Annotated in this window: 56 protein-coding genes (1 of these 56 only partly in view); 36 read left to right on the top strand and 20 right to left on the bottom strand. The window is 70.2% G+C overall.

Going from position 1 to position 56,214, the window contains the following annotated elements:
- The 4 genes from ABD951_RS11730 to ABD951_RS11715 form a co-directional block, all read left to right on the top strand.
- Positions 1–265: the final stretch of a 2-keto-4-pentenoate hydratase gene (locus tag ABD951_RS11730; RefSeq protein ID WP_345344904.1), read on the top strand. 560 nt of this gene lie to the left of the window's left edge; the window shows 265 of its 825 coding nt (coding positions 561–825); its start codon lies off the left edge, out of view; its stop codon occupies positions 263–265.
- Positions 262–1,206 carry an acetaldehyde dehydrogenase (acetylating) gene (locus ABD951_RS11725; protein ID WP_345344902.1) on the top strand — a complete coding sequence of 315 codons (945 nt, stop codon included), beginning with the start codon at positions 262–264 and terminating at the stop codon, positions 1,204–1,206. The genes ABD951_RS11730 and ABD951_RS11725 overlap by 4 nt, the downstream gene beginning before the upstream one ends.
- Positions 1,203–2,234, top strand: coding sequence for a 4-hydroxy-2-oxovalerate aldolase (dmpG, locus tag ABD951_RS11720; protein WP_345344900.1), 1,032 nt, complete (start codon positions 1,203–1,205; stop codon positions 2,232–2,234). The genes ABD951_RS11725 and dmpG overlap by 4 nt, the downstream gene beginning before the upstream one ends.
- A 130-nt stretch (positions 2,235–2,364) precedes the next feature.
- A complete protein-coding gene (locus ABD951_RS11715; RefSeq protein ID WP_345344898.1) occupies positions 2,365–3,111 on the top strand; it encodes an MBL fold metallo-hydrolase in 747 nt (248 codons plus the stop codon).
- Between the two features lie 44 nt (positions 3,112–3,155).
- Here the strand turns inward: ABD951_RS11715 and ABD951_RS11710 are convergent, their stop codons facing one another.
- Positions 3,156–4,001 carry a mycofactocin-coupled SDR family oxidoreductase gene (locus ABD951_RS11710; RefSeq protein ID WP_345344896.1) on the bottom strand — a complete coding sequence of 282 codons (846 nt, stop codon included), beginning with the start codon at positions 3,999–4,001 and terminating at the stop codon, positions 3,156–3,158.
- A 275-nt stretch (positions 4,002–4,276) separates the two neighbouring features.
- On the opposite strand from ABD951_RS11710, the gene ABD951_RS11705 reads away from it, so the two are divergent.
- From ABD951_RS11705 to ABD951_RS11655, 11 genes are all read left to right on the top strand, one after another.
- Positions 4,277–5,770 carry a class I adenylate-forming enzyme family protein gene (locus ABD951_RS11705; RefSeq protein ID WP_345344894.1) on the top strand — a complete coding sequence of 498 codons (1,494 nt, stop codon included), beginning with the start codon at positions 4,277–4,279 and terminating at the stop codon, positions 5,768–5,770.
- A gap of 42 nt (positions 5,771–5,812) precedes the next feature.
- Positions 5,813–6,859 carry an NADP-dependent oxidoreductase gene (locus ABD951_RS11700; protein WP_345344892.1) on the top strand — a complete coding sequence of 349 codons (1,047 nt, stop codon included), beginning with the start codon at positions 5,813–5,815 and terminating at the stop codon, positions 6,857–6,859.
- Positions 6,860–6,928: 69 nt separating this feature from the next.
- Positions 6,929–8,044, top strand: coding sequence for an ABC transporter substrate-binding protein (locus tag ABD951_RS11695; protein WP_345344890.1), 1,116 nt, complete (start codon positions 6,929–6,931; stop codon positions 8,042–8,044).
- Positions 8,045–8,065: 21 nt separating this feature from the next.
- Entirely contained in the window at positions 8,066–8,896 is an 831-nt protein-coding gene (locus tag ABD951_RS11690; protein WP_345344888.1) for a mycofactocin-coupled SDR family oxidoreductase, read from the top strand.
- Between the two features lie 14 nt (positions 8,897–8,910).
- Complete coding sequence (locus ABD951_RS11685; protein ID WP_345344887.1) at positions 8,911–9,684, top strand: SDR family NAD(P)-dependent oxidoreductase; 774 nt, start codon at positions 8,911–8,913, stop codon at positions 9,682–9,684.
- Positions 9,685–9,747: 63 nt separating this feature from the next.
- Positions 9,748–10,938, top strand: coding sequence for a thiolase C-terminal domain-containing protein (locus ABD951_RS11680; protein ID WP_345344885.1), 1,191 nt, complete (start codon positions 9,748–9,750; stop codon positions 10,936–10,938).
- On the top strand, positions 10,935–11,411 hold the full coding sequence (locus ABD951_RS11675) for a Zn-ribbon domain-containing OB-fold protein (protein ID WP_345344882.1): 477 nt from the start codon (positions 10,935–10,937) through the stop codon (positions 11,409–11,411). The genes ABD951_RS11680 and ABD951_RS11675 overlap by 4 nt, the downstream gene beginning before the upstream one ends.
- On the top strand, positions 11,408–11,845 hold the full coding sequence (locus tag ABD951_RS11670) for a Zn-ribbon domain-containing OB-fold protein (RefSeq protein WP_345344880.1): 438 nt from the start codon (positions 11,408–11,410) through the stop codon (positions 11,843–11,845). Before ABD951_RS11675 ends, ABD951_RS11670 begins: the two co-directional genes overlap by 4 nt.
- Positions 11,842–12,984 carry a thiolase family protein gene (locus ABD951_RS11665; RefSeq protein ID WP_345344878.1) on the top strand — a complete coding sequence of 381 codons (1,143 nt, stop codon included), beginning with the start codon at positions 11,842–11,844 and terminating at the stop codon, positions 12,982–12,984. Before ABD951_RS11670 ends, ABD951_RS11665 begins: the two co-directional genes overlap by 4 nt.
- A gap of 50 nt (positions 12,985–13,034) precedes the next feature.
- The gene (locus ABD951_RS11660; protein ID WP_345344876.1) at positions 13,035–14,324 is read left to right on the top strand and encodes an acyl-CoA dehydrogenase family protein; all 1,290 of its coding nucleotides are present in this window, start codon (positions 13,035–13,037) and stop codon (positions 14,322–14,324) included.
- Entirely contained in the window at positions 14,321–15,427 is a 1,107-nt protein-coding gene (locus ABD951_RS11655; protein WP_345344874.1) for a phosphotransferase family protein, read from the top strand. Before ABD951_RS11660 ends, ABD951_RS11655 begins: the two co-directional genes overlap by 4 nt.
- Positions 15,428–15,511: 84 nt before the next feature.
- Here the strand turns inward: ABD951_RS11655 and ABD951_RS11650 are convergent, their stop codons facing one another.
- Complete coding sequence (locus ABD951_RS11650; protein WP_345344872.1) at positions 15,512–16,225, bottom strand: SDR family oxidoreductase; 714 nt, start codon at positions 16,223–16,225, stop codon at positions 15,512–15,514.
- A 213-nt stretch (positions 16,226–16,438) separates the two neighbouring features.
- On the opposite strand from ABD951_RS11650, the gene ABD951_RS11645 reads away from it, so the two are divergent.
- The 12 genes from ABD951_RS11645 (at position 16,439) to ABD951_RS11590 (ending at position 29,596) form a co-directional block, all read left to right on the top strand.
- Entirely contained in the window at positions 16,439–17,215 is a 777-nt protein-coding gene (locus ABD951_RS11645; protein WP_345344870.1) for an SDR family NAD(P)-dependent oxidoreductase, read from the top strand.
- A 134-nt stretch (positions 17,216–17,349) separates the two neighbouring features.
- Positions 17,350–18,141 (top strand): FadR/GntR family transcriptional regulator, encoded by a 792-nt coding sequence (locus ABD951_RS11640; protein ID WP_345344868.1) that lies wholly within the window; start codon positions 17,350–17,352, stop codon positions 18,139–18,141.
- A 118-nt stretch (positions 18,142–18,259) separates the two neighbouring features.
- On the top strand, positions 18,260–19,036 hold the full coding sequence (locus ABD951_RS11635; RefSeq protein WP_345344866.1) for an SDR family NAD(P)-dependent oxidoreductase: 777 nt from the start codon (positions 18,260–18,262) through the stop codon (positions 19,034–19,036).
- Positions 19,037–19,090: 54 nt separating this feature from the next.
- Positions 19,091–20,308, top strand: coding sequence for a CaiB/BaiF CoA transferase family protein (locus ABD951_RS11630; RefSeq protein WP_345344864.1), 1,218 nt, complete (start codon positions 19,091–19,093; stop codon positions 20,306–20,308).
- A gap of 251 nt (positions 20,309–20,559) precedes the next feature.
- Complete coding sequence (locus ABD951_RS11625) at positions 20,560–21,735, top strand: amidohydrolase family protein (protein WP_345344862.1); 1,176 nt, start codon at positions 20,560–20,562, stop codon at positions 21,733–21,735.
- 53 nt (positions 21,736–21,788) lie between these two features.
- Positions 21,789–23,033, top strand: coding sequence for an acyl-CoA dehydrogenase family protein (locus ABD951_RS11620; RefSeq protein ID WP_345344860.1), 1,245 nt, complete (start codon positions 21,789–21,791; stop codon positions 23,031–23,033).
- Positions 23,034–23,073: 40 nt separating this feature from the next.
- On the top strand, positions 23,074–24,132 hold the full coding sequence (locus tag ABD951_RS11615; protein ID WP_345344857.1) for an ABC transporter substrate-binding protein: 1,059 nt from the start codon (positions 23,074–23,076) through the stop codon (positions 24,130–24,132).
- Positions 24,133–24,187: 55 nt separating this feature from the next.
- Positions 24,188–24,487, top strand: a complete 300-nt coding sequence (locus ABD951_RS11610) for a hypothetical protein (protein ID WP_345344855.1) — start codon at positions 24,188–24,190, stop codon at positions 24,485–24,487.
- Positions 24,488–24,524: 37 nt separating this feature from the next.
- Positions 24,525–25,691 carry an acyl-CoA dehydrogenase family protein gene (locus ABD951_RS11605; RefSeq protein WP_345344853.1) on the top strand — a complete coding sequence of 389 codons (1,167 nt, stop codon included), beginning with the start codon at positions 24,525–24,527 and terminating at the stop codon, positions 25,689–25,691.
- A gap of 38 nt (positions 25,692–25,729) precedes the next feature.
- Positions 25,730–26,896, top strand: a complete 1,167-nt coding sequence (locus ABD951_RS11600; protein ID WP_345344851.1) for an ABC transporter ATP-binding protein — start codon at positions 25,730–25,732, stop codon at positions 26,894–26,896.
- A 5-nt stretch (positions 26,897–26,901) separates the two neighbouring features.
- Entirely contained in the window at positions 26,902–28,635 is a 1,734-nt protein-coding gene (locus tag ABD951_RS11595) for an ABC transporter permease (protein ID WP_345344849.1), read from the top strand.
- Between the two features lie 55 nt (positions 28,636–28,690).
- Complete coding sequence (locus ABD951_RS11590) at positions 28,691–29,596, top strand: TIGR03619 family F420-dependent LLM class oxidoreductase (RefSeq protein ID WP_345344847.1); 906 nt, start codon at positions 28,691–28,693, stop codon at positions 29,594–29,596.
- A 70-nt stretch (positions 29,597–29,666) separates the two neighbouring features.
- Here ABD951_RS11590 and ABD951_RS11585 read toward each other — a convergent pair whose 3' ends face one another.
- Positions 29,667–30,728: an enoyl-CoA hydratase/isomerase family protein gene (locus tag ABD951_RS11585; RefSeq protein ID WP_345344845.1), complete on the bottom strand. Its 1,062-nt coding sequence runs from the start codon at positions 30,726–30,728 to the stop codon at positions 29,667–29,669.
- Between the two features lie 55 nt (positions 30,729–30,783).
- Here ABD951_RS11585 and ABD951_RS11580 point away from each other — a divergent pair, with 55 nt between their 5' ends.
- The gene (locus ABD951_RS11580) at positions 30,784–32,049 is read left to right on the top strand and encodes a CoA transferase (RefSeq protein WP_345344843.1); all 1,266 of its coding nucleotides are present in this window, start codon (positions 30,784–30,786) and stop codon (positions 32,047–32,049) included.
- A complete protein-coding gene (locus tag ABD951_RS11575) occupies positions 32,046–33,440 on the top strand; it encodes an amidohydrolase family protein (protein WP_345344841.1) in 1,395 nt (464 codons plus the stop codon). The genes ABD951_RS11580 and ABD951_RS11575 overlap by 4 nt, the downstream gene beginning before the upstream one ends.
- 32 nt (positions 33,441–33,472) lie before the next feature.
- On the opposite strand, the gene ABD951_RS11570 is transcribed toward ABD951_RS11575, so the two are convergent.
- The 3 genes from ABD951_RS11570 to ABD951_RS11560 form a co-directional block, all read right to left on the bottom strand.
- On the bottom strand, positions 33,473–34,477 hold the full coding sequence (locus ABD951_RS11570; RefSeq protein WP_345344839.1) for an acyl-CoA dehydrogenase family protein: 1,005 nt from the start codon (positions 34,475–34,477) through the stop codon (positions 33,473–33,475).
- Complete coding sequence (locus ABD951_RS11565) at positions 34,474–35,616, bottom strand: acyl-CoA dehydrogenase family protein (protein WP_345344919.1); 1,143 nt, start codon at positions 35,614–35,616, stop codon at positions 34,474–34,476. Before ABD951_RS11565 ends, ABD951_RS11570 begins: the two co-directional genes overlap by 4 nt.
- A 177-nt stretch (positions 35,617–35,793) precedes the next feature.
- The gene (locus ABD951_RS11560; RefSeq protein ID WP_345344918.1) at positions 35,794–36,993 is read right to left on the bottom strand and encodes a CoA transferase; all 1,200 of its coding nucleotides are present in this window, start codon (positions 36,991–36,993) and stop codon (positions 35,794–35,796) included.
- Positions 36,994–37,303: 310 nt separating this feature from the next.
- Here ABD951_RS11560 and ABD951_RS11555 point away from each other — a divergent pair, with 310 nt between their 5' ends.
- Entirely contained in the window at positions 37,304–37,636 is a 333-nt protein-coding gene (locus ABD951_RS11555; protein WP_345344837.1) for a ribosome small subunit-dependent GTPase A, read from the top strand.
- A 17-nt stretch (positions 37,637–37,653) separates the two neighbouring features.
- Here the strand turns inward: ABD951_RS11555 and ABD951_RS11550 are convergent, their stop codons facing one another.
- From ABD951_RS11550 to fabG, 6 genes are read right to left on the bottom strand one after another with little or no spacing between them, the layout of a single operon-like run.
- Positions 37,654–38,529 (bottom strand): LysR family transcriptional regulator, encoded by an 876-nt coding sequence (locus ABD951_RS11550; protein WP_345344835.1) that lies wholly within the window; start codon positions 38,527–38,529, stop codon positions 37,654–37,656.
- Positions 38,529–39,401: a LysR family transcriptional regulator gene (locus ABD951_RS11545; RefSeq protein WP_345344833.1), complete on the bottom strand. Its 873-nt coding sequence runs from the start codon at positions 39,399–39,401 to the stop codon at positions 38,529–38,531. The genes ABD951_RS11550 and ABD951_RS11545 overlap by 1 nt, the downstream gene beginning before the upstream one ends.
- A 34-nt stretch (positions 39,402–39,435) precedes the next feature.
- The gene (locus ABD951_RS11540; RefSeq protein WP_345344831.1) at positions 39,436–39,894 is read right to left on the bottom strand and encodes a MaoC family dehydratase; all 459 of its coding nucleotides are present in this window, start codon (positions 39,892–39,894) and stop codon (positions 39,436–39,438) included.
- Complete coding sequence (locus ABD951_RS11535; RefSeq protein WP_345344829.1) at positions 39,894–41,105, bottom strand: acetyl-CoA C-acetyltransferase; 1,212 nt, start codon at positions 41,103–41,105, stop codon at positions 39,894–39,896. The genes ABD951_RS11540 and ABD951_RS11535 overlap by 1 nt, the downstream gene beginning before the upstream one ends.
- The gene (locus ABD951_RS11530; protein WP_345344827.1) at positions 41,098–41,979 is read right to left on the bottom strand and encodes an HTD2 family dehydratase; all 882 of its coding nucleotides are present in this window, start codon (positions 41,977–41,979) and stop codon (positions 41,098–41,100) included. Before ABD951_RS11530 ends, ABD951_RS11535 begins: the two co-directional genes overlap by 8 nt.
- Entirely contained in the window at positions 41,976–42,716 is a 741-nt protein-coding gene (gene fabG, locus ABD951_RS11525) for a 3-oxoacyl-ACP reductase FabG (protein ID WP_345344825.1), read from the bottom strand. Before fabG ends, ABD951_RS11530 begins: the two co-directional genes overlap by 4 nt.
- Before the next feature lie 142 nt (positions 42,717–42,858).
- Here fabG and ABD951_RS11520 point away from each other — a divergent pair, with 142 nt between their 5' ends.
- Positions 42,859–44,043, top strand: a complete 1,185-nt coding sequence (locus ABD951_RS11520; protein ID WP_345344823.1) for an acyl-CoA dehydrogenase family protein — start codon at positions 42,859–42,861, stop codon at positions 44,041–44,043.
- Between the two features lie 114 nt (positions 44,044–44,157).
- Here the strand turns inward: ABD951_RS11520 and ABD951_RS11515 are convergent, their stop codons facing one another.
- The gene (locus ABD951_RS11515) at positions 44,158–44,739 is read right to left on the bottom strand and encodes a TetR/AcrR family transcriptional regulator (protein WP_345344821.1); all 582 of its coding nucleotides are present in this window, start codon (positions 44,737–44,739) and stop codon (positions 44,158–44,160) included.
- Positions 44,740–44,835: 96 nt separating this feature from the next.
- Here ABD951_RS11515 and ABD951_RS11510 point away from each other — a divergent pair, with 96 nt between their 5' ends.
- Positions 44,836–45,657, top strand: coding sequence for an acyl-CoA thioesterase (locus ABD951_RS11510; protein WP_345344819.1), 822 nt, complete (start codon positions 44,836–44,838; stop codon positions 45,655–45,657).
- Here ABD951_RS11510 and ABD951_RS11505 read toward each other — a convergent pair.
- The 3 genes from ABD951_RS11505 to ABD951_RS11495 all read right to left on the bottom strand — a co-directional run bounded on the left by ABD951_RS11505 (position 45,642) and on the right by ABD951_RS11495 (position 47,950).
- Complete coding sequence (locus ABD951_RS11505; RefSeq protein WP_345344817.1) at positions 45,642–46,382, bottom strand: GTP pyrophosphokinase; 741 nt, start codon at positions 46,380–46,382, stop codon at positions 45,642–45,644. The two genes, ABD951_RS11510 and ABD951_RS11505, sit on opposite strands and share 16 nt — an antisense overlap.
- An 80-nt stretch (positions 46,383–46,462) precedes the next feature.
- A complete protein-coding gene (locus tag ABD951_RS11500) occupies positions 46,463–46,969 on the bottom strand; it encodes a DUF1990 domain-containing protein (protein ID WP_345344815.1) in 507 nt (168 codons plus the stop codon).
- Between the two features lie 87 nt (positions 46,970–47,056).
- Positions 47,057–47,950 carry a helix-turn-helix domain-containing protein gene (locus ABD951_RS11495; protein ID WP_345344813.1) on the bottom strand — a complete coding sequence of 298 codons (894 nt, stop codon included), beginning with the start codon at positions 47,948–47,950 and terminating at the stop codon, positions 47,057–47,059.
- An 82-nt stretch (positions 47,951–48,032) separates the two neighbouring features.
- Between ABD951_RS11495 and ABD951_RS11490 the strand changes: the two genes are divergently transcribed.
- The 3 genes from ABD951_RS11490 to ABD951_RS11480 all read left to right on the top strand — a co-directional run bounded on the left by ABD951_RS11490 (position 48,033) and on the right by ABD951_RS11480 (position 51,323).
- Positions 48,033–49,241 carry a cytochrome P450 gene (locus ABD951_RS11490; RefSeq protein WP_345344811.1) on the top strand — a complete coding sequence of 403 codons (1,209 nt, stop codon included), beginning with the start codon at positions 48,033–48,035 and terminating at the stop codon, positions 49,239–49,241.
- A gap of 155 nt (positions 49,242–49,396) precedes the next feature.
- Positions 49,397–50,926: a hypothetical protein gene (locus ABD951_RS11485; RefSeq protein WP_345344917.1), complete on the top strand. Its 1,530-nt coding sequence runs from the start codon at positions 49,397–49,399 to the stop codon at positions 50,924–50,926.
- A gap of 52 nt (positions 50,927–50,978) precedes the next feature.
- A complete protein-coding gene (locus ABD951_RS11480) occupies positions 50,979–51,323 on the top strand; it encodes a hypothetical protein (RefSeq protein WP_345344809.1) in 345 nt (114 codons plus the stop codon).
- A 77-nt stretch (positions 51,324–51,400) separates the two neighbouring features.
- On the opposite strand, the gene ABD951_RS11475 is transcribed toward ABD951_RS11480, so the two are convergent.
- The gene (locus ABD951_RS11475; RefSeq protein WP_345344807.1) at positions 51,401–52,555 is read right to left on the bottom strand and encodes an NADH:flavin oxidoreductase; all 1,155 of its coding nucleotides are present in this window, start codon (positions 52,553–52,555) and stop codon (positions 51,401–51,403) included.
- A 67-nt stretch (positions 52,556–52,622) separates the two neighbouring features.
- Complete coding sequence (locus tag ABD951_RS11470; RefSeq protein WP_345344805.1) at positions 52,623–52,943, bottom strand: ArsR/SmtB family transcription factor; 321 nt, start codon at positions 52,941–52,943, stop codon at positions 52,623–52,625.
- A gap of 48 nt (positions 52,944–52,991) precedes the next feature.
- On the opposite strand from ABD951_RS11470, the gene ABD951_RS11465 reads away from it, so the two are divergent.
- The gene (locus ABD951_RS11465) at positions 52,992–54,239 is read left to right on the top strand and encodes an MFS transporter (RefSeq protein ID WP_345344803.1); all 1,248 of its coding nucleotides are present in this window, start codon (positions 52,992–52,994) and stop codon (positions 54,237–54,239) included.
- Between the two features lie 16 nt (positions 54,240–54,255).
- Here ABD951_RS11465 and ABD951_RS11460 read toward each other — a convergent pair whose 3' ends face one another.
- Both ABD951_RS11460 and ABD951_RS11455 read right to left on the bottom strand, forming a co-directional pair.
- Positions 54,256–55,926 (bottom strand): AMP-binding protein, encoded by a 1,671-nt coding sequence (locus tag ABD951_RS11460; RefSeq protein WP_425569829.1) that lies wholly within the window; start codon positions 55,924–55,926, stop codon positions 54,256–54,258.
- A gap of 125 nt (positions 55,927–56,051) precedes the next feature.
- Positions 56,052–56,214 (bottom strand): AMP-binding enzyme (locus ABD951_RS11455; protein ID WP_345344916.1); only part of this gene is annotated, 163 nt, incomplete at its 5' end.

The following is a 56,214-nucleotide window of genomic DNA, read 5'->3' as shown; positions in this document are numbered from 1 at the left end:
GGTCGACGTCACGATGTCGATGACCGTCAACGGCAAGGAGGTCTCCTCCGGCAACGGGGCCGCCTGCCTGGGCGACCCGATCGAGGCCGTCGTGTGGCTGGCACAGACCGCCCGCGAACTCGGCCAGCCGCTGCGGGCCGGTCAGGTCATCCTGTCCGGTGCCCTCGGCCCGATGGCGCCGGTCTCGGCCGGCGACACCGTCACCGTCACAGTGTCCGGACTCGGTGCCGTGACCACCCGTTTCACGGAAGGAGAGAACGCATGAGCAAGGTCAAGGTCGCGATCATCGGATCCGGCAACATCGGCACCGATCTGATGATCAAGGTGCTGAACCACTCGGAGCACCTGGAGATGGGTGCCATGGTCGGCATTGATCCCGCCTCCGACGGACTGGCTCGGGCCGCCGCGCTGGGCGTGCCGATCACCGCCGAGGGCGTCGAGGGTCTGGTGAAGCTGCCGAACTTCGACGAGATCGAGATCGTCTTCGACGCGACGTCGGCGAAGGCGCACGTCGCGAACAACGCGCGTCTCGCGCCGCTCGGCAAGCGCATGATCGACCTCACCCCGGCCGCCATCGGTCCGTTCGTGATCCCCGCGGTCAACGGCGACGACCACCTCGACGCCCCGAACGTGAACATGGTGACGTGCGGTGGCCAGGCCACCATCCCGATGGTCGCGGCCGTCTCCCGGGTCGTCCCGGTGGCGTACGCCGAGATCGTCGCGTCGATCGCGTCGAAGTCCGCAGGCCCCGGCACCCGTGCCAACATCGACGAGTTCACCGAGACCACCTCCGGTGCGATCGTGTCGGTCGGCGGCGCCAAGCGCGGCAAGGCGATCATCATCCTCAACCCCGCCGAGCCGCCGCTGATCATGCGCGACACGGTCTTCTGCCTCGTCGACGCGCCGGACCCGGCCACCCACGACGAGATCCGCCAGTCGGTCGAGAAGATGGTCGGCGACGTCGCCGCCTACGTGCCCGGCTACCGCCTCAAGCAGCAGGTCCAGATCACCGAGATCCCGGCCGACCAGCCGGTCGAGACCCTGGTCGTCGAGGGCAACCGCCCGACCCACCAGGTGTCGATCTTCCTCGAGGTCGAGGGCGCGGGACACTACCTGCCCGCCTACGCCGGCAACCTCGACATCATGACCTCCGCCGGACAGCAGATCGCGGAGCGGATCGCCCAGAAGAAGGAAGCCAACCGATGAGCGCCAACCCCACCATCTTCGTCCAGGACGTCACCCTCCGGGACGGCATGCACGCGGTGCGTCACCGGATCTCGCCGGAGGACGTCAAGCGGATCGTCAAGGCCCTCGACGAGGCCGGCGTCGACGCGATCGAGGTCGCGCACGGTGACGGTCTCGCCGGCGGGTCCGTGAACTACGGCCCCGGCTCGAACACCGACTGGGAGTGGATCGAGGCTGCCGCCGACGTGCTCGAGCGGGCCCGGCTGACCACCCTGCTGCTGCCGGGCGTGGGCACCATCGAGGAGCTCAAGCACGCCTACAAGCTGGGCGTGCGGTCGGTGCGCATCGCGACGCACTGCACCGAGGCCGACGTCTCCGCGCAGCACATCGAGACCGCCCGCGAGATCGGCATGGACGTCTCCGGCTTCCTGATGATGAGCCACATGGCGCCGGCCGAGGAGCTGGCCAAGCAGGCCAAGCTCATGGAGTCGTACGGCGCGCACTGCGTCTACGTCACCGACTCCGGCGGACGCCTGACGATGAACGGGGTCCGCGACCGGGTCCGCGCCTACAAGGAGGTCCTCAACGAGGGCACCGAGATCGGCATCCACGCGCACGAGAACCTCTCCCTGTCGGTGGCGAACAGTGTCGTCGCCGTCGAGGAGGGCGTCTACCGCGTCGACGCGTCGCTCGCCGGACACGGCGCCGGCGCAGGCAACTGCCCGATCGAGCCGTTCATCGCGGTGGCCGACCTGTACGAGTGGAAGCACGGCTGCGACGTCTTCAAGCTGCAGGACGCCGCCGACGACATCGTCCGTCCGCTGCAGGACCGTCCGGTCCGCGTCGACCGGGAGACCCTGACCCTCGGCTACGCCGGCGTGTACTCGAGCTTCCTGCGGCACGCGGAGACCGCGTCGGAGCGCTACGGCATCGACGTGCGCACGCTGCTGCTCGAGGCGGGCAAGCGCAAGCTGGTCGGCGGCCAGGAGGACATGATCGTCGACATCGCGCTGAACCTCGTCGCGGAGCGCGAGCGCGAAGGCGCGTAATCCCCGGACGTACTGCTCGGGCGCTGTGACCACACGGTCACAGCGCCCGAGCTGCGTTCGCGGTCGGTACGCGGGTGTCCGGGTGTGCCTCGGCTCGGGTGCGGGACGGTGTGGGCCACAATGACGAACCGTGACGACAGTGGAGGAAGTGGCGCCCGAGGTGTTCCGCGCGACCGGGACCGACGTGAACGTGGTGATCCTGCGGGACGGTGACGCCCTGACGCTGATCGACGGCGGGTATCCCCGAGACGTCGGGGCGGTCGAGGACGCGATCCGGTTGCTCGGTCGTCGACCCGAGGACGTGGAGGGAATGCTGCTCACCCACGCGCACATCGACCACATGGGCGCCATCGTCGCCTTCCACGAACGGTACGGGACTCCCGTCTTCACCGACCCGACGGAGATCGCCCACCTGCGACGGGACCACCTCGAACAGGCGACGGGCAAGGACTTCATCCCGATGCTGCACAAGCACGGTGTGCTGCCGTGGCTGGTGCGCATCGCCCGGGCCGGCGCGACCAAGAAGCTCGCCCTCGACGGTGCGCTCGTCTTCCCGTCGGACGGGCCCCTCGACCTCCCGGGCGCTCCGGCACCCGTGGCGACCCACGGTCACACCTCTGGGCACACGGCCTACCACCTGCCCCGGTCCGGCGTGATCGTCACCGGTGATGCGCTGGTCACCGCGCACCCGTTGTCGAAAATCGCGGGACCCCAACTGCTTCCGGCGGTCTTCGACCACGGCGGACCGGACACCCTCGCGGCACTCGACCGTCTCGCGGAACTCGACGCGGACATCCTGGTGCCGGGACACGGCCCCGCGGTGTCCATGCCGATCGCCGAGGCGGTCGAGCTGGCGCGGGGGCGTGCCCGCGCCTGATCGCGGTCCGGCGTCGGCGAGGCACCGACACCCCGCGCCTCCGCCTATCCGCCGGCGAACTTCTCCGACGTGCCGAGGTCGACGGGCAGGGCGATCCCGGTGATGCCGCGGCCGGTGTCGCCGACCAGGAACAGGACGGCGTCGGCGATCGCCTCGGCCTCGACCCACGGTTCGGGCAACAGGTTCAGTTTCTGCATGATCTCGGCGGTGTCGTCCAGGACCGGGTTCTCCAGGTCCGGACGGAACCCGCGCACCATCGCCTCGTTGTCGATCATCGCGGTGCGGACGTTGCCGGGGTGCACCGAGTTCACCCGAATGTTCGCCCACGCCAGTTCGTTTGCCAGGGACTTCGCCATGCCCCGCACGGCGTGCTTGGCGGTGGAGTAGTGCACGATTCCGGGTACCCCGCGTAGGCCGGCCATCGAGCTGATCAGCACGACGGAGCCGCCGCGGTTGCCCGCCAGCAGGTGCGGGATCGCGACCTTGGTGGTCTGCCACACACCGGTGACGTTGATGTCCACCATTTCCCGGAACTCGTCGGCCGAAAGGTTCCAGGACAGGTTCGGTGACGCTGCGATGCCGGCGTTCGCGACGACGATGTCCAGGCGGCCGAAGCGTTCGACGCCGGAGTCGACGGCCTTCTGCAGTGCATCGAGGTCCCGGGTGTCGGCCACCGACGCGGCAATGCTGCGGCCCTGGGCCTGCACCAGCGCCACCGTCTCGGCGAGGTCGGCCTCGGTGGCCATCTCGTATCCGGCGGTCGTCACGGGTGCGCAGCGGTCGACCGCAATGATGTCGGCCCCCTCCGACGCCATCTTCACGGCATGCGCGCGTCCCTGGCCGCGCGCCGCGCCGGTGATGAACGCGACCTGGCCGTCGAGTGTGCCCATGTTCGTCTCCCACTGATCGGAAAGTGGGAAACGTTAGCCGACCGACCGGTCCCGGACACGGGTTTCACGGTCCTGCGGTGTGAGTGCTCGTGTTCGAGTCTCGCTGGCGGCGGGTAAAAATCGGATATTCATAAATATGCTCATATTTGCTACAGTTCACATCACTCGCCCGATGTGGCCCAGCCCACAGCTCTCCGGCTGTCCGGCAGCGGAGGCGAGACCGGTCGGTCGGTGCATGGGGACGTGCACCGCGCTCACTTCAGCCAGGTGGTGCAATGGGTATCGAAACTGTTCTGGACATGGCGTCGTCGGTTCACCCCGACCGAATCGTCGTCGGACGCCGCGACGCGGGCCTTACCTGCAGGCAACTCGGCGACCTGGCGGCTCGTGGCGCCGCGGTGCTTCGCGATCGAGGTGCCCGGCACGCCGTGTTCGTCGGCGTGAACGGCCCCGCCCTGCCGGTTCTGACCTTCGCGGCCGCGCGTGCGGGAATCCCGATCGCGCCACTGAACTATCGCCTGTCCGAGGGCCAGCTCGGCGCCCTCGTCGCGCAGCTGGATCGCGCGATCGTGGTCGCGGACGAGGCGTACGCCGCGAAACTGACGGGCGCCGCCGACACCGTGCTCACGACCGACGAATTCCTCCGTCTCGCACGGGAAACGGATCCCGCCGAGTCCGTGCCGGTATCCGACGACGCGACCGCGATCGTCCTGTTCACGTCGGGGACGACGTCGGCGCCGAAAGGTGTTCTGCTACGCCACCGGAACCTCTTGTCCTACCTGTTCAACACCGTCGAGTTCGCGTCGGCGAGTGGGAATCAGGCCGCGCTCGTGAGCACCCCGCCGTACCACATCGCCGGCATGGGGGCCGTCCTCAGCAACCTCTACTCCGGACGGCGGATGGTGTATCTGCCGGACTTCTCGCCTCACGGGTGGCTCGAACTCGTCCGGGAGGAGGGTGTCACCAGCGCGATGGTCGTGCCGACCATGCTCGCCCGGGTCGTCGAACACCTCGACGGCGCCCCCGCGCGGACTCCGACGCTCGCGTCGCTTGCCTATGGCGGTGCCCGCATGCCCCAGCCGGTGCTCGAACGCGCCCTGGCCGCCTTCCCGACGACCGGATTCGTCAACGCCTACGGACTCACCGAAACCAGTTCCACCATCGCGGTTCTCGGACCGGACGACCACCGCGAGGCACTGGCCGATCCGGCCCTGCGGGGGCGGCTGTCCTCGGTCGGCCGGATCGTGCCCGGCATGGAGACCCAGATCCGCGCCGACGACGACACCACCGTCCTGTCCGACGGGGTGACCGGCATGCTCTGGGTGCGGGGCCCCCAGGTCAGCGGCGAGTACATGGGCAAGGGGACCGTGCTGGACGGTGGCGGCTGGTTCCCCACCCGCGACCGTGCGCGCATCGAGGACGGTTACCTGTACATCGGCGGACGAGCGGACGACACCATCATCCGCGGCGGCGAGAACATCGCCCCGGCCGAGATCGAGGACGTCCTGGTGCACCACGACGGAATCCGCGAGGTGGCGGTGATCGGACTGCCCGACGACGAATGGGGCGAGCGGATCTGCGCGGTCGTCGTCCCCGAACCGTCGGAACAGCCGGAACCCGAACAGATTCGCGCCTGGTGTCGGGCACGGCTGCGCGGGTCCCGCACCCCCGACGACGTCATCTTCGTCGACGATCTGCCCCGGACCCCGACCGGCAAGCTCGTCCGGCGCGACCTCGTGTCGCAGGTCGAAGCCGTTCAGCCCGCCTGAAGAGCGCCGGTCCACTGCCGAGCGACACCCTCCGGAGGAACAATGCTTCCAGTTGCCAGCCGCGAGTGGCGGCTTCGATCCCGCCCGAAGGGGCGCCCCCTCGACTCCGACGTCGAGCTCGTCGAGACCGCGGTGCTGCCGCCCCACCCGGGTGCCGTCCGGGTCGCCAACCAGGTCATGTCCGTCGAGCCGTACATGCGCGGACGGATGGGCGGGGAGGCCGATTACGCCGAGCCGTACCCACTCGACGAACCGATGTCGGCGCCGACCGTGGGCCGTGTCACCGAGTCCGCCGATCCCGGAGTTCCGGTGGGAACGCTCGTCCTGCACGACCTCGGCTGGCGTGAGCATTCCGTGGTTCCCGCCGCCGACTGCCGGATTCTCGAGAACGACGATCTCGCTCCCGCAACTCATCTCGGCCTGCTCGGCATACCCGGGATGACGGCGTGGGTGGGGCTGACCCGGATCGCGCGGCTCGAGGCCGGCGACGTGGTCTTCGTGTCGTCCGCGGCGGGCGCGGTCGGCTCGACCGTGGTCCAGATCGCCAAACGGATGGGTGCGACGGTGATCGGCAGCGCGGGATCCGCGGAGAAGGTCGCCCTGGTCGAGGGGCTGGGTGCCGACGCCGCGTTCGACCACCACGACGGACCGGTGAAGGACTCGCTCCGGCAGGCTCTTTCCGACGTCGGCGCGAGCGGCGTGGACGTGTACTTCGACAACGTCGGCGGCGAACACCTCGAGTCCGCGATTCGGGTCGTCCGCGATCACGCCCGCATCGTGCTGTGCGGGATGAGCAGCATCTACAACTCGTCGACCCCTCAGCCCGGCCCGGCGAACCTGCTCAAACTCATCTGGCGCCGCGCCCGCATGGAGGGGTTCCTGCTGGGCGATCACATGGACGCCCGCGCCGAGTTCGTGGATCGCATGGCGGACTGGATACGTGACGACGCGATCCGCCCGGTTCACACCGAGTTTCCCGGCGGCATCGCCGGCGCGTGGTCGGCGTTCAACGGCATGCTCGACGGGACGTCCGTCGGCAAGGCCGTCGTACCGCTGAGCGGAACCCTCTCCGCCGGTACCGGCTCCTGACCTCACCCGATCAATTCCACCGACGAACCGGAACCGCCGTGCGGTTCCGCACATCCGAGAGGAACTCTCGTGAACGGATTCACCCGTGTCCTCGTCAGGTTCGGCGCGAACGCCGCACGTGGCGGGCGACGGCGCCACGCCGGCGCGGCGATCGGCCTCGTCGCCGCGACGCTGCTGCTGGCGGCCTGCGGCGGTGCCGACGCCGGCCAACGGATCGCCAGTGACGCGATCGGGTCCACCGGCCCCACCGGCGACGCGGCCTGGCAGCGGGTGGTCGAGGACGCCAAGGCCGAAGGACAGGTCACCATCTACTCCTCGAACACGAACGAGCAGCTCGCCGAGCTCGCGTCCCGCTTCCAGTCCGAGTACGGAATCCGGGTCGACGTGGTCCGGGACGTCGACACCAACCTCCACCAGAAGATCGGTGCCGAACAGACCACCGGCCGAGCCGTCGCCGACGTCGTGACCCAGGCGACCTCGGTGTGGGCGCAGCAGCAGGGCGCGGCCGGTGCATTCGCCGCGCCTCGTGGTCCCGCGATCACCGCGTCCGGCTACGACGCCGCCACGCTGCTGCGCCCTTCGCTCGACTTCGTGACGAGCGCGTCGGTGGGCACGTTCGGATGGAACACCGACCGTCTCCCGAAGGGGCTGACCGGGTACGCGGACCTGCTCGATCCCGCACTGGGAGAAGGGAAGGTCGGCATCGTGCTGCCCACCTCGACGGCGCACGTCGATCTCTACGAGCACTACCTGAACCGGGTCGGCGGCGAGGGGTTCCTCGACAGACTGGCCGCACAGAAGCCGCGCATCTACCCGGGTGCACTCCCGCTGGCGCAGGCCCTCGCCTCGGGTGAGATCGCCGCCGCCGCCTTCGTGCAGGACCAGACGAAGGACGCGGAAGCGGGGGCACCCGTGGCCTCCGGATTCGACGAACTGGTCTGGGGCGCACCGATGTACACGGCAGTGCTCACCAAGGCTCCCCACCCCAACGCGGCTCAGCTGCTCGCCAACTACCTGGTCACACCCGCGGGACAGGAGGCGATCTCCTTCCGAGCGGCCTCGGTCCTGCCCGGAGTCGCCAGTGCCGTTACGACGATCGACAAGGTCGCGCCGCAGGACACGGAGGCGATGACCGCCGACGCGCTCGAGGCGCTGAAGGTCCGCTTCAACCAGCTGTTCAACTGACGTACCGAAAGGACACAACTCATGGGACGGGTATCCGGAAAGGTCGCACTGATCACCGGCGCCGCACGCGGGCAGGGTCGTTCGCACGCCGTGCGCCTGGCCGAGGAGGGCGCCGACGTCTTCCTCGTCGACGCGTGCGCGGACATCGAGTCGGTGCGGTATCCACTCCCGACGGAGGCCGACCTGAAGGAGACCGCCGAGCTCGTCGCCGCCACGGGGCGACGCGCCGTCTCCCGAGTCGCGGACGTGCGCAGCCAGGAACAGATGAACTCCGCGGTCGCCGAGGCCGTGGCCGAGTTCGGCCACGTCGACATCGTCTGTGCCAACGCGGGCATCGTCGGGTTCGCACCCACGTGGGAGATCGCCGAGGACGAGTGGCAGGACGTGATCGACGTCAACCTGACCGGGGTGTTCCACACGGTCAAGGCCGTCGCTCCCGCGATGATCGAGGCGGGGCGCGGTGGCTCGATCGTCATCACGAGCTCGATCCAGGCCTTTCGTGGCTCCGCGAACATCGCCCACTACAACGCGTCCAAGGCGGGTGTGATGGGTCTGATGCGAACGCTGGCAGGTGAACTGGGACGAGCCGGGATCCGGGTCAACACGGTCAATCCGAGCGCGGTGGCGACGCCGATGCTCCTCAACGAGGCCACCTTCGGCGTCTTCGGGCCGGATCTCGAGAACCCGGGACCGGATGACCTGTGGGAGCGATCGAAAGCGCGGAACGTGATGGACGTCGGATGGGTGGAGCCGATCGACATGAGCAACGCGGTTCTGTTCCTCGCCTCCGACGAGTCCCGGTACATCACCGGTGCCTCGCTCCCCGTCGACGCCGGCCTCCTCCTGCAGTGACGAAAGGAATCGACATGACAGCACGTCTCGCAGGTCGTCGGGTTTTCGTGACGGGCGGCGGCAGCGGCATCGGTGCCGCCGTCGCGCACCGGGTTGCGGCCGAGGGAGCCGCGGTCGCGGTGACCGACGCCCGCAAGGAGGCAGCCGAATCCGTCGCCGAATCCGTTCGCGCGGAAGGTGGTACGGCCGTCGCCCTCCACTGCGACGTCGCGGACGAGCAGTCGGTGGCATCCGCCGTCGAGGCCGCCGCGCTGCAGCTGTCGGGACTCGACGGCATCGTCACCTGTGCCGGCATCACCCGCGCGGGCCTGGCCCACGAACTGACCCTCGACGACTGGGACATCGCGATCCGAGTGAACCTGACCGGCACGTTCCTGCCGCTGCGGGCCACGATCCCGCACCTGCTCCAGGCCGACGGAGGCTCGATCGTGACGGTCGGATCCGTCGCGTCGCTGGTCGCACCGAACTTCAACACCCCGGCCTACGAGGCGTCCAAGGGCGGTGTACTCCAGCTGACGCGGTCGATCGCACTCGGCTACGCCGAACTGGGCATCCGGGCCAACTGCCTGTGCCCCGGGGTGGTGAGCACCGGCCTCGCGGCCAACACCGCCACCCTCCACGGAACGATCCGGGTTCCGACCCGCAGCGACGCGATCGAGGCGACCCCGATGGGACGCAAGGCCGCTCCCGGCGAGATGGCAACGGTCGTCGCGTTCCTGCTCTCCGACGAGGCCTCGTTCATGACCGGTGCGGCGGTCGCCGCCGACGGCGGCCTGACCGCGCACTGACAGCACACCGAGTGGCCCCGGAAACAGCCCACGGCCACTCGACCACACGAAAGGGACCCTCCATTGCCCTCGAACACAGCCACCTGGCGCCGGGATGCGTGCGCCATCGCGGGGACAGGCACGACCGCCTTCTCCAAGGACTCCGGCGTGTCGGTGACCGCGCTCGCCGTCGAGGCGGCGGCCAACGCCCTCGCCGACGCCGGTCTGACTCCGGCCGACGTCGACGGAATCGTCCGCAACGACATGGACCTCGTCTCGTGCGCCGCGCTCGCGGACGGGCTCGGTGTCCCCAATCTCACCTACTGGGGTGAGGCCGGGCCCGGCGGCTCCGGTCCCTGCGCGATGGTCGCCCAGGCGGTCGCCGCCGTCGTGAGCGGGCAGGCCACCACCGTGGTGGTGTTCCGTTCGCTGAACGGCCGGTCCGGCAGGCGCTTCGGCCTGTCCCCGGTCACCACGCCCGAGGTCGGCGGACAGGAGACGTTCGAGGAGTTCTTCGGCCCGTACGGGTTGTTGTCCTCGGGACAGTACTTCGCGCTGATGGCACAGCGGTACATGACCGAGACCGGCCTGAGGTCCGAGCAACTCGCGCAGATCGCCCTCGTCGCGCGCCGACGGGCGAACGCGAACCCGGCCGCCCAGATGCACGACCGGACGATGACCCTCGACGACTATCTCGGTTCGCGGATGCTGTCGTCACCGTTGCGACTGTTCGACTACTGCCTCGAAACCGACGGTGCCGCAGCAGTTGTCGTCACCACGACGGAGCGCGCGCGTGATCTGGCGCAGCCCCCGGCGGTGATCCGTTCGGCAGCGATGTCGACGTGCCCACGACCGCAGCCCGGCCTGATGTACCCCACCCTGATGCGGGAGGACGTCACGGTGCTGCCGTCGCGGGTCTGCCAGGACACCCTGTACTCCCGCGCGGGTCTGGGACCGGCCGACGTCGACGTCGCGCAGATCTACGACTGCTACTCCATCACTGCCCTCGTCCAGCTCGAGGACTACGGGTTCTGCAAGCGCGGCGACACCGGTGACTTCCTCGCCGACGGCCAGATCGATCTCGGAGGATCGATTCCGATCAACACCAGTGGAGGACACATGTCCGAGGGGTACATCCACGGGATGAACCACGTCGTGGAGGGTGTGCGGCAGATCCGCGGCACCTCCACCAGCCAGGTGCCGGGCGCCGAGGTGTCCCTCGTGACGTCGGCACCCCCACCGGCGGCGAGCGCGCTGATCCTGGTGGCGGCGTGAGCGCCCGGAGCGCAGCCGAGAGGTTGCTCCCGACGGTCGTCGACCGGGCCAGCCGCGGATTCTTCGACGAGGCAGCGCAGGGTCGGCTCTCGCTGCTGACGTGCACCTCGTGTGGGAAGCGGATCCACCTGCCGCGCCCGCGCTGCGTGTACTGCGGTGCCGCCGACCCGGTCTGGAAGCCCGTCGCCCGCACGGGAACGATCTACGCCCACACGGTCGTCGAGCACCAGGTGCATCCCAACTTTCCCGTTCCGTACACCGTCGTCGTCGTCGATGTCGACGGCGAGGAGGCCGGCGTCCGTCTGATCGGGAACCTGCCCGGGCGAGCGGAGGTGTCCGCGGGAACGCCCGTGGTGTGCGCATTCGAGGATCTCGGTCAGGACGCGCAGGGGAACCCGGTCGTTCTACCCGTGTGGCGGGTCGCCCCGCAACGCGCGGGCACCGCCGCCCTGGACGGAGGTGCCGCCGCATGACCTCCACGGCCACGGGGTGGCGGTACGTCGACGACACCCTCTTCGCCACCGGCGACGACGGCGCGCCGTTGCGGGGCACCACGTGCCCCGCCTGCGGGACCGTTACCTTCCCGGTCCAGGGCACCTGCCCCCGCTGCGGCGGCTCCGCGATGGTGGCGACGGTCCTTCCGCGGGAGGGCACGCTGTGGTCCTACACGGTGCAGTCCTTCGCACCGAAGACACCTTTCCGGACGGTCGAACCGTTCGTCCCGTTCGGTGTCGGCTACGTCGACCTCGGCGAGGTGATCGTGGAGGCACGGCTGACGGTGTCCGACGCGGACGCGCTGACGATCGGCATGCCCGTGCGGCTGACCTCGATCGTCAACCATCTCGACGAGGACGGCACCGAGGTGCGCACCTTCGCATTCCAGCCGACCGGAAAGGAAGCGTCATGAAGGTCGCGATCGTCGGAGTCGGAATCCACCGATTCGGCCGCACCGAAGGGGTCAGCGGACGCGACCAGGGGGCGTATGCGGCCCGGCAGGCTCTCGCCGACGCCGGAGTGGAGTTCAAGGATGTCCAGTTCGCCTACGGTGGAAGTGATTCCGCGGGCAACGCGGACACCCTCGTCTCGGACCTCGGCCTCACCGGACTGCCGTTCGTCAACGTCGCCAACGGCTGTGCCACCGGTGGCAGCGCCCTCACCTCGGCCCTGAGTCGAATTCGTTCGGGAGAGAGCGATCTCGGTCTGGTCGTCGGGTTCGACAAACATCCGCGGGGCGCCTTCAACGCCCGCCCCGAGGACAACGGGCTCGGTCGGTGGTACGGCGAGACCGGGATGATGGTCACCACCCAGTTCTTCGCGATGAAGATCCAGCGGTACCTCGTCCAGCACGGACTGTCGAAGAGCCTGCTGGCCACCGTGGCGGCGAAGGCGTTCCGCAACGGTGCACTGGCACCGCACGCCTGGCGGCGGACGCCGCTCAGCGAGGACGAGATTGCCGGCGCCACCATGGTCAGCGACCCGCTCACCCGGTACATGTTCTGCTCGCCCGCCGAAGGCGGTGTCGCCCTGGTGCTGGCGCGGGCCGATCGAGCACACCGGTACACCGACACACCGGTGTACGTCGAGGCCGCCGAACTGCGCTCCCGCCAGTTCGGTTCGTTCGAGGTGTTCAGCCCTTGGCTGTCGCCGCACCGCGCGGACGGACCGACGGTCACGGCGTCGCGGGCCGCTTTCGAGACCGCCGGGATCGCCCCGTCCGACGTCGACGTGGCTCAGATCCAGGACACCGAGGCCGGTGCCGAGATCATGCACCTGGCCGAGACCGGGTTGTGCAAACACGGAGAGCAGGAGTCGCTCATCAGGTCGGGTGCAACCGAGATCGGTGGCTCGATCCCGGTGAACACCGACGGTGGCTGCATCGCCAACGGTGAGCCGATCGGCGCCACCGGACTGCGACAGGTGTACGAGAGCGTCGTGCAGCTGCGCGGTGCCGCGGGCGACCGCCAGGTTCCCGGCAACCCGCGGGTGGGATTCACGCACGTCTACGGTGCGCCGGGAATCAGCGCCTGCACCGTCCTGACCCGCTGACCCCGCGGCATCTCCCCCGAAGACCCGAACCCCCGAGCAGGAGAAGACCAATGGCATGGGATTTCGAGACCGATCCGCAGTTCCAGGACAGGCTGGACTGGGTGGACCGGTTCGTCACCGAAGAGGTCGCACCCGTCGACCGTGTCGTCGAGCATGCGTGGGACGTGTCCGACCCCACGCGCAACAAGCTGATCAAACCACTGCAGGAGAAGGTGCGCGAACAGGAACTGTGGGCATGCCACCTCGGCCCGAACCTCGGCGGACCGGGCTACGGGCAGCTCAAGCTCGCCCTGCTCAACGAGATCCTCGGACGCACGCACAGCGGGCCTGTCGTCTTCGGTTGCCAGGCACCGGATTCCGGTAACGCCGAGATCCTCGCCCACTACGGGAGCCCGGAACTCAAGGCGCGCTACCTCGGCCCGCTCATCGACGGCGACATCATGTCCTGCTACTCGATGACCGAACCGCAGGGCGGCTCGGACCCGACGAGCTTCGTCACCCGGGCGGTCCGCGACGGCGATCACTACGTCATCAACGGCGAGAAGTGGTTCTCGTCGCACGCGCGGTTCTCGTCGTTCCTGATCGTGATGGCGGTGACCGATCCCGACGCGCCACGCACCCGACGGGCGTCGATGTTCGTCGTCCCGATGGACACTCCGGGTATCGAGATCGTCCGGAACGTCGGTGTGTGGGGGCATTCGGAGTCCGAGGGCACGCACGCGTACATCCGCTACACCGACGTCCGGGTTCCCGCCGACCATCTTCTCGGCGAGGAGGGCAACGGCTTCGAGGTCGCGCAGACCCGGCTCGGGGGCGGCCGGATCCACCATGCGATGCGGACGGTCGGGCTCGTCCGAGCGTCCCTGGACATGATGCTCGAGCGCGCCGTGTCGCGACACACCCGGGGCAGGCGCCTCGCCGACATGCAGCTCGTGCAGGAGATGATCGCCGAGTCGTGGGTGGAACTCGAACAGTTCCGTCTGCTCGTCCTGCGAACCGCCTGGAAGATCGACCGGCTGCAGGACTACAAGAAGGTGATCGCCGACATCTCCGCCGTCAAGACGGTGATGCCGAAGGTCCTCAACAACGTTGTGTCCCGGGCGATCCAGCTGCACGGGTCGCTGGGCATCTCCACCGAGATGCCGTTCGGCAAGTGGCTGCTGGAGAGCTACCACATGGGCCTCGCGGACGGCGCGACGGAACTGCACAAGCAGCAGATCGCGAAGCAGCTGCTCGCGACGGCCGCGCCCGCACCGGGTCTGTTCCCGACCGTCCACCTGCCCGAGCTCGACGAGCACGCGGAACGCAAGTTCGGCCTGCCCACGAAGGGGGCGTGGTGACGCCGGCCGCGACCTCCGCCGGTGGCGCGGAGCCGCGGGAGGATATCGCCCCGGTCCGGGCCGGGGAGGAACTCGACTGGTCCGCGCTCGAGGCGCACCTTCGGGCCGGTGTGGAGGGTTTGAGCGGTGAGTTCTCCGTTCTCCAGTTCCCTCGCGGATCGGCCAATCTCACGTACTGCGTGAGCTTCGGTGATCGCAGGCTCGTGGTGCGTCGTCCCCCGTTCGGGAAGATCGCGCCGGGTGCCCACGACATGGGCCGTGAGTACCGGGTGCTCGCCCGCCTGCACGAGCGCTACGACCGGGCGCCTCGGGCCCTGTTGTACTGCGCCGACGAGTCGGTGATCGGGGCGCCGTTCCTGGTGTCCGAGTACCGGGACGGCGTCGTCGTGTGGGATTCGGTTCCCGCATCGATGGCGCATCTGAATGCCGCCGGGTTCCGGATCGGTCTCGCGGTGATCGACGGTCTGGCCGACCTGCACGCGGTCGATCCCGAGTCGTGCGGGCTCGCCGATCTGGGTCGGCCGGACGGCTATCTCGGTCGCCAGGTCCACGGATGGTCCTCGCGCTGGGACGCCGTCGCGGCACACGCTCCGTCGAGGGAGACCGCCCGGATCGTCGAGGAGGTGGGCCGGAGAATCCGTGCCGAGATCCCGCGATCCCAGCGAGCCGGCATCGTCCACAACGATTACAAGGTCGACAACTGTCAGTTCGCACCCGGGGACCCCGACCGGGTGAAGTCGGTGTTCGACTGGGACATGGCCACCACCGGCGACGTGCTCGTGGACCTGGGGACCCTGCTGAACTACTGGCCCGATCGGACGGTCGAGCCCGACTCGGACGCCGCGTTCATCGCGGTCCCCGGCATGCACGGCCTCGACCTGCCCTCACGGGCGGAGGTCGTCGAGCGGTACGCGGCGAACAGCGACCTGGATCTGACGCGCATCTCCTGGTACGAGGCGTTCGGCTGCTGGAAGACGGTCGTGATCCTGCAGCAGCTCTACGCGCGGTTCGTCCGCGGGGAGACCACCGACCCCCGCATGGGGATGCGCGGAGCCCTCGTCGAGCCACTGGCCCGCCGGGCACTCGGACTGCTCGCAGGCTGAGACGGGAACGGGGTGTGTCGCGGGCCGGACCCGCCACACACCCCGTTTCCGGGCCGCGGCCCGGTACACCCGCGCTGCGCGATGTCAGCGCGCTCCGGCGGTGTTGGCCAACGGAATCGACGCACCTGTCACCGCACGGGACGCATCGGAGAGCAGGAATGCGATCACCTCGGCGATGTCCGACGGCCGGGCCCAGCTCGTGCGGTCCGCCTCCGGCATCGCCTCCCGGTTCGCCGGGGTGTCGATCATGGTGGGCAGCAGACCGTTGACGCGAATGTTGTCGCCGGAGTACTCGACGGCGAGAGCTTCGACGAGTGCGGCGACCGCCGCCTTCGACGCGATGTAGGTCGCGGCACCCGGGAAGGGCCGGACCGCCGCCGCCGACCCGATGCACACGACGGATCCGCCGCCCCGCCGGATCAGGTGGGGGAGACCGGCCTGGATGACGCGGTAGGCGACGCGGAGGTTGATCGACAACTGTGCGTCGAGCACCTCGATCGGGGTCTCGTGGACGCGATGACCGGACGCGAATCCGCCGACCAGGTTGACGATTCCGTGGAGCGGTCGGTCCTCGTCCTTCGCCGCGAGCTCCACGACGGCCTCGACGTCCGACTCGACCGACAGGTCGGCGCGGATCAACTCGAGGTCGGGGTGTGGTGGCACCCGGTCGAGTTCGGCCTCCACGCACCAGGGAACGACGAGCCGCCAGCCGCGCGAGAGCAGGTGCTCGGTCACGGCGGCGCCGAGTCCACCGGTTCCCCCGGTCACGATGGCGGTGCAGGGCAGCGAGGTGGTCATCAGGCTCCTTCCGGAACGCCGCCGAATCGGCGGCGAGAAAATATTGCAATATTTCGTGTAGTTGGTAGGTTCTACGGTACAGGCCGATGTGGCGCATGTCACCGCCGATGCGAATGCGGTCCGACGTCACAGCCGGACCCGGTTCACGGCCGAACGAGACACGCGAGGTACCGCCCGGTCCGGGTCGGTGCCGCGGAGAGAAGTGGAGAAAAGATGTCGGAGCACACCCTCGACTCGACACCCCTCGCCGGGAAGGTCGCGCTGGTCACCGGCGGGAGCAGGGGGCTCGGCCGTCAGATGGTCCGGGCGTTCGCTCGCGCCGGCGCCGACGTGGCGATCGTCAGTCGCAAGCTCGACGCCTGCGAAGCCCTCGCCAAGGAGATCGAAGCCGACACGGGCCGTAGGGCAGTCGGGTTCTCGTGCCACATGGGGGAGTGGGACGCACAGGAGCGGCTGGCCGACCTGGTCCAGGCGGAGTTCGGCCGGATCGACATCCTCGTCAACAACGCAGGCATCGCGCCCGTGTACCCGAGCCTTTCCGAGGTGAGCGAGGCGCTGTACGACAAGGTCTTCGACGTGAACACCAAGGGCGCATTCCGGCTGATGGCCGTGATCGCTCCCCGGATGGCGGCGGCGGGTGGTGGCTCGATCGTCAACATCAGCTCCATCGCCACCAAGCGCCCCATGCCGAGCGAACTGCCCTACGCCGCCGCCAAGTCGGCCCTCGAGATCATGACGATGGGCTTCGCGCAGGAGTACGGGCCGTCCGTGCGCGTCAACGCGATCCTGCCCGGGGCCTTCGACACCGACATCGCTGCCGGCTGGGATCCGGACGTCGTCGCGAAGGAGATGTCCCACCTGCCTGCGGGGCGGATCGGCCGACCCGACGAGATCGTCGGAGCCGTCCTCTACCTCGCCGGACCGTCCGCGAACTACACGACCGGCGTGCTCCTGCCGGTGGACGGGGGGCGTACCGCCATGGGCCGCTGAGCGACGACACCGACCTGACCCGGCGAGCGTTTCAGGTGCTCTCTGACTCGCCCGCTAAGCTTGGGGATTCGCATGACGTGTCCCCGGATCCGGATGCGTGGTGAACTGTGCAACGAGTGAGAACGAGGGACGAGATGGCGAAGCCGGGGGGCGACCCGATCAGGAACCTTGCGGTTCGGCGGGCCATCGCGGCTACGCGAGGGGAGAAGGTGTCCCGCACGGTCGCGCGACTCGTGGCGAAGACCATCGCCGACGACCGGCTCGAACCCGGTGCCGCGCTGCCGTCCGAACAGGAGATGGCCAAGAACTTCGGGGTTGGCCGCGCCTCGGTTCGTGAAGGCCTTCGGCTCCTCGAGGCGCAGGGCCTGGTCACGGTCCGTCAGGGACTCGGTGGCGGACCCAGCGTGGCCGAACCCACCGGTGAAGCGTTCGGCGACACGATGTCGATGTACCTCCAGGTCAACGACATCCGTCTCGAGGAGGTCGTCGAGGCGGTCATTCAGATGGAAGGACTCACCGCGGCCCTCGCGGCCGAGCGGGTCGCCAGTGGCGAGATCACCGATCCGGAAGTGCTCGCGCCCCTCGACGCCCACGACCATGAGGTCGAATCGCACCGCGAGTTCATCGAGACGACCGTCGGATTCCACGACCACCTGCGACAGATGGCCGGCAACTACATTCTCGCGTTGGTCGGCTCCGCGCTGGCGCACCTGTTCTCCGATCGCGCGATCGGCGCTCATCCCAGCGCCTGGAGCGACCAGGAGCGGACCGTCTTCGCGGACGCACACGCCGAGATCGGGCGCGCGATCCGCGCCGGCGACGCCGCGAAGGCGAGGGAGCTGGCGACGGTGCACATGCGCGAATCCGTCGCGATGACCCTCGGGGAGCACCCGGCGATCCTCAAGGACCGCGTCGACTGGAAGTGACGTCGGACCGCTCCCGCGCCAGACCGAGCGCGGGGTAGCGCACGAAAGTCACGGGCGAGATCCTCGCCGATTCATGTCCTCATAAACATGCGAATATTAATATCCTTTGGATGCCACCATGACAACGATCTCCACCGCCCAGCCCCTACTGGGGCAGAACATCCTCGTCACCGGCGCCAGCGAGGGAATCGGATTCGGCATCGCCGAACGATTCGTCGAAGCCGGCGCCGACGTCGCCCTCGCCGCACGCCGACCGGCCGTTTTGTCCGACGCCGTCGCCGCCCTGCGGGCGAAAGCCACTGCAGAGCAACGTATCCTGGCCATCGAGGCGGACATCTGCGACACGGGGTCCGTCGCCGCCATGTTCAGCCGGGTTGCCGACGAGTTCCCCGTCCTCAACGGCCTGGTGGCCAACGCGGGCAGCGGTGCCGTGACCCCGTTCCTCGACCTGACCGTCGACGAATGGCAGCACACCATCGACCTCAACCTCACGGGTTCCTTCCTGTGCGTCCAGGCCGCGGCCAGGGCGATGGTGAGCACCCCGGGCGTCAACCGCTCGATCGTCGTGACCTCCTCGATCCGCGCCCTCGGTGCCCGCGCCGGCGTCGCACCGTACGCGGCGTCCAAGGCGGGTCTGAACCAACTTGTCCGAGTGGCGGCGTACGAACTGGCCCCGTCCGGCGTACGCGTGAATGCACTGTCACCGGGAATCACCGCCACTCCGCTGTCCCAGGAACGCAACTCGCTGTTCGACGAACGTTCGGCCACCGTCCCGATGGGCCGCGCGGGTACGCCCGCGGACATGGCCGAGGCCGCGCTGTTCCTGTGCGCCCCGGGTTCCGAATTCGTCACCGGAACCAACATGGTCGTCGACGGCGGCGAATCGCTCTACTGAGCTCCCCAGCCGCACGGCTCCCGAACCACACGCTCACTCATACGGAGACATCCAATGACCAAGGTAATGAACGGAATCAAGGTGGTGGAGGTCGCGCTGTACGCGTTCGTCCCCTCCGCCGCGGCAATCCTGTCGGACTGGGGCGCCCAGGTGATCAAGGTCGAGCACGCGTCGTTCGGCGACCCGATGCGCACCACGGCAGCGTGGGGTGTGCCCGGCCAGGTCGACGGAATGTCCGGTCTGTGGGAGGTGTCGAACCGTGGCAAGCGTGGCGTCGCAATCGATCTCGCGCACCCCGACGGACGGGAGCTGCTGATGAAGATGATCGACGAGGCCGACGTGTTCATGACCAACTTCCTCCCCGACGCCAGGCAGAAACTCGGCATCGACGTCGACCACGTCACCGCCCGCAACCCCCGCATCGTCTACGCGCGCGGCACCGCTCAGGGCCCCGAGGGGCCGGAACGCGACAAGGGCGGGTTCGACGGCATCACCTACTGGGCTCGCTCCGGCGCTGCCGGATCGATCGCCCCCGACGACCTCGCCTGGCCCGCGAACATGCCCGGCCCCGGATTCGGTGACGTCCAGAGCGGCATGGCGCTGGCCGGCGGCATCGCCGCGGGCCTGCTGCACCGCGAGCGCACCGGCGAGGGCACCGTCGTCGACGCGTCGCTGTTCTCCGTCGGTGCGTGGGCGATGCAGCCGACGATCGTCGGGGCCCAACTGATCGGGGAGGCGGAACTGCCGTACCCGAACCGCGACGTGCCGGTCAATCCGGTGTCGAACATCTACCGCACCAGCGACGACCGGTACATCCACCTGGCACTGCTGCAGAGCGACAAGTACTGGCCGGGTCTCTGCGAGGCGATCGACCGTGCGGACCTGGTGGACGATCCGAGGTTCGCGACGTTCGAGTCCCGCGCGGCGAACTCCCGCGAGTGCGCGGTGGAGCTGACCGCGACGTTCGAGCGACGCCCCCTCGCCGAGTGGGTCGACATCCTGGGCAAGCAGGAGGGCCAATGGGACGTCTTCCGCAAGCCGGGCGACGTGGTCACCGACCCCCAGGCCGTCGAGAACGGCTACGTGTACCCCGTCGAGTACCCCAACGGCCGGTCCCTGAACCTGGTGACCGCTCCGGTTCGGTTCGACAGTGAGACCCCGACGCTCACCCCGGCTCCCGGGCACGGTGAGCACACCGAGGAGGTCCTCCTCGAACAGGGTCTGAGCTGGGACGAGATCATCGCCCTCAAGGTCTCCGGCGCCGTCAAGTAGTCGCCGTCTCCCGGCGCCCGACACCGCAGGCAACGCTCCGTCCTGCGGCGATGGTCACCGTCCCGACACCGCCCGGTGCCCGCACTGCCCGGGACTTCGGCGCACCCACATCCGGTGGTGACAAAAGTCTCAACCGCCCTTCCAATGTGATCTAAATCCCTCTAATATTCGAATATTAGAGCTTTCGCCCGCGAGGCGTCCTCCGCCCCAGGCGCATCCGTCCATCCGCAGCCTCTCGTTCAGGAGGAAATGTGTACGACCTTCGAGACATCAAGATCATCGACACCGACACTCACGTCGTCGAGCCCCCGGATCTCTGGACCTCCCGGGTCTCGACCAAGAAGTGGGGCGACCTGGTCCCGCACGTCCGCTGGGACGACCAGCGCGGAGACGAGGCGTGGTTCGTCTCCGGGGCCCGAATGAGCGCCGTCGGTTCCCCGGCCATGGCCGGCTGGCACGAGTATCCGCCGAGCTGCCCGCCCCGCTTCACCGACACCGACCCCCGGTCCTGGGACCCGGCCAAGCGTCTGACCCTGATGGACGAGTACGGAATTCACGCCCAGATCCTGTACCCGAACGTGGCGGTCTTCAGCTCGAAGACGTTGCAGTCCAACGGAGACAACGAACTTCAGATCGAGTGCGTCAAGGCGTACAACGACTACCTCACCGAGTGGGCCGAGTTCGCGCCCGGTCGCTACATCCCGGTCGGCATCCTCCCGTTCTGGGACATGGAGGCCACGCTTGCCGAGGTCGAGCGCGTCGCCGCCGCTGGACACAAGGGTCTCGTCTTCACCCAGAACCCGGCCGCCTTCGGTCTCCCCATGCTCACCGACCCCTACTGGGATCGCCTGTGGGCGTCCGCGCAGGAGAAGCAGCTGCCGATCAACTTCCACATCGCTTCCGGCGAAGTCGATCTCAGCGGATTCGGGCACGAGAGCAACGGCGTGGCCGCGAACTACGGGATGATGGGCATCTCGTTCTTCATGGACAACGCACGAACCCTGTCACAGCTCATCTTCGGCGGCATCTGCGACCGCTTCCCCGACCTGAAGTTCGTCTCGGTCGAGTCCGGTATCGGGTGGATGCCGTTTGCGCTCGAGGGCATGGACTGGCAGTGGCGGAACAGCGGCGTGCACAAGGAGCACCCGAACTACGAACTGCTGCCCAGCGAGTACTTCAAGCGGCAGATCTACGGCTGCTTCTGGTTCGAGCAGGCCTCCGCGCTCAGTGCGATCGACCAGATCGGCGCCGACAACATCCTGTACGAGACGGACTACCCGCACCCGACCTCGATGTCTCCCGGGCCGGCGTCCGACGCTCAGCGCCCCGACGACTACCTCCGTCGGAACTTCGGCCATCTCAGTGAGTCCGACGCGCGAAAGATCCTGCACGACAACGCAGCGAAGCTCTACAACCTGGACATCTGAGCGGACGGTCACGTCGCCGGCCTCGCGGCCGCCACAGCCCACTGGAGGAAGCAATGTCACTACCCGCCTTCGAATCCGAGGCGCGCGAGTGGATCATCGCCACCGCCGCTCGTCTCGGCTTCGACCGGGTCGACGACCCGTACGATGTCGCGGTCTTCCACGACATGGATCACGTCGAGGAGGAGCGTCTCCTCGGCGAGCACCGGACGTGGCAGCGCGCCAAGTTCGAGTCCGGCTATGCGGCACTGGACTGGCCGGTGGAGGTCGGCGGCTCCGGTCTCGACTCGGTGTTCGCCGAGACCTTCGTCCGGCTCGAGAACGAACACTGCCCGCTGCGACCACACGAGTTGTTCTCGGTGACCATGCATCTCGTGGCACCGACGATCAGCCTGCTGGGAACCGCGGAGCAGAAGCAGGAGTTTCTTCCGCCGATGCTTCGGGGTGACCTCCTGGCCTGTCAGCTGTTCTCCGAGCCGGACGCCGGGTCGGATCTCGCGAACGTCTCGACCCGGGCCGTCCGTGACGGCGAGGACTGGGTGATCACGGGACAGAAGGTGTGGACCTCGGGGGCCCAGTTCGCCGAGTGGGGAGAGTTGATCGCCCGCACCGACCCCGATCAGCCCAAGCACGCGGGACTGACCGCGTTCCTGGTGCCGCTCGACGCACCGGGGGTGGCGGTGCGCCCGATCCGCCAGATGTCGGGCGGAACCAGCTTCAACGAGGTGTTCCTCGACGAGGTCCGCATCCCCGACCGGCTGCGCCTCGGCGAGGTCGGCAAGGGCTGGGGGGTCGCCCTGACCACACTCGCCTTCGAGCGCGAAGGCGGGTCCGACAGCAGCAGCATCGGCGGTCAGTTCTCCCAACTGGTCACCACCGCACGGGATCTCGGGCGCGACCACGATCCGCTCGTTCGGGAGCTGATGGCCCGTGTGTACCTGAGACAGAAGCTCGCCCAGGTCGACACACTGCTCGATCGGCAGTCCCGGGAGGGGGGCGCGGCGCCGAGCGCGGTGGGATCGATCCGCAAGGTGCAGTGGGTGGACAAGCTCACCGCGGTGTCGGCCGCGGCACGGGCCATCCTGGGCCGTGACCTGGTGGCGGACACCGGCGTCCCGGGCACGTTCTCGTGGAACGCCCACGTACTCGGTGCCCCCGGATACAGCATCGCCGGAGGTACCGACCAGATCCAGCGCAACATCATCGCCGAACGGGTCCTCGGCCTGCCGCAGGAACCCCGCTCGGATCGTGGCCTCACCTGGCGCGAGGCACGCGCCGCACAACCCGTGTCGTCCCGGTGACGAACTTCCCCCTCCAGCAGATCCAGAAAGGCAATCGACGATGAGAGTCACGAAGCTCCGGCGCGCGCTCGCCGGCATCGGTATCGCCGCCGTCACCTTCGCCGCCGCGTGCGGCTCGGGTGACACGGTCGACGTCTCGTCCGCGGACCTCGGTCCGAGCGGCGACTCCTCGTGGCAGGAGGTGATCGACAAGGCGAAGCAGGAGGGGTCGGTCACCTACTACTCGGGGCAGGCCACCGACAACCTCCAGACCGCGGCCGCCGCCTTCGAGTCCGCGTACGGAATCAAGGTCGACATCGTGCGCGACAACGACGCGAACCTGCAGACCAAACTGGCCGCCGAGGAGTCGACCGGCAAGCAGGTGGCCGACGTCGTGGCGTCCGCGGCGAAGCCGTGGGTGGACGAACGCGTCGCCCACGACTACTTCGTCCCCGTGACGGGTCCGGCGTTCTCGGCTCCCGAGTTCGACGCCGCCAAGTTCCTCCACGACGACACCGTCTTCTACTCGTCCGCGGCGGTGCTCACCTACGCATGGAACACCGACCGCGTGCCCGGTGGCGTGTCCGGATACAAGGACCTGCTCGCGCCGGAGCTCGCGGGCGGCAAGATCGGCGTGATCCTGCCCGTCTCGACCGCCATTGTCGGCTTCTACGACTACCTCGACGAGACGGTGTCGCCGGACTACGTGGAGAAGCTGGCCGCGCAGCGGCCGCGCACGTACTCGGGCGCGCAGGCCATCGCGCAGGCACTGACGTCCGGCGAGATCGCCGCCGCGGTGTACACCCTGCCGCTGACCACCGAGAAGGAGAAGGGCGCGCCGGTGGACTTCGGACTGTCGTCGCCGGTGTTCGGCGCCCCGTTCTACACCGGTGTCGCGGCAAAGGCGCCGCACCCCAACGCCGCCCAGCTGTTCGCCAACTTCCTCGTCACGAAGGCCGGCCAGAACGCGGTTGCCAACCGCGCAGGAGCGGTACTGCCCGACATCCCCACGGCGTCCACGTCGGCCGACGGCATCTGGACCAGCACTCGCACGTTGACCGCCGACGACACCGTCGCCTTCCGCGGTGAGTTCGAGCGGTTGTTCGGCGCCAGCCAGTAGACACCCCACGCAACACCCGGCCCGAGGCGGGTCGGCATCGGAAAGGACTTCCACCATGAAGGTCGGCGAACGCTTGAAGAGCTCGGTCTCCGACGCCGAGGTGATCGTCGTGAAGGTCGGACGCACCGTCAGCGGTCCACTGCTGTGCGCGGGCGCGCCGATGGCCGCGCCCGACGGCGCCGCCGCGGGGGGTGCGACGCAGGGCCCGGCCGGCGGTGACCCCCTGATCATCGGCAAGCGGTACTCCGGCGCGGACGTCGAGGTGCTGTGCGTGACCCCCGGCGCAGGGCCGCTCTCGATCGACGGTGTCGAGCTCGAACTGGCGGCACCGCGCCCGCTTCCCTCCTCGGACTGATCTCCGGCAGCGCGACACTCGCAGAAAGGGCTGCACCATGATTCTCGGCACGACCCCCACCGAACGAGCCGACAGTGACATCCTCGTCTCGACGGTCGAATCGGCCGTCCACCGGCTCGACCCCGCGGGCGGACGATCCGAGCGCGTCCACCGGGACGGGCCGTTCGACCGCGACCTGTGGGCGTTGCTCGCCGGCGAGGTCGGCATCGGTGCCCTCGCGGTGCCGGAGGATCGCGGCGGACTCGGCGCGTCGCTCCACGACATCGCCGCGGTCCTCACACTGCTGGGGGCCGAACTGTCCCGGGTTCCGTACCTGTCCACGGTCATCGCGACCGCCGTGCTCGCCGACGCGCCCGCGTCGACGGCGGCCGACGAGCTCCTGGCCCGGATCGTCGCCGGCGAGCTCGTCGTGGCGACGGTGCCACCGTCATCCGTTGTCGACCACACCTTCCGCGCGGAGGGCGCAGGGGAGAACGTCGTCGTCTCCGGCTCGGCCTCGTTCGTCGTCGACGCCGACATCGCCGACGTCGTACTGGTGTTCGCGCCCGCCACGGACGGTTCGGTCGGGCTGTACTCGGTTGCCGCCGGCGGACTGACCACGGCGCGAATGACCACGACGGACGGCACCCGTGTGCTGTCGACGGTCACCGCGGACCGCGCGTCCGCGGTGCTCCTGAACCCGCGCCCGTCGGTGCGCCGGCTCCGGGACCACGCGTTGGTCGCGCTGGGCTGCGACAGTCTCGGTGTCGCGAGCCGCACGCTCGACGACGCGGTCGCCTACGCGGGAAGCCGCGTGCAGTTCGGTCGGGCCGTCGGAGGATTTCAAGCGGTCAAACACCGGCTCGCCGAAGTGGCGGTCGCGGTCGAGCTCGCGAAATCCTCTGTCGCCCACGCCGTGTGGGCGGTCGAGCGGGGAACCGATCACGAGCTCTCGGAGGCAGCCGCGATCACGGCCATCGTCTGCGACGACGCGGCCTCGCGTGCCACTGCCGAGAACATCCAGGTGCACGGCGGGATCGGATTCACCTGGGAACACACCGCGCACCTCTACTATCGCCGAGCCTTGACCAATGCTGTGCTCTGGGGCAGCGGCGCCGAACACGCGCAGCGCCTGTACGAGCTGGCAGCACCCGCGCCGGCTCGGGTCGGACCGGGCGCCGATTCCGGTGCGGTTCCGGTACCGGCCGCAGGCCTCTCCTCGTAACGCCCTCAGACCCCAGCCCGGTCAGAAAGCGAGTCCCCGTGTCCCACGTCTCCGTTCGTCGGCTTCTCAAGAACTTCGACGGCAAACCTCCCACCGTCGCCGTGGACAACCTCGACCTCGAGATCGAGGACGGCGAGTTCCTCGTCCTGCTCGGCCCGAGCGGGTGCGGAAAGACGACCACACTGCGGTGTCTGGCCGGGCTCGAACAACCCGTCGGCGGGACCATCACCCTGGGCGACCAGGTGGTGTTCGACGCCGAGCGCGGTGTCAACCTCACACCGGACAAGCGGTTCATCGGCATGGTGTTCCAGTCGTACGCCCTGTGGCCTCACATGTCGGTGCGCAAGAACATCGCCTACCCGTTGAAGTCCCGCAGGATGCTGGACGAACTGCGCGGTGGCAGGGTCGAGGAGACCGCGGCGCTCGTCGACTGCGAACGCCTGCTGGACCGGCTGCCCGCCGAACTGTCCGGTGGACAGCAGCAGCGCGTCGCACTCGCCCGCGGGTTGGTGGCGCGGCCGGACCTGGTCTTGTTCGACGAGCCGCTGAGCAACCTCGACGCGCGCCTGCGCGACCAGGTACGGGCCGAACTGCACGACCTGCACCAGCGGACGCCGTTCACCGCGGTGTTCGTCACCCACGACCAGAGCGAGGCGCTCGCGCTGGGCACTCGGATGGCCATCATGAACGCCGGACGCATCGTCCAGATCGGCGCTCCCCGTGAGGTGTTCGAGGATCCGGCCGACGAGTACGTGGCCGGGTTCACCGGCATGTCGAACCGCCTGCCGTGCGAGTACGTCGACGGCCGGTGGTATGCCCTCGGCACCGAGATCATCGGCACCGAGCCACGTGCGGCGGCCGGGACACGTGACTTCGTACTCCGCCTGCGCCCCGAGAAGGTTCGACTGGTCGGCGCCGCCGAGGATCTGCGTCCGGGCGAGGCCGGTGTCGCGGTGCACGTCGACGACGTCGAGTTCGGCGGCCTGCACCTCGACGTGATGTTGTCCCTCGCGGTGCCCGACGCCCGCAGGCGCGAACTGCATGCGCGGGTGTCCACGTTCGACAGCTCCCGCGCCCCGCGGACGGTCGAGCGGGGGGCGCGCATGATCCTGGCCTTCGATCCGATCGACGGGAGGATGTTCGGCAGCGACGGCACGGCGCTGTCCGACGCCCAGTCCGCCGACCTGACTGCACTGGTGGGGTGAAAACGATGGCCACACTGACCCTTCCGAAGCCGTCCACGTCCAATCCGCCCTCGAGCGGGCCTTCCCTGGCCGAGAACGAGAAGATACGCTCCGGCGCACGCCGGCTGGGAGTGATCGCATTCGTCGCCTTCCTGGCCTATCTGGTCGTCGTCCCGATCGTCCGTCTGCAGGCGACCGCCTTCGAGGACGGCAGCGCGGGATTCGCGCGAGCCTTCGGCCTCGACCGGATCGGCCGGATCCTGCAGTACACCGTCGGACTGGCCATCGGGTCGCTCGCGGTGGCCATGGTGCTCGGGACCGCGTTGGCGTGGGCCGCCAGCCGGCTGCCGCGCCGGCTCGAGTTCCTGCGGATCCTGCCGATCCTGCCGATCGTGATCCCGGCGGTTGCGGGGATCGCCGGGTGGGCCTTCCTCCTGTCCCCGCGCCCCGGATACCTCAACGCCGCCCTGCGCAATCTGCCCTGGTGGTCGCACCTGGACGAAGGGCCGGTCGACATCTATTCGATCGAGTGGATCGTCATCATCACCGGCTTCTCCCTGAGCTCGTTCGTCTACATGTTCGTCAGCTCCGGCTTCTCGAACATCAACTCGGAGATGCTCGAGGCCGCCCAGGTCTCCGGCATGCCCGAGTGGAAGGTCTTCTTCAAGATCACCCTTCCACTGCTGCGGCCGACGCTGATCTACGGTGGCGGCGTCGCACTGCTGCTCGGTCTCGGACAGTTCACGGGTCCGCTCCTGCTGGGCACCAACACCGGGGTCAGCGTCCTGACCACCGAGATGTACTTCCAGATCAGCGACAGCCCCGCCCAGTTCGCGACCGCGGCCGCGCTCGGCTCGCCGCTGCTACTGGCGGGGGTCGCGGTGGTGTTCGCACAAAAGGCCCTGCTCGGCAACCAGAGACGCTTCGTCACCCACGGCGGCAAGGCGTTCCGCTCGCAGGGCCGGCCGTCGAGGGCCGGGGCCGCGCTGATCGTGGTCTTCTCGCTGCTGTCGACGGTCCTGCCCGTCCTCGCGCTGACGTTCGTCTCGCTGTCGCGCTACTGGCGCGGCTCCATCGACCTGTCGACACTGACGTTCGACAACTTCCGCACGGTCTTCGGCACCGCCGCGGTTCCGTCCGCGATCACCAACAGCCTCGTCTTCTCCCTGACGGCGATGGCGATCGTGCTCCCACTCGGATTCGTCGCGGCCAGCCTGATCGTGCGCGGATCGCGGTACCCCGCACTGCGACTGCTGGCGGATGTGCTGGTGTCCCTGCCGCTCGGAGTTCCGGCGGTGATCTTCGGCGCCGCCTTCCTGCTCACCTACACCGAAGGCCCCTTGGTGCTCTACGGCACGCCGTGGGTGGTGATCCTGGTGTACGTGACACTGATGCTGCCTTTCGCGACGCGGATGCAGCTGTCGACGATGCTCGCCCTCGGCGACAGCTACCTCGAGGCGTCGCGGGTCAGTGGAGCCGGATTCCTTCGTACCAACACCCGGATCCTGCTGCCGCTCATGCGCGGGAGCCTCGGCGGCACAGCGGCGTTGATCTTCGTGCTGCTCACCCACGAGTTCACGGCATCGCTACTGGTGCGAGCCTCCAAGACGCAGGTGATGGGCACGATCCTGTTCGATGCCTGGTCCAACGGCAGCTACCCGCAGGTGGCCGCGATCGCGCTGATCATGACGGGTGTCACCGCGGTCGGCGTCAGCGCGGCGATGCTCGTCGGCGGGGCCGACTCGCTGAGCAAGATGTGACCGGGGCATCGCGCCCGGCCACCCGAAACCACCTCGACCGGAAAGGAAGTGACCCGTGGGGTCGATCGGACTGAGTGCGTACGGAATGACGGTCACCGAACTCGTCGAACTGGCGGTGTGCGCCGACGAACTGGGCTTCGACGCACTGTGGCTGGGCGAGCACGTCCTCCGCCCCGCCGGATACGGCAGTGAACACCCCACGACGGGGACCGTGCAGCATCACGCGACGATCGTCGACACCGACACCGAGCTGATCGACCCGTGGGTGGCCCACGCGGCGATCGCCGCGGTGACGTCCCGCATCAAACTCGGGACCGCCGTGTACGTCACCGCGCTGCGGCACCCGTTGCACACGGCGCGGACCACCATCTCGGTGCAGGAGCTCAGTGGCGGCCGGGTGCTGTTCGGCGTCGGATCCGGGTGGCTCGAGGAGGAGTTCGCGGCGCTCGGGGTGCCTTTCCGCACCCGGTTCTCCCGCACCGAGGAGTGCCTCGACATCCTCCGGAAGTCGTGGTCCGGCACCGACTTCGACCACAGCGGGAAACACTTCACCTTCGACCGGATCCAGGTGCACCCGCGTCCCGCCCCGATCCCGGTGGTGCTCGGCGGCAACACCGCACCGGCGTTGGCCCGCGCCGCACGGCTGGGCGACGCGTGGTTCGCGTCGGGCACCCCGACCCCGGACGAGGCGGTGGCACTGGTCACCGAACTGCGCCGGCTCCGCCGCGAGTCCGGCAACACCGAGCAGTTCCCCTGCTACGTCCGGGTGTCGACCACCGATCCCGAGGTCCTCGCCGACTACCGGGACAGCGGCGTCGAGGACCTGGTGCTGTGGGCCGACACGCTCTGGACCGGCGACACACCGGACGAGCGCCGACGCAACCTCACCGCGGCCGCGGACCGCCTCGGCCTCCAGCCCTCCCCGCGGTCGGTGTTGTCGGCTGCGGGACAACGTAACTGAGCGCTCCCTTCGCGCGCCCCGGATCCTCCACGGATCCGGGGCGTTTCGGCGTCACCTGCCGACCGGCCCGTCATGCGATCTCGTCGATCAGCCCCCACGAGAGGGCGGTCTCGGTGTCGAGCGCGATCCCGGTGGCGCACAACCAGAAGGCCCGCCACCGCCCGATCCGCCGGGGCACGCTGACACAGCCGCCCGCTCCGGGGATCAGTCCCATCGACACCTCCGGCAGCCTGAACGCCGTGCCGGGCGCGGCCACGATGCGGGACGCGAACGCCGGCACCTCGATTCCGGCCCCGACGCAGCTGCCGTGCACGTGGACCTCGATCCGGTCGGCGAGTGCCGCGACGAGGCGGGCCGCTCCGGCCCGGGTGCGGATCAAGTGGGCGGTCCCCAGATCCGGTGTCGTGCCGAATTCGTCGAGGTCGCCGCCCGCGGAGAACACCGGGCCCGCGCCGTCGAGGAGCACGGAGGTGACGGTGTCGTCGGCGAGGGCGAGACGCAGTGCCTCGACGAGGCCGTCGCGGACCTCGGCACCGTAGGCGTTGCGCCGTTCGGGTCGGTTCAGCGTGACGTGCAGGCGTCCACCGTCCCGGCGGACGAGGACGGGCTGCTGCGGCGACACCGGCGGCAGCGGGCGCGGACCCCGCTCGGCGAGCCACCGACGGAACCCCGGCGTCCCGAGAAGAGTGGAGTAGCCGAGCGATTCGACGTCGACGGCTTCCGGGACCGGCAGTGTCCGCGACGCCCGCAGCACGTGCCCGAGCACCATCGCGGCGTGTTCCTGGTCGGCCACCGAGGATGCCAGGACTGCGAACGCCGCCGTCGGGTCGGTCGTGCCGACGAGCGACCGCTCCGTCGCGGCCTCGATCGGGGCGAGGGTGGTGTCGAGCGCGGCGGCGACCGCGAGCTGCGCCGGGGTCAGCGGCTCGGGCCGGGTCCGGAGGCCGATCAGCAGCCGCGTGGGGGTGCGTGCCCGATCGGCGGCGCGAGCGGCGGTGCCCGCATCGAGGTCGGCATCGAGGTCGACCGTGACCATCGGCCGGTCGACGACGGCGCCCTCGGTGAGCAGTGGCAGGTCCGCGGCACCGGCGGCGAGGTCGGCGGGGGTGATGACGTCGTGCGGTGAGCCCATGGTTTCCAGCCTGCCACTCACGATTTCGGCACCGGGGCGCGGGTAGCATTGCGGTGTGCCCGTTGCCGTCCCGCCGCCGCATCGGGTGGATGACTGGGCCGCGAGCGGTGTGGCCGCACTGACCGGACGACCGGACGGACCGCCGGTGGTCCCGCCCGGAAACGCGGCCTCGACGGCCCGGTCGCTCGCCCGACACGTTGCCTCCGCTGCCGCGATCGCGGGACGCACCCTCGACCTCGACGGCGCGCGTCTCCTGTCCGAGCGCGCGGCCTTCACCGGCCGCACGCGAGGCGGCGACGTCACCGTCGGCGGGAGTGGCAGGCTGCTGCGCACAGCCGACGGATGGGCTGCGGTGTCCTGCGCCCGACCCGACGATCCCGTCCTGCTCGGCGCGCTGATCTGCGCGGACGTCGATCCGACCGATCCGTGGCCCGCCGTCGCCCACTGGCTGGCCGCCCACACCGGCGACGAGCTTGCCGAGCGCGCCGAGATGCTGGGCCTCGCGGCCGCACCCGTCCGGCCTCCCAGGGCGCCGGTACGGGTCCCCTCGCCGGGCGCGGCACGGTCGGTCGCAGGATTGCTCGTCGTGGACTTCGGGTCGCTGTGGGCGGCACCGCTGTGCGCGCACCTGCTCGGGCTCGCGGGGGCGCGGGTGGTGAAGGTCGAGACGCCGACCCGACCGGACGGAGCGCGCCGCGGCGACCCCGACTTCTACACCCTGCTGCACGGTGGTCACGAGTCCGTGTGCCTCGACCCGACCGAACCCGCCGACCGTCGGGCACTGGCCGAGCTGGTGGCTGCCGCCGACATCGTCATCGAGGCGTCCCGGCCCCGCGCGTTGGTCGGGTTCGGTCTGGACGCCGAGGCGACGGCGGCTCGCGGTGCGACCTGGCTGTCGATCACCGCGGACGGACGGTCCAGCGGCCGTGTCGGATTCGGGGACGACGTGGCCGCGGCCGCCGGCCTGGTCGCCGTCGACGCCGCCGGCCCCGTGTTCGTCGGCGACGCGATCGCAGACCCGCTGACCGGACTGACGGCGGCGGCCCTCGCCTGTTCCGCGGACGCGGGGGCGCGGCTGATCGAGGTGTCGATGTCCGACGTGGTGGCGTCCACCGTCGCGCGTCCCCACGAGCCCGCCCCGGTCGCCCACCGGCACGCGGATCGCTGGGTGGTCGACACCGGGGACGGCATGGTCGAGATCGCGGAACCCGGCACCCGGCAGGCACACGGCACGGCACCGGAGCTCGGGCGGGACACCGCTTCGGTGCTGCGTTCCCTCGGCATCCCGACGGCGGGCGTCTCGACGGTGGTGGGGCAGTGACCGGTGCGCTGCTCATCGCGGGCGCCGAGGTGAACGGCGTCGCCGGTGTCGACGTGCGGATCGAGGACGGACGTGTCGTCGCGCTCGCACGGGGCCTCCCGCGCGAGGGCGCCGCACTGCTCGACGCGGCCGGTGGTGCGCTGATCCCGGGCCTGACGGACCATCATCTGCACCTGCACGCCATGGCCGCCGAGGCCGCGTCGGTGCGGTGCGGTCCGCCCGCGGTCCGCGACACCGGCGCGCTGAGAGTCGCGCTGGCCGCGGCCCCCGCCGACACGGGCGGATGGGTACGCGGCGTCGGCTACGTCGAATCAGTCGCCGGGGACCTGGACGCGGCGGCCCTGGACCGGCTGCACGCGGGTCGGCCCGTGCGGATTCAGCATCGCAGTGGCGCGATGTGGATGCTGAACTCCGCGGCGGTCGCGGCAACCGGGCTGGCGTCCGGCGAGCATCCGGGGGTCGAGCGGGATGCCGCGGGCGTGCCGACGGGTCGGGTGTGGCGCGCGGACGACTGGTTGCGTACCCGCCTGCCCGACTCCGGCCCACCGTCCCTGGGCGTGATCGGTGCGGAGCTGTCGCGCTTCGGGATCACCTCGGTCACCGACGCGACGCCGGATCTGCGCCCGACGTCGCTGCAGGCGATCACTCGTGCGGCGGAGACGGGCGAGCTTCCGCAGCGCGTGCATCTGCTGGGTGCACCGCTGACCGGCCGCGGCGCCGGATCGTCGCGGGTGACCGTGGGTCCGTACAAGATCGTGATCGCGGACTCGGGTCTGCCGGTGCTGTCGGATCTCGCGGACACGATCGCGACCGCGCACGCGGTCGGCCGTCCGGTCGCGGTGCACTGCGTCAGCCGGGAGGCGCTGCTGATCCTGCTGGTCGTCTTCGCGGACGTCGGGGCGATGCCCGGCGACCGGATCGAGCACGGCGCACTGGTTCCTCGTGAAACACTCTCCCGTATCCGGGATCTGGGACTGCGTGTCGTCACCCAGCCCGGCTTCCTCTGCGCCCGCGGCGACGACTACCTCCGCGACATCGACGGGGTCGACCTGCCGGACCTGTACCGGTGCAGGTCGCTGCTCGACGCCGAGATCCCGCTCGCCCTGTCCAGCGACGCACCGTACGGGCCGCTCGATCCGTGGCGGGTGATCGCCGCCGCCGTCGACCGGCGCGCGCCCACCGGCGATGTGGTCGGTGGTGTCGAATGCGTGACCGCCGCCGAGGCATTGAACGGATACCTCGCGCCTGCATCCGATCCCGGTGGCAGGCCACGGCGTGTGATCGTCGGTGCCGAGGACGACCTGGTGCTGCTGCGCGTTCCGCTGGCCGAGGCTCTGGCCGCCCCGTCCGCCGACGTGGTCCGCCGGACCCTCGGTGCCGGGTACCGCTGACCTCGGCCGGCGGCGGTCGCCCCCGCCCGCCGTCAGCGGCAGATCAACGACCACAGCCCGGCGCTGCCGGCCGCGGTCGCGGCGGCGGTGAGCGCGTCGTCCCAGGATCGCACCGAACCGAACTCGCCACGCCAGGCGAGCAGCCGGTTCGTGAACCGGTGCAGAGGGTGTTCGGCGGTGAAGCCGATCGCCCCCATCGCCTGGTGCGCGTTGCGGACGATCGTGGACGCCGCGTGCCCGGCGCAGGAGCGGGCGGCCGCGATCGCCAACTCGGTTGCGGTGGAGTCGAACCCGTGCTCGAGCACCGAGGCGACCGCGGCCTCGGTGGCGGCCCGGGCGAGTGCGTCGTTGGTTGCGATGTCCGCGACCAGGTGCTGTACCGCCTGGAACGCGGCCACCGGACGGCCGAACTGGGTGCGGGTGGTGGTGTGCCCGACCACGATGTCCAGCACCCGGCCCGACGCCCCGGTCATCGTCAACGCCCGTGCCAGCGCACCGCGCAGGTGCAGTTCGCGGGCGACGGTGGCAGGCACCGGCACCCCGTCGAGCGCGGTCGGGTCGACGACGACCCGGTCACGGGGCTCACCGGCGAGGTTCGCGGCCTCGGTGACCTCGACGTCGCCGGGTGCGACCTGCATCACCCGGTGCCCGTCGCCGTGCGGCCACAGCAGCACCAGCGTGTCGGCGTCGCGTGCCCACGGAACATGCTGTGCCACACCATCGGATCCCAGGACGGCGACGGTGCGGACCGAGGCGGGGCCGGTCGGCGGCAGCTCCGCGCTGTCGGCGAGCCAGCCGGCCAGCAGGTCGTTCTCGGCGATCGGCGCCGGTGCCGCGTTCGCGCCGGCCGCGGCCAGCAGCACGGCCGCCTCGGGCCAGCCGCCGCCGCTGCCCCCCACCGACTCCGCGGCCGTGAGCCGGGTCAGTCCGAGGCCGGCGAGCGTCTCCCACAGCACCCGATCGAATCCAGTGGTCTCACCCGATGTTTCGAGTACCTGGTCGAGCATCCGGGTCAGATCGTCCAGTTCGGTGCTCATCGCATCCCCAGTCCCCGCGCGATGACCCCGCGCAGAATCTCGCTCGTTCCACCGCGGAGGGTGAACCCGGGCCGCTGCATCGCGCCGGCGGCGACCAGCGCGGTGTACCCGGCCGGTGCGTCCTCGCCGCGCAGTTCCTCGGCAAGGTCGGCGATGTCGCCCTCGGTGGCGGTCCCGAGGACCTTGACCACCGACGCCGCGACCTCCGCGCTCTCCTGGCGTTCGAGTGCCTCGGACACCGCCGTCGACATCTGGTGCAGTCCGATGAGCCGGCCCACCTGCGCGCCGATCCGCGGGTCGGCCGGGATCCGGCCGGCCGCGACCTCGTCGACGGTCGCGGCCAACAGGGTGAACGTCGACAGGAACCGTTCCGGCCCGCTCCGTTCGAACCCCAGCTCGGACGTCACCTGCGTCCAGCCGTCGCCGATCGTGCCGAGCACCAGGTCGTCGGGTACGAACACGTCCTCGAGCTGCACCTCGTTGAAGTGATGGTCGCCCGACATCGACAGGATCGGGCGGATCGTCACCCCGGGGGAGTCGAGCAGGACGATGAACTGGCTGAGGCCGTCGTGGCGGTGCGCGGGGTCCAACGGAGCGGTCCGGGCGAGCGCGAAGAACGCGTCGGCGTGGTGCGCACCCGACGTCCACAGCTTGGTGCCGGTGATCGACCAGCCGCCGTCCACTCGCACCGCCCGGGTCCGGACGCTGGCCAGGTCGGACCCCGACTCGGGCTCGGACATCCCGATGGCCCAGCAGATCTCGCCCCGCGCGATGCCGGGCAGGAATCGCCGCTTCTGCTGCTCGGTGCCGTACCTGAGCAGCGACGGCGCCGCCTGCCGGTCGGCGACCCACTGCGCGGCGACCGGGGCGCCGACCGCGAGGAGTTCCTCGGTGACCACGAACCGCTCCATGAACGTGCGTCCGTGCCCGCCGTACTCGACGGGGATCGTCATGCCCACCCAGCCGCGCTCGGCGAGGGCTCGGGTGAAGTCGGGGTCCCAGCGGGTCAGCCAGGTGTCGACTCCGGGGGTGAACGCACCCGCCTCGATCTGCTGCCGCAGGAATTCCCGGACCTGCGCGCGCAGTGCCGCGGTGGCGGGATCGGGTGCGGAGGCGCTCGGAACGAGCGGTGTGCGCATGGCGTGCCTTCCTTCCGGCGGGCCGAGGTCCGCGGAGACGATCGTCGTCACCTCACTGGTGCCACCGTAGATCCGCGTGATGCCGGTGTCCTCGTGGAGGGGTGGCACGACGCCTGGTTCCCCGGGTCGGAGTACGGGTCGGTCATATCGGGTGGCGGCGTGCCCGTGCGAGCCCGGTCATGCGGGACCCGTCACCTCGGTCGGTGCAGCGACCCGGACGGCGCCGCGGGAGTGCAGCTCGGCGATGCGTGCGGCGTCGAGGCCGAGATGCTCGGCCAGGACCGCGGCGGTGTCGTCGCCGTTCGCCGGTGCGGGCCGGGGCGTGTGGTGGCGGCCGTCGACGGACATCGGCAGGCCCGGCGCCAGGTGCGGGCCGATCCGTGGTTGGTCCAGCCGCGCGAACATCGGGTTGGCGGTGACCTTCGGGTCGGCCGCGACCTCCGCGAACGTGCGATAGCGCTCGTGCAGCACGGAGGACGCGGCGAGCGCCGCGGCGGCCTCGGCCGCGGTGTGTTCGCGGAACCAGGCGCGGATCAGACCGGACAGCACCTCGCGGTGCCGGAAGCGGGTGCCCTCGTCGCGGAAGTCGACCCCCAGCGCGGCCTCCACGGCGGCGACCGCGGCGGTGCAGCCGGTCAGCTCCGTCAGGTCGCGGAAGTGTCGCGGTGTCAACGCGACCAGCATGAACCGGACGCCGTCGGAGGTGACGACGTCGGTGCCGAACGTGCCGTACACGGCGGTGCCGATGCGTTCCCGGCCCGCCCCGCCGAGCTGTGCCTCGGCGAGGTAGCCGAGATTGCCGATCGTGGCGAGCGCGACGTCCTCGAGGGGCACCACGATCCGCGCCCCGGCCCCGGTCGTGTTCCGCCGGTGCACCGCGGCGAGCACCGCCAGCGCGACGTACAGGCCGGCCGAGACGTCCCACGCGGGCAGCAGGTGGTTCACCGGCCCCGCGACGTCCACCGGTCCGCTGGCGAGCGGGAACCCGGTCGCGGCGTTGACGGTGTAGTCGACGGCGGTGCCGCCGTCGGCGCGACCGACGAGTTGCACGTGCACCAGGTCGGGTCGGCGGGCGGCGAGGGCGGCGAAGTCGAGCCAGTCCCGGCCGGCGACGTTGGTGACCAGGACCCCCGCCTCGACGACCAGATCCGCGATCAACGCCTGGGCGTCCGGGTCGCGGAAGTCGACCGCCACGGAACGCTTGCCCTTGTTCAGGCTCGCCCAGTAGATCGACTCGCCGCCCTCCGTCAGCGGCCAGCGGTGGTAGTCCGCGGCGCCGCCGATCGGGTCGACGCGGACCACCTCGGCACCGAGCTGGCCGAGCGTCATCCCGGCCAGCGGCACCGCGACGAAACTGGACACCTCCACGATGCGCATCCCGGCCAGCGGTGCGGTCGCAGCGGTGTCACTCAACGCGGTGTCCCTTCGTGTTTCGGTGGGGGTCCTGTTCATCATGCAGCATCGGGGTACCCGTGAACGTGCGTCCGGCACAGCTTCCGACCAATCCGACGTTCCACCGAACGTCCCTGCCGGCCGGCACGTCGCATGGTTGATTGCGGGGACCGCCGTGCTCGCCGGGGACGATCCGGTGATCATGCCGACCGCACCGATCGCGGCGACGCAGAAGGAGCTGAAACGGTCCGGGCTCGCGGTCGATCGACATCGGCGTGTTCGAGGTCAACGAGGCGTGCTCATCGACACCCCCGGACTGCGGGGCATCGGACTGCACGACGTCACGGACGGGGTCGAGCAGGTGTTCGCCGACATCGAGGCGCTCGCCCACGGCTGCAATTTCCGCGACTGCGAACACCGCAGCGAACCGGGATGCGCGGTCCAGGAGGCGGTCACCGACGGCCGGCTCGACGTCGCCCGGCTCGACCGGTACCGCAGGATGCTGCGCGAGAGCGAGCGGGCGGCGTCCCGCGCCGACGCACGACAGCGCAGCAAGCGCACCAAGGCGGACAAGGCGATCGCCCGCGAGCTGCGCGTGATGTACCGGTTCCGCGACCGTCAGCGCTGAGCGCCCGCGCGCGGCCGTCATCCGGCGGTCGCGCGGTCCAGGGCGAGGGCGGCGAAGGCCTGGCCGACCGGTGAGAGGGTGCCCGGATCGAACGCCAGCGCGAACGCGCGGGTGATCGGTGGGTCGGCGGGCCGCACCACGGCACGGTCCGCGACCGCCTCGGCCAGGGACCGCTCGACGATGCTGCCGCCGATACCGGCCAGCACCATCGGGATTCGTGCCTCCCGGTGGTCGACGAGAACAGCGTTCCGGAGCCGGACCCCGGCGGCACGGATCGCGTCGTGGATCTCGTCGGCCACCGAATGGCCCTGCGGCACGAACACCATCGGAAGGTCCGGCAGCTGCGCCAGGGGCACCGGGCCCTCGGGGAGCTCGGTGCCGAAGGGATACGCGAGCCAGTACTCCTGGCTGCCGAGCTCGATCACCTCGAGGGTCGGGTCGCCGATCGGCACGTGTGCGACGACGAATTCGCTGTGCCCGTCCCGGATCAGCGCCGGTGCCGACGATTCGTCGGCCAACTCGCCGAACCCGACGACGACGTTCGGGTAGGCGGCCCGGAACTCCGCGACGAGGGGTGACACCTGCGCCGCCAGCGCAGGGAACGCCGTGATGTCCAGCCGTCCGGTCAGCCGGCCGCCGGTCGCGCCGAGCAGGTCGCGGACGGAGGTGATGTCGCGCAGGATCTTTCGGGCGGGTCCGACGAGGCTGCGGCCGGCAGCGCTGAGCACCATGCCGCGTCCGACGCGGAGGAACAGCGGCACCCCGAGCTCGCGTTCGAGGCTGCGCAGGGCCTGCGAGATCGTCGGCTGGGCGACGCCCAGTGCGGTGGCCGCGCCACCCAGGCCCTCGTGTTCGGCGACGGCGAGGAAGTAGGCGAGTTGACGGCGTTCCATCAGATCTCGCCGTCGTCGGTCGCCGTCGCCGCGAACGCCTCGGCGGCCGGGGACGCGGGCCCGGACCGCAACACCAGGCCCACCCTCCGGATCAGCGGCGGATCCAGGGCCCGGACCGTGACACCCCGCAGCTGGCCTTCGGCGACGGCCCGGGGCAGCACGGTCGCGCCGGTGCCGCGGGCCACGAGGTCCCATGTCGCGGTCGGGTGGGCGCAGTCCACCACGACCGGGTCGCCGCCCTCGCCGAGCAGGCTGCCGACGAGGGCGGTGCCGCCGCGACCGGCGACGTCGAGGATCAGCGGCAGCGCCGCCACCCGCCCGCGGGGCACCGGATCCGGCAGTCCCTCGGCGAGATCCGGGGGCAACGCCAGCACCAGCTCCTGGGTGGCGATCGGCACGGTCCGCAGCGTGGCGGTGTCCGCGGTCAGGTCCACGACCCCCACCTCCGCCGCGCCGCTGCGCAGCGCCGCCAGCACGCCGAGCGGGCCGGGGGTGTCGTGGATCCGGACGGTGACGTGTGGGTGCCGCCGTTGGAACCGCTGCACCAGCGTGACCATCGGGTCGATCGAGAACGCCGAGCTGGTGACGACGTCGACCCGGCCGGCATCCAGTTCCCGGACCGCCGTCACCCGCGCCTTCGCGCGCCCGACGTCGGCGAGGATGCCGCGGGCCACGGCCTCGACCTTGCGGCCGTCCTCGGTCAGTTCCAGGGTGCGGCCGCTGCGGTCGAACAGGGTGGTTCCGAGCCGGCGTTCGAGGGTGCGGATGGCCTGCGACAGCGACGGCTGCGAGATGTACAGGGCACGCGCGGCCTTCGTGATCCCGCCGTGGTCGACCACCGCGACGAAGTAGGCGGCGAGATGCAGGTCCACCGGCCCATCGTAGATCCGGCGGAGCCGGGGCCGGTCAGGGCGCCACGAGCGTGACGGTCTCGGCGACGAGGGCGGGCTTGTCACCCCCCTCGACCTCGACGACGAAGCGGGTCGTGATGAAGGTTCCCGCGTCGCCGGTGCGGCAGTCGATCGGTGTGGCGGACGCCCGCACCCGGGAACCCGCCCGTACCGGCGCGGGGAAACGGACCTTGTTGCTGCCGTAGTTGACCCGCGCCGACCCGACGGCGATCGAATACAACCCGGCCGCGAGCGCCGGCAGCAGCGACACCGTCAGGTAGCCGTGCGCGATGGTCGCGCCGTACGGGCCGGTTGCGGCCCGCGCGGGGTCGGTGTGAATCCACTGGTGGTCGCCGGTGGCGTCGGCGAACGCGTCGATCCGGTCCTGGTCGACGGTGAACCATTCGCCGGGGCCGATCATGTCGCCGAGCGCGTCCCGCACCGCGTCGATGGACTCGAAGGTACGCAGGGTCATCACTTCACCGCCTCGAAGATCGCGGCCAGCCCCTGGCCGCCGCCGATACACATGGTTTCCAGCCCGTACCGACCGTCGCGGCGGTGCAGCTCCCGGGCGAGGGTGGCCAGCATCCGGCCGCCGGTCGCCCCGACGGGATGCCCGAGGGAGATGCCGGAGCCGTGCACGTTGGTCCGGTCCCGGTCGCCGTCGGTGAACTTCCACTCGCGCATCACCGCGAGGGCCTGCGCGGCGAACGCCTCGTTGAGCTCGATCAGGTCGAGGTCGGCGAGGGTCAGCCCGGCCTTGTGCAGTGCGACCTCGGTGGCCGGGACCGGCCCGATCCCCATGACCTTCGGCGCCACCCCGGCGACCCCCCACGAGACCAGCCGCACCAGTGGACGCAGCCCCAACTCGTCGGCCTTCTCCGGTGTGGTGACGAAACACAGTGAGGCGGCGTCGTTCTGGCCGCTGGCGTTGCCGGCGGTGACGGTGGCGTCGGGGTCGGACTTCGCCAGGATCGGGCGCAGCGCGGACAGTGAGTCGAGGGACGTGTCGCCGCGGGGGTGCTCGTCGGTGTCGACTACCGTGTCGCCGCGGCGACCGGGAACCGTGGTCGGCACGATCTCCTCGGCGAGGATGCCTGCGCGCTGCGCGGCGACGGCCCGCTGATGCGAGGCGACCGCCAGCTCGTCCTGTTCGGTGCGGCTGATGCGGTACTCGCGCCGCAGGTTCTCGGCCGTCTCGATCATGCCTCCCGGAGCGGGATGGAAACGGCCACCGGCTGTTTCGCGCGCCCGCGCGAGTCCGTCGTGGACGGTGACACCGCCGCGGGCGCCGCCCCAGCGCATGTCGGTGGAGTAGAACGCGGCATTCGACATCGACTCGGTGCCGCCCGCGACGACGAGGTCGTTGGCGCCGGACGCGACCTGCAGCGCCGCCTGGATCACCGCCTGCAGGCCGGATCCGCAGCGCCGGTCGACGTGCATGCCGGGCACGGTGACGGGCAGCCCCGCGTCGAGTGCGACGACGCGGCCGATCGCCGGGGCCTCGCTGTTGCCGTTGCAGTGCCCGAGGACGACATCCTCGATCGCATCCGGCGCGACGCCGGTGCGATCGAGCAGGCCTCGCAGCGCGGTGACGCCGAGGTCGACGGCAGTCAGATCCTTGAACATACCGCCGTAGCGGCCGATCGGGGTGCGGACGGGTTCGCAGATCACTGCGTCACGCATGGTCGGTGTCCCTTCTGTCGAACTCGACGATCAGGCTCGTGTGGGTGGTGTCGGGGGTGGTCAGCATCGCGGTCAGCGCACCGGTGTCGTCGGTCGCGTGCGACACCCGGGCGTCGACGCCGCAGAACAGCGGAGCGGACCCGCGGTGCCGCACGCGGATCGGGGTACGACCGGGGTGCTCGAGGCGGACCGTTTCGGCGAGGACGATGCCCAGCAACGGCCCGTGCACTACGAGGCCCGGATATCCCTCGACAACGGTCGCGTACGGCCAGTCGTAGTGGATGCGGTGGGGATTGGCGGTCGCCGCGCTGAACCGCATCAGCAGGGTGGGGTCGGTGCGCAGGTCCCACCCGCCGGATTCGGTGCGGGACAGGGGAACTCCGACCGGGGCCGGGACCGCCGCGGTCGCCGGCTGGGGTGCCGAGGTGGCCTGCGCCGGAGCGGTGCGGTACACCAGGTCCTGCCGCTCGCGCAGGGCCGGCCGGTCGCCGGCGAACAGTTCGGTGACGACCGTGACCAGGGTCAGCGGCCCGGAGCGCCCGGACTTGTCGGTGACGGCCTCGACCCGTGACTCGCGCCGCACCGTGGTCCCGACCGCGATCGGCGCCAGCAGTTCGACCTCGCCACCGGCGAACATGCGGCGCGGCAACGCGACCGGCGGCAGGAAGTCGCCACGGGCCGGGTGACCGTCCGGACCGAGGACGGACGACGCCGGCCACGTCGGCAGCGCGGCCCAGTGCCAGAGCGGCGGCAGGGGGTCGCCGGACCGCACCGGCGTTCCGGTGTCGAGCAGGGCGCTCAGCGCGGCGACGGGTGCCGGGTCGACGTACTCCTCGGTGGCGACCGTGTGTGGAGCCCAGCCGGTTTCGCTCACATGAACCGTCCGCCGGTCACCTCGAGGAGCGTGCCGGTCATGTAGGACGACATGTCGGAGGCGAGGAACAGGGCGACGTTCGCGACCTCACCCACCTCGCCGGCGCGCCCCATCGGGATCTCGGCCATCTTCTGGTCCCACGCCTTCTGCGGCATCGCCTCGGTCATCGCGGACCGGATCAGGCCGGGGGCGATCGCGTTGACCCGGATCCCGTGGTGCGCCAGTTCCTTCGCCGCGGCCTTCGTCATGCCGACGATGCCCGCCTTCGCGGCGGAATAGTTGGTCTGCCCGACCAGGCCGACCTTGCCGGACAGCGACGACAGGTTCACGATCGCACCGCTCTTGCGTTCGCGCATCATCGTGGCGGCCAGTCGCATGCCGTTCCAGGTGCCCTTCAGGTGTACCTGGATGACCTGGTCGAACTGCTCCTCGGTCATCGTGCGCATCGTCGCGTCCCGGGTGATGCCGGCATTGTTCACCAGCACGTCGAGGCTGCCGAACGCCTCGACGGCCGTGTCGAGCATCGTCTGCACCTGGGCGGCGTCGGTGACGTCGCAGCGCACCGCGCGGGCGACGTCCGCCCCGCCGAGGGCGTCGGCCGCGGCCGCGGCCTTGTCCGGGTCGACGTCGCCGATCACGACCCGTGCGCCGTCGGCGACGAATCGTTCGGCGATCGCGTAGCCGATTCCCTGTGCGGCACCGGTGATCACGGCGGTGCGGTCGGTGAGCAGAGGCATGGACGATTCCTTCCGTTGGGCCGAGGTCAACCCTAGTGAGCACCGGCCGGGCGAGGAAGGACGTCGCGATCGGGTTTGGCTAACGGTCGGGTGGGCAGATTTCTATTGGACGAGGGTCGCCGGCCGGGAGAGGGTGGATGCCATGACCACACTGCTGCCCGGCGGTCCCGAGGTCGACGCGGACGACCTGCGCGACATCCTGGACCAGACCCGCCGCTTCGTCCGCACCACCGTCCTCCCGCGGGAGCAGGAGATCGCCGACGGCAACGCGATCCCCGACGACATCCGGGCGACCGCGAAGGAGATGGGTCTGTTCGGGTACGCCATCCCGCAGCGGTGGGGCGGTCTGGGACTCGACCTCGCGCAGGACGTCGAGCTGGCGATGGAGCTCGGGTACACGACGCTGGCGCTGCGGTCGATGTTCGGCACCAACAACGGGATCGCCGGACAGGTTCTGGTCGGCTTCGGTACGGAGGAGCAGCAGTCGTCCTGGCTGCCGCGGATCGCGTCGGGGGAGGTGGTCGCGTCGTTCGCGCTGACCGAGCCCGGCGCCGGCTCCGATCCGTCGGGCCTGCGGACGAAGGCGGTCCGCGACGGCGACGACTGGGTCATCACCGGCGAGAAGCGGTTCATCACCAACGCCCCGGTCGCGGACCTGTTCGTCGTGTTCGCGCGGACCCGTGCGGCCGACAGTGGCGGCCCCGGGATCGCGGTGTTCCTGGTTCCCGCGGACACGCCGGGGCTCGAGGTCGGTGCCAAGGACCGCAAGATGGGACAGGAGGGGGCCTGGACCGCGGACGTGCGGTTCGACAGCGTCCGGGTGCCGGCCGGCGCGCTCGTCGGCGGCGACGAGGATGCCGGGTACCGGGCCGCGATGACATCCCTCGCGCGAGGCCGGGTGCACATCGCGGCGCTGTCCGTCGGGCAGGCGCAGCGGGCGCTCGACGAGTCCGTCGCATACGCGGCCACCGCCACCCAGGGTGGCACTGCGATCGGCGAGTTCCAATTGGTGCAGGCGATGCTCGCCGACCAGCAGACCGGCGTGATGGCCGGTCGCGCGCTGGTCCGGGACGCGGCCGCGAAGTGGGTCGGCGGGGAGGACCGGCGGATCGCGCCGTCGGCGGCGAAACTGTTCTGCACCGAGATGGTCGGCAAGGTCGCCGATCTCGCGGTGCAGGTGCACGGCGGCACCGGCTACATGCGGGACGTGCCGGTGGAGCGGATCTACCGGGACGTGCGGTCGCTGCGACTGTACGAGGGCACCAGCGAGATCCAGCGGGTCATCATCGGGCGCGGGCTCGTCAAGCAGGCCCGGCAGGGGAGCTGAGCGACGGACGCACCGATGTCGTGCAGCGGCATCGGGATTCGGAGGGCCGAGGCGCCGTCGCCGGGAGTGCGAGGCGCGCCCAGGTGAGTGGGCCGAGACCCGGTGTGGCGGTGATCAGTCGGGGATCGCGGCCCGGCACACGAGGGTGAGTTCGTCGACGACCGTGTCCAGCGGCGCACAACTGCCCTGCGCCTGGGCCACGACGAGCGCCCCCTCGAGCGAGCCGACGATCAGCAGCGCCAGGGACGCGGCGCGGTCGGCCGTGACGCCCTCGCCGGTGAGTTTGTCCGCGATCCGGGCGCGCCAGGTGTCGAACGCGGTGCCCGCGATCGTCCGTGCCCCGGGTTCGGTGCCCAGCGCCGCGGCGGCGATCGGGCACCCGGCCCGGTAGTTGCTGGTCTCGAAGCCGCGACGCCACGTGTCGGCGAGGGCGCGCAGCGCGCCGACCATGTCGGTGCCGTCGAGCACCCGCTCGACGCCTCGCTCGATCCGGTCGGCCGCCGCGGCGGTGGCCTCCTCCACGAGCTGGGCCTTGCCGCGGGGGAAGTGGTGGTAAACGGACCCACGCGGGGCGCCGCTGTGCGCGAGGACGTCGGCGAACGAGGTGGCCGCGACGCCCCGCTCGCGGATCAGCGAGACGGTGCTGTCGATCATCGCGGCCTTCGGGCCGGTCGTCGGATCCTGCCGCTTCGCCATGGTGCTGCGTGCCTCTCCTGATGCTCGTCCGGTCTGATGCTCGTCCGATCTCTATGTATATTGTCATACATAGGTCTCGATCTGCGAGGAGTTGCCGTGACCACGACCGCCACCAAGGCCCACCCGTTCGACGACGCCGTCGCACTCGCCCCGGCGAGCGACGGAACCGCAACCGGTCGCACCACCGCTGCGTACTCGAACATGGTCGGGCCGTTCGGCGGCATCACCGCCGCCACGCTGCTGCGTGCGGTGCTCGACCATCCGGAGCGGCTCGGCGATCCGCTGTCGCTGACCGTCAACTACGCCGGCCCGATCGCCGACGGGCCGTTCGCCGTCACGGCCCGGCCCACTCGCACCAACCGCAGCACCCAGCACTGGTCGGTCGAGCTCCGCCAGGACGGCGTCGTCGCGACGACCGCGACCGCGGTGTTCGGCGTGCGCCGCGAGACGTGGACGTCGACCGAGGTGACCCCGCCGCCGGCGCCCGCCCTCGACGCCGTCGACGCGGCCGAGTTCCCGGATTTCATCGCCTGGGGGCACAACTACGAGATGCGGTTCGTCGAGGGGGGAATGCCGTCGCCCGAGGCGGGTGCCGCGGACGAGTCGACCTCCACCCTGTGGGTGCGTGACACCCCGCCGCGGCCGCTGGACTACCCGGCCCTGGCCGCGCTGTGCGACGTCTTCTACCCGCGGGTGTTCCTGCGTCGCGGCCAGTTCGCCCCCGCCGGCACCGTGTCGCTGACGGTGTACTTTCACGCCGGTGCGGACGATCTCACGGCCCAGGGCGAGGACGCGGTCCTCGCGACCGCCCGGGCGCAGCACTTCGGGGACGGCTACTTCGACCAGTCCGCCGAGGTCTGGGGCCGCGACGGGATGCTCCTCGCGACCAGCCACCAGCTCGTCTACTTCAAGGGCTGACCGTCCCGCTCGATCGCGGCCACCTCGTCGCGCAGCCGGGCCATCGTCCGGTCGAGCTCGGTGGCCGCGTCGGCGGCCTCCTTGAGTTCCTCGAGCAGTCGCTGCGGCACCGCCCGGTTGAACTTGTAGTAGATCTTGTGTTCCAGGCTGGCCCAGAAATCCATTGCGATGGTTCGGATCTGGATCTCGACGTAGATCCGTTCGGTGCGGTCGGACAGGTACACCGGCACCTGCACGATCAGGTGCAGGCTCTGGTAGCCGTTGGGTTTCGGGTCGGCGATGTAGTCCTTCACCTCGACGAGCGCCACGTCCGGCTGGCTGGTGAGCATCTCGGCGACCCAGTAGGCGTCGGACACGAACGCACACGTCACGCGGATGCCCGCGATGTCACGGATCTGTTCGCGGATCGAGTCGATGTCCGGCGGGCAGCCGATCCGGACGGCCTTCTGCAGCAGTGACTCCATCGACTTGAGCCGACTGTTCACGTGTTCGATCGGGCTGTAGTCGTGGGCGAGTTCGAACTCCTCCCGCAGGATCGTGATCTTGGTCAGGGTGGCGTCGATCGCGAACTTGTAGTTCAGCCGGAACCGGGTCAGGCCCCGCTGCAGTTCCCGCAGCGAGTCCGGCGTCGGCTCGGCCGACCCGGTGCCGATCGTCATCCGGAACAGGTCTCCGAGGATCGCCAACTCGGGTTTCGCGCCGTCTCCGGCGTAGTGCGTGCTCACGGGGTGTCAACCTCACTGCGGTCGTGCCGCCGCGACCGGGACGCGGCGTTGTCGCTCCCCACCATTGTGCCGCCAACCGCTCACAGCGCGTTGAGGTATCGATCCGTGACGCGGCGCTGCACGGCGCGGGCGAGCGGGGCGCCCGCCCGCGACCACCACGTCGCCGGACGGGAGAACGCGGTCACGCTCAACACCACGGTGTCGTCGTCGAGCCACTCGACGCAGAACAGCTCTTCGCCGCGTTCGGGGTGCCCGGGCAGGGTGCCGTAGGCGAAGCCCCGCCGCCGCGGTTCGTCCACGACGTACACCACCGCGCAGGACGCGTCGAGGTGCAGTGGACCGGTACCGAGCCGCAGCGTCACCCGTGATCCGGCCGCGGCGCGCGGTGTGGTCGCGGTGACGCCGATGCCGGCACGACGGTGCAGGTCCCAGCTCGACACGGCGTCCGCGGCCGCGAGGAACACCGCCTCGCCCCGTCCGACCACCCGGGACCGGCGCACGTGGTCGTAACCGGCCGGCAGTTCGCCTGCGGTGGCGCCGACTTCGGAGTACGTCGGACGTCGGTCCGGCGTCGACCTGCGCTTCACGGAATCAGCCTGCCACGGATCCGACGGCGGTGTCCCGCGACCGGGTCGTGTGGCGGGTATCTCCTTGGGCGGCAGTCGATGTCCCGGTCACCGGGGCGACAGGGACATGGCCCGGGCCGTGGCGGTCAGCTCGTCGACGTAGGCACGGCGTTCGTCCGGGGTGACCGCGGATCGCAGGGGGCCGATGTGCAACTCCCACAACGGCCTGCCGGTGTCGTCGAACACCGGCGCGGTCAGGTAGCTGATCGGCAGCGACCGGTCGGATTCGAGGGCCTCCTGGGTGTAGGGGTACCCGCTGGTGTCGCCGATGAGGGCCTGGACCTGTTCGCGCAGCCGCTGACTGGCGGCGTTCGCCGCGAGGTGCGTGACGACCTGCGCGAGGACGTCGATGCGGTCGATGTCGGCCGCGTCGGCGCCCCAGACGGCGACGCCGGTCTCGGAAACCTGGGTCAGGAAGTCGGCGTACTGCTCCCGGCGGTCGGCGGGGGCGGTGCCGAGCCACCGTTGCTGCACCGGGGGATCGGAGAAGGCGACGACCGAGGCGCCGCCGGGTGCCTGCAACGGCAGCCTGACCCCGACGTCGATCCCCGCCGGAATGTGGCCGAGCCCGTCGGTCATCGCGACGAACACCATTTCGCCGCCGTCGATCAGGCCGAGTGCCGCACCGCAGCCAACCCGCGCCGCGAGGGCCTCGAGATGTGCGGCCGCGTCGTCGGGCAGCGTGAGGGCGCGGTGCGCCCGGCCGGCGATCGACGCCAGGGCCGGCCCGATCTCGTAGCGCAGGTCGGGCAGGCGCGATACCCAGCCGCGCCGTTGCAACGTGCCGAGGATCGATCCGGTGGTGGATCTGCTCAGGCCGAGGGCGTCCGCGAGGTCCGCCGAGGTGGCCGGGGTGTCGCGGGCCGCGAGCAGCTCGACGATCGACACGACGCGGTCGGTCGGCGGCGACGACACGGACGATTCGCTCTTGCCAGGTGCCATCGAGTGCTCCTACCCTCATCCCAGTTCAAATATGTGTATCACATGATGCGAATATTCGCATCACCGAGATGGGGGAGTACTCATGACCGCGCCCACCGTCCTCGGCGACGTCGACATCGAGGGAGTCGACTTCGCCCTGGAGGACCACCCCGACATTCACGTCGTTCTCGAGAAGCTGCGCGACGCCGGCTCTCACGCCATCGTGCCGTTCGCCGGGGTCAAGGCAATCCTGCTGTTGACCAACGACCTCGTCTCCGCCGCGTTCAAGGACGAGGACGTCTTCCCCGCGTCGGCCGTCTACCAGATGACCACCGGGCCGGTCCTCGGCAAGACCCTGCAGTGCATGGCGGGGGACGAGCATCGCAAGAACCGGGCGCTGGTCTCACCGTCGTTCCAGCGCAAGCGGGTCACCGAGATGGTGACACCGCTGCTCGAACCGTTGGCGCACGAAATCATCGACCGGTTCGCCGCGCATGGTTCGGTCGATCTGGTCGCGGAGTTCACCACCCGGTACCCGGTGCTGCTGATCAGCCGGTTGATGGGGCTCCCCGTCCAGGACGAGGCGACGGTGCACCGGTGGGCGCACGACCTGTTCTACTTCCCGTTCGACCCCGAAGCCGCGATGCGGGCGTCGCAGGACTTCACCGACTTCGTGACGCCGATCATCGCCGAACGCCGGCGCAACCCCGGCGACGACCTGATCTCGGTGCTGGTCACCGAGGACATCGAGGGCGAGACCCTCGACGACGAAGAGGTGCTCTCGTTCCTCCGGCTGCTGTTCCCCGCCGGTGCGGACACCACGATGCTCGCCCTCGGAAACACGTTGTCCGCGTTGCTCACCCACCCCGATCAGATGGAACTCCTCCGTTCGGACCTCGACGAGCACGCGATCTGGGCCGTGTGGGAGGGGCTGCGGTGGGAGCCCCCGGTCGGACTGCTTCCCCGGGCGTGTCCGGAGGCGACCAGTTGGAACGGAATCGACATCCCGGCGCTGACCCCGATGGTCTTCTCGATCAACGCGGCGAACCGCGATCCCGCCGTGTACCCGGATCCGCACGAGTTCGACATCACCCGCCGCAAGCAGGCGATGCTCTCCTTCGGGCGGGGCCCGCACAGCTGCGCCGGCAACTGGTTGGCGCTCGCCGAGCTCGAAACGGCGCTCAAGGCACTGCTCGAACGTCTGCCCGGGCTGCGCCTGCGGGACCGGGACGACACGGACGCGACGATCACCAGCCAGGTCGGTGTCGCGTTGCGCGGGCCGAACGCGCTCAACGTCGAGTGGGACCTCTGATTCCACTGCGCCGCAGGATGTTCTCTCCGCTGCCCGGTGTGCAGGCGCCGGGCAGCGGGGGAGCGTCGCCGAGCCAGGGCACCTCCACCCCCACCGACGAGAGACGGGAACCCTTGATGACCACCGTGAGAACCCAGCCGCACCACGACGACGGGATGCACTCGTTCCCCTTCCGCAGCCGCGCCGGCGTCCGGCGCGCGACCGCGCGAGCCGGGGTCACCGCGACCGCGCTGGCCGTGTCCGTCGTCCTCGGCGGCGGCAGCGCTTCCGCGGTCGGACCCTGGGGTCCGACCGCGCCGCCGAATCCGTTCCTCGGCCCGGTCGGCACCTCGACCATGCACGGGGACGCCGGCTCCTCGGACACCACTCCTCTCGCCGGGCCCGGGGCCGGTCGGGTGACGGTCGGCGCGACCAGCTTCGCCTCGGCCTGCCCGACGGTGCTGCAGGGCTCGGACTCGATGGTGGTGGCGTTGTGCACCACCATGATCGGACGCAACCCGACCGTGCACCTGATCGACCTCGGCGGGTCCGGCTCGTCGGGCTCCGCGGACGGCCTCGGCTCGTCGGATCTGGGCTCGGTCGCCGCCGGTTCGACCGGCGGCCGTTCGGCCGGGACCTCGCTCGCCGAGCTCGAACTGCCCAAGGGCAGCCTGCTCGGCGGTGTCTACGCCTACCTCGACAACAACGACCGGTTGGTCGCCGTCGACGGCAACCGCCGACTCGTCCGGGTCGGCCACCACAACAGCGGTGGCACGTGGTCGCTGTCGGTCGACGAGTCCGTGGACCTGTCCGGGGTGATCGCCGCCGACGACAGCGTCACCGGGCTGGCTCCCGACTGGGCGGGCAACGTGTGGTTCGCCACCGGCGCCGGGCGCGTCGGACTCGTCGACGGCGCCGGTACCGCCCGCACCGTCGACCTGCCCGCGGGAGAACGCGTCGAGAACAGCATCTCGACCTCCCCGGACGGCACCTCGGTGGCCACCACCCATGCGTTGTACCAGCTTTCCGCCGCGCCGGGCGGCGCCCCGCACGTGGACTGGCGTGCGCCCTACGACCGTGGCAGTGCCCGCAAGCCCGGTCAGCTCAGTTGGGGCACGGGGTCGACGCCCACCTACTTCGGTCCGAGCACCGGGCACGAGTACGTGACCATCGTCGACAGCGCGGACACCCGGGTCTCGCTGTTGGTCTACCGGGTCTCGGACGGACAGGAGGTGTGCCGCACCCCCGTGCTGGCGAAGGGCGGGCCGGGCAGCGAGAACTCCCCGATCGCGGTCGGGTCGAGCGTGTTCGTGGCCGGCACCTACGGGTACCCGTACCCGGCGGTTCCCGAGAACGCCGGACCCTCGGTGCCCGCGTCGGCGCCGTTCGCGGGCGGCATGACACGGGTGGACGTCGGGGCCGGCGGATGCACCGTTGCCTGGGACACCGACGTGAAGAGTTCGGCGGTGCCGCGGCTGTCCACCGCCGACGACACCGTGTACACGGTGCTCCGCAAGGGCACCGGCGGGGCGCTGGACGGCTTCGCGTACGCCGCGATCGACCCGGCGACCGGGGCGGTCCGGGCGACCGCGGACCTGCCGGGCAGCACCCTGAACGACACCATCCAGATGGCCGGGTTGATCACCGCCGAGGGCGATCTCGTCCAGGGCACCCTCAACGGCATCGTGCGAGTGTCCCGGGGATAGCTGTCGGCGCCGAGCGGCGGCAACCATCGCGGAACCAGCAGGAGAGCACCGGTTGACCTATTCGTTCGAAGGTCCGGACGGTCCCGACCACCCGGGGCCGTCCGGACCGCGGCAGCTGCCTTCACCCACCACCGAACCCGTCACCGGTGATCGCCCCGGGAGGAGAAGGGAGGACAACGAACTGCTCGCCTTCGCGGCCCGATGGGCGCCGTTCGGCGGCCCTCCGGACGAGGAGGTCTTCCTCGAATTCGGGATGACGCCGGAGCGGTTCCGGATGCGCGTCCGTGACGCCGCCACCCGCCTGGCGTGCATCTCACCCACCGATCCCCGCCTGCGGCACTTCCGTTCGGCGATGCGTGAGGCCGCGACGAAACCTCCTGCGGGGCAGGACCGGTGAACGGTCACCTGGACCGGGCACGCCCGTTCCACAATGCTCCTGCCGCGCTCCACGCGGCAGGAGCTCCGACGGAGTCGTCAGACGAGAACCGACTCGAGATCCTTGTGATAGGTCTGGATCGAGTCGAGGTCGCCTGCGGCGACCTTCTTCACCCAGTGCGGTTCTGCGAGGACGGCGCGACCGAGTCCGACGAGGTCGAACTCGCCGCGGTCGAACAGGTCCAGCAGTGGTGCCAGACTCAGACTGGTCTGCGCCTCGGACTCGTGGCCCAGGAACGGTGCGGACACTCCGACCGAGCCGAGCGCGATGACCGGGAGCCCCGTCAGGTGCTTGGTCCACCCGGCGAGGGTGCGCGCGGAGTCCTCGAACTCGGGCAGCCAGTAGCGGCGCGTGGACACGTGCAGGACCGAGACGCCGGCCTCGACGAGCGGCAGCAGGTGCTGCTCCAGCTCGTGCGGCGTGTCGGCGATACGGGCGTCGTAGTGTCCGCCCTTCCACTGCGAGAAGCGATAGGAGATCGGGAACTCCGCCCCGACCCGCTCTCGGATCGCGGTCACGATCTCCGCGCTGATCCGCATCCGGTTCGCGATGGATCCTCCGTAGGAGTCGGTGCGCCGGTTCGTCTTCTCCCACGTGAACTGGTCGAGCAGGTAGCCGTGCGCGCCGTGCAGTTCGATGCCGTCGAACCCGACGGCCTTCGCGTCCGCCGCGGCCCGGACGAAGGAATCGACGATGCCCTCGATCGTGGCCGCGGTCGCGGGCTCGCCGACCGGTTGGCCCTCGAGTCCGAGGCCGGACGGGCTGACGATCGGGGCGTCGTTGTTCGGGCCTGCCCCGGCGATGCGGGTGGCGCCGAGATGCCACAACTGCGGAAAGATCCGGCCGCCCTGCGCATGTACGGCGTCGACCACCTGGCGCCACCCGGCGAGCGGCTCGTCGCCGTAGAAGACGGGCACGCGGTTGCTCGAGCCCGCGGAGTGCTCGTCGACGTACGTGCCCTCGGTGACGATCAACCCGAGCGACGAGGCACGTTTGGCGTAGTAGTCGACCACCGATTCGCCCGGGACGTTGCGGGGAGAGAATTTCCGCGTCATCGGGGCCATCACGAAGCGGTTGGACAGTTCCAGCCCGGGGATGGAGTCGAAGGGCTGGAGCAGCGGGGTGATGTCGGCCCTGTCGAGCAGGGTGCTCGCCGGGTTGCCGTCGGCGGTCTGGTTTCGTGGATCGGTCATCGGTTCTCCCACTCGTGGTGCTCTGCGGCCATGCGGGGTCCAGAGGATCCTGTATGGCGGACCCGGCTCAGTCGGTGCGGTCTCCGGCGAGCACCGCGTCGAGCAGTCCCGGGAACCGGGCGTCGAGGTCGGGTCGGCGCAGGGTGAGCCGACGGTTGCGTCCGTGCAGCTCGCTGAGGATCACGCCCGCCTCCCGCAGCACCTTCACCTGGTGCGACTTCGTGGACTTGGGCATGTCCGCGCCGAGTGAGCAGTCCACCATGTCCAGTGGACCGTCCGACAGTTGCCGCACCAGGGCCAGTCGCGCGACGTCGCTGAGCGCGAACAGGACGACCGTGAGTTCGATGTCCTCACGGTCCGGGTGTGGCAGCCTCGATTCCTCGGTCATGGTTCGATAATAGTTGAACCATCCCTGGCGATACCGTAACTTGAGCTAATGGTTCCAATCAACTCGAACCGTTTGGTCGAGGCCCCGGCACCCGGCATCCGCGTCGACCCGTCCGATCTCGGGCGGCGCGGCAGGCGAGGGTTCCGCCTGGTACTGGCAGCCGGCACCGCGATGATGGTCGGTGCGAGCGCGCCGTCCCCGTTCTACCCGGTGATCCAGGCCGAACTGGGGTTCACGCCGGCCATGACGACCGCGGTGTTCGCCGTCTACGCCGTCGCGCTGCTCGTCGCCCTGCTCGTCGTCGGGTCCGTCTCCGACCACCTGGGTCGGCGACCCGTGATCTCGGTGGGGTTCGTGCTGCTCGCCACCAGCGTGGTGCTGTTCTGGCACGCCGACGGCGCCGCGGGGTTCGTCGCCGCCCGCGTCCTGCAGGGCCTCGCGAGCGGTCTGCTGCTCTCGGCGCTGTCCGCGGCGGTGGTCGACCTCGAGCCACGGGACCGTCCCGGATCGGCCGCCGTCGGGAACGCGGTCACGCCGATGGCCGGCCTCGCGCTGGGGGCACTCGTGTCCGGCGCGGTGCTCGACGTCGCCGGGGACCGCGCGGCCACCGGGGTGTTCGGCACGCTCACCGTGCTGTACCTGGCGCTGGCGGTCGCCGTGTGGACGGTGCCCGAGACCGCGCCGCGCCTGGGCGGCCTGTGGGCGTCGCTGCGCCCACGGGCCGCCCTGCCCGGTGACGTGCGGGCGGTGTTCGTGCGCAGTGCGCCGGCCGTGTTCGCCGGCTGGGCGACGGGCGGCCTCTACCTGTCGTTGGGGCCCGCGATCGTCGCCACCGAGTTCGGCGGCACCGCGCATCTGGCCCAGGGTCTGGTCGTGACCCTGCTCGCGGGCACCGGAGCCGCCGCCGGGTACCTGGTCCGCCACCGCACGCCCCGGTTCATCACGCTGTACGGCACGACGGCCCTCGCCGTCGGCACCGCCGCGACCCTCGGCGCGCTGGCGCTCGGATCGCTTCCGCTCTACTTCCTGGCGGTGGTCGTCGCGGGATCCGGTTTCGGCACGGCCTTCTTCGGGGTGCTGCGCTCGATCACCCCACTGACCAGGCCCGACGACAGGGCCGAGGTGTTCGCCGCGATCTTCGTCATCAGCTACACCGCGTTCGGCGTCCCGGCCGTCATCGCCGGACTGCTCGTCCCGCACCTCGGCCTGGCGGCGACCACCTACGGCTACGGCGCGGTGATCGTCGCCCTCGCCGCGGCCGCGGCCCTGCTGCGCGGGTTCGGGTCGCGGGACTGAGAACCGGAGCGGGGCGTCAGTTCGGGCGACGTCCGTACCGCTCGTATTCGAGTCGCAGATCGGCGATCGCGTCCGGGTCGGCGAGAACGTACTCCGCCGACTTGGGGTCACCGAAGTAGATCGGATCGGCAACCTGCCACGAATCACGCCGAAGCGCCGGCTTGTCGATCTTCCGGGTCGCCGTCACCGGGAGGGTCGACGCGACCCGGACGAAGCTCGGTGCCCACTTGGTGCCGAGATCGGGCTGGTCGGACAGGAAGCGCCCGAAGGCGATCGGGTCGAAGTCCACGGCGTCGTCCATCTGGATCGTCGCCATCACCCGGTCACCGGTGCGCGGGTCGGGCACCGGGTACACCGCCACCAGGCGGACGCCCGGGAACCGGGCCAGGATCCGTTCGACCGGTGCCGCGGAGAAGTTCTCGCTGTCGACCCGGATCCGGTCACCCGACCGGCCCGCGAAGTAGAAGAAGCCCGCGTCGTCGCGGTATCCGAGGTCGCCGGTGCGGAAGGCGGCGCCGTCGACACGTTCCGCCGTCGCCTGGGGATTGTTGTAGTACCCCTCGAACATCGCTGCGCCGGTGAGGTTCACGATCTCACCGATCGCGTCACCCGCGTTGACGAGGACGCCGTTGTCGTCGAACACGGCGCGCGGGCACTCGTTCCCGTTCTCGTCGTGGATCTCGACCGCCATGAACTCGGGGGCGCGGCCCAGTGACTGCGGCGGCGAGTCCGGGGTCAGGCTGATCACCACCGCGCCCTCGCTGGACCCGTAGCTCTCGATCGGTCGAACGCCGAACCGGCGTTCGAACTCGTCCCGGTCGCGCGGCGCGGCCTCCGTGCCGAACACCGTGCGCAGCCGGGTGTCCCGCTCCGCCTCGGACTCCGGGGCACTGAGCAGATACGCCAGCGAACGGCCGACGTAGTTGAAGAACGTCACCCCGAATCGGCGCACGTCCGGCAGGAACCCGGACACCGAGAACCGGCGCCGCATCGTGAAGGTCGCCCCGGTGAAGACCGACGGCGCCCAGCACGCCATGATCGCGTTCCCGTGGAACAGCGGCATCGCGTTGTAGGTCACGTCCGCGCGGGTCAGCGAACAGTGGTTGATCGCGCCGAGGGCGGCGAGCCGTCCGGTCGTGCAGATCACCGCCTTCGGGGCTCCGGTCGATCCCGAGGTGAACGTCAACAGCAGCCGGGTCGCCGGGTCCGTGGCCTCGGGGGCGATCGTGATCGGATCGTCGAGCGCCGCCTGCACTTTCGTCGACCACGCCGGGTCGTCCACCGAGACGATCCGATCCGGGTCGACACCGGTGTCGAGTCCGTCGAGCAGCGGTCGCTGCTGCGGATCGGTGAGGAGGAGATCGCAGTCGACGCCGCGGATGTCGGCGGCCAGCTCCGCGCCCCGCCGCGTCGGATTGATGCCTATCAGGGTCGCCCCGGACAGCGCGGCCGCGCCGATCAGGAAGATGTACTCCGGGACGTTCTCGAGCAACACCCCGACGTGGAACGGCCGGCCCGGCCGGCGCAGCGACGCCAGCACCGCCGCCCGGGCGTTGCATTCGCGGACGACCTCCCGCCACGTCCAGCGGCCCTCCTCGAACAGCAAGCCGGGGTGGTCGTCGTCGGCGCGTGTCAGCAGCAGGTCCGCGAGCGTCAGACGGCGTGCGGCCGCCACATCCGGTGTCAGCCGGGGGATCTCGGGATCTGTGGTCGGTGCAGCGGTGTCCGCCACGGCGGCCTCCTCTTTCGTCTCGATTCACTCGGTTCGGATCCGGACGCGCACCCGCGCGTCCGGTGGACGGCACGGTGCCGCTATCGCTGTGCGATCAGGTCGAGGGATGCTTCACGCATCTCGATCTTGCGGACCTTCCCGGTGACGGTCATCGGGAACTCGTCGACCACATGAACGTAACGGGGAATCTTGTAATGGGCGAGTTTGCCGGTGCAGTAGACACGCAGCGCGTCGGCGTCGAGC

Origin of the sequence: Rhodococcus olei (assembly GCF_039540555.1) — a bacterium.
GTDB classification, from domain to species: Bacteria; Actinomycetota; Actinomycetes; order Mycobacteriales; family Mycobacteriaceae; genus Rhodococcus_G; species Rhodococcus_G olei.
The sequence above is the reverse complement of the archived record's forward strand: the minus strand, read 5'-3'. Positions and strand labels throughout refer to the sequence as shown.

What these genes read in the sequence shown, in the direction of transcription:
- ABD951_RS11725 (WP_345344902.1), top strand. Translation starts at nt 262, where the DNA reads ATGAGCAAGGTCAAGGTCGCGATCATCGGATCCGGCAACATCGGCACC.
- dmpG (WP_345344900.1), top strand. Translation starts at nt 1,203, where the DNA reads ATGAGCGCCAACCCCACCATCTTCGTCCAGGACGTCACCCTCCGGGAC.
- ABD951_RS11710 (WP_345344896.1), bottom strand. Translation starts at nt 4,001, where the DNA reads ATGGGCACACTCGACGGCCAGGTCGCGTTCATCACCGGCGCGGCGCGC.
- ABD951_RS11705 (WP_345344894.1), top strand. Translation starts at nt 4,277, where the DNA reads ATGGGTATCGAAACTGTTCTGGACATGGCGTCGTCGGTTCACCCCGAC.
- ABD951_RS11700 (WP_345344892.1), top strand. Translation starts at nt 5,813, where the DNA reads ATGCTTCCAGTTGCCAGCCGCGAGTGGCGGCTTCGATCCCGCCCGAAG.
- ABD951_RS11690 (WP_345344888.1), top strand. Translation starts at nt 8,066, where the DNA reads ATGGGACGGGTATCCGGAAAGGTCGCACTGATCACCGGCGCCGCACGC.
- ABD951_RS11685 (WP_345344887.1), top strand. Translation starts at nt 8,911, where the DNA reads ATGACAGCACGTCTCGCAGGTCGTCGGGTTTTCGTGACGGGCGGCGGC.
- ABD951_RS11670 (WP_345344880.1), top strand. Translation starts at nt 11,408, where the DNA reads ATGACCTCCACGGCCACGGGGTGGCGGTACGTCGACGACACCCTCTTC.
- ABD951_RS11665 (WP_345344878.1), top strand. Translation starts at nt 11,842, where the DNA reads ATGAAGGTCGCGATCGTCGGAGTCGGAATCCACCGATTCGGCCGCACC.
- ABD951_RS11660 (WP_345344876.1), top strand. Translation starts at nt 13,035, where the DNA reads ATGGCATGGGATTTCGAGACCGATCCGCAGTTCCAGGACAGGCTGGAC.
- ABD951_RS11650 (WP_345344872.1), bottom strand. Translation starts at nt 16,225, where the DNA reads ATGACCACCTCGCTGCCCTGCACCGCCATCGTGACCGGGGGAACCGGT.
- ABD951_RS11645 (WP_345344870.1), top strand. Translation starts at nt 16,439, where the DNA reads ATGTCGGAGCACACCCTCGACTCGACACCCCTCGCCGGGAAGGTCGCG.
- ABD951_RS11640 (WP_345344868.1), top strand. Translation starts at nt 17,350, where the DNA reads ATGGCGAAGCCGGGGGGCGACCCGATCAGGAACCTTGCGGTTCGGCGG.
- ABD951_RS11635 (WP_345344866.1), top strand. Translation starts at nt 18,260, where the DNA reads ATGACAACGATCTCCACCGCCCAGCCCCTACTGGGGCAGAACATCCTC.
- ABD951_RS11630 (WP_345344864.1), top strand. Translation starts at nt 19,091, where the DNA reads ATGACCAAGGTAATGAACGGAATCAAGGTGGTGGAGGTCGCGCTGTAC.
- ABD951_RS11620 (WP_345344860.1), top strand. Translation starts at nt 21,789, where the DNA reads ATGTCACTACCCGCCTTCGAATCCGAGGCGCGCGAGTGGATCATCGCC.
- ABD951_RS11615 (WP_345344857.1), top strand. Translation starts at nt 23,074, where the DNA reads ATGAGAGTCACGAAGCTCCGGCGCGCGCTCGCCGGCATCGGTATCGCC.
- ABD951_RS11610 (WP_345344855.1), top strand. Translation starts at nt 24,188, where the DNA reads ATGAAGGTCGGCGAACGCTTGAAGAGCTCGGTCTCCGACGCCGAGGTG.
- ABD951_RS11605 (WP_345344853.1), top strand. Translation starts at nt 24,525, where the DNA reads ATGATTCTCGGCACGACCCCCACCGAACGAGCCGACAGTGACATCCTC.
- ABD951_RS11595 (WP_345344849.1), top strand. Translation starts at nt 26,902, where the DNA reads ATGGCCACACTGACCCTTCCGAAGCCGTCCACGTCCAATCCGCCCTCG.
- ABD951_RS11585 (WP_345344845.1), bottom strand. Translation starts at nt 30,728, where the DNA reads ATGGGCTCACCGCACGACGTCATCACCCCCGCCGACCTCGCCGCCGGT.
- ABD951_RS11570 (WP_345344839.1), bottom strand. Translation starts at nt 34,477, where the DNA reads ATGAGCACCGAACTGGACGATCTGACCCGGATGCTCGACCAGGTACTC.
- ABD951_RS11565 (WP_345344919.1), bottom strand. Translation starts at nt 35,616, where the DNA reads ATGCGCACACCGCTCGTTCCGAGCGCCTCCGCACCCGATCCCGCCACC.
- ABD951_RS11560 (WP_345344918.1), bottom strand. Translation starts at nt 36,993, where the DNA reads ATGCGCATCGTGGAGGTGTCCAGTTTCGTCGCGGTGCCGCTGGCCGGG.
- ABD951_RS11550 (WP_345344835.1), bottom strand. Translation starts at nt 38,529, where the DNA reads ATGGAACGCCGTCAACTCGCCTACTTCCTCGCCGTCGCCGAACACGAG.
- ABD951_RS11540 (WP_345344831.1), bottom strand. Translation starts at nt 39,894, where the DNA reads ATGACCCTGCGTACCTTCGAGTCCATCGACGCGGTGCGGGACGCGCTC.
- ABD951_RS11535 (WP_345344829.1), bottom strand. Translation starts at nt 41,105, where the DNA reads ATGCGTGACGCAGTGATCTGCGAACCCGTCCGCACCCCGATCGGCCGC.
- fabG (WP_345344825.1), bottom strand. Translation starts at nt 42,716, where the DNA reads ATGCCTCTGCTCACCGACCGCACCGCCGTGATCACCGGTGCCGCACAG.
- ABD951_RS11520 (WP_345344823.1), top strand. Translation starts at nt 42,859, where the DNA reads ATGACCACACTGCTGCCCGGCGGTCCCGAGGTCGACGCGGACGACCTG.
- ABD951_RS11515 (WP_345344821.1), bottom strand. Translation starts at nt 44,739, where the DNA reads ATGGCGAAGCGGCAGGATCCGACGACCGGCCCGAAGGCCGCGATGATC.
- ABD951_RS11495 (WP_345344813.1), bottom strand. Translation starts at nt 47,950, where the DNA reads ATGGCACCTGGCAAGAGCGAATCGTCCGTGTCGTCGCCGCCGACCGAC.
- ABD951_RS11490 (WP_345344811.1), top strand. Translation starts at nt 48,033, where the DNA reads ATGACCGCGCCCACCGTCCTCGGCGACGTCGACATCGAGGGAGTCGAC.
- ABD951_RS11485 (WP_345344917.1), top strand. Translation starts at nt 49,397, where the DNA reads ATGCACTCGTTCCCCTTCCGCAGCCGCGCCGGCGTCCGGCGCGCGACC.
- ABD951_RS11475 (WP_345344807.1), bottom strand. Translation starts at nt 52,555, where the DNA reads ATGACCGATCCACGAAACCAGACCGCCGACGGCAACCCGGCGAGCACC.
- ABD951_RS11470 (WP_345344805.1), bottom strand. Translation starts at nt 52,943, where the DNA reads ATGACCGAGGAATCGAGGCTGCCACACCCGGACCGTGAGGACATCGAA.
- ABD951_RS11465 (WP_345344803.1), top strand. Translation starts at nt 52,992, where the DNA reads ATGGTTCCAATCAACTCGAACCGTTTGGTCGAGGCCCCGGCACCCGGC.